Annotated in this window: 48 protein-coding genes (1 of these 48 running past the window's edge); 22 read left to right on the plus strand and 26 right to left on the minus strand. The window is 63.8% G+C overall.

Annotation, left to right across the window (positions count from 1 at the left end):
* The 8 genes from DDF70_RS00005 to greA all read left to right on the plus strand — a co-directional run.
* Positions 1-600, plus strand: a 600-nt coding sequence (locus tag DDF70_RS00005) for an SMP-30/gluconolactonase/LRE family protein (RefSeq protein WP_162820160.1), incomplete at its 5' end; no start/stop codon positions are given.
* A 404-nt stretch (positions 601-1,004) separates the two neighbouring features.
* Positions 1,005-1,940, plus strand: a complete 936-nt coding sequence (locus DDF70_RS00010; RefSeq protein WP_114942821.1) for a DMT family transporter — start codon at positions 1,005-1,007, stop codon at positions 1,938-1,940.
* Between the two features lie 107 nt (positions 1,941-2,047).
* Complete coding sequence (locus tag DDF70_RS00015; protein ID WP_114942822.1) at positions 2,048-3,238, plus strand: substrate-binding domain-containing protein; 1,191 nt, start codon at positions 2,048-2,050, stop codon at positions 3,236-3,238.
* A 6-nt stretch (positions 3,239-3,244) separates the two neighbouring features.
* Positions 3,245-4,024: an ABC transporter ATP-binding protein gene (locus tag DDF70_RS00020; protein ID WP_114942823.1), complete on the plus strand. Its 780-nt coding sequence runs from the start codon at positions 3,245-3,247 to the stop codon at positions 4,022-4,024.
* Entirely contained in the window at positions 4,017-4,742 is a 726-nt protein-coding gene (locus tag DDF70_RS00025) for an ABC transporter ATP-binding protein (RefSeq protein WP_114942824.1), read from the plus strand. The genes DDF70_RS00020 and DDF70_RS00025 overlap by 8 nt, the downstream gene beginning before the upstream one ends.
* On the plus strand, positions 4,739-5,761 hold the full coding sequence (locus tag DDF70_RS00030) for a branched-chain amino acid ABC transporter permease (RefSeq protein ID WP_114942825.1): 1,023 nt from the start codon (positions 4,739-4,741) through the stop codon (positions 5,759-5,761). The genes DDF70_RS00025 and DDF70_RS00030 overlap by 4 nt, the downstream gene beginning before the upstream one ends.
* Positions 5,762-5,829: 68 nt before the next feature.
* A complete protein-coding gene (locus tag DDF70_RS00035) occupies positions 5,830-6,900 on the plus strand; it encodes a branched-chain amino acid ABC transporter permease (protein ID WP_114943261.1) in 1,071 nt (356 codons plus the stop codon).
* A gap of 57 nt (positions 6,901-6,957) precedes the next feature.
* Positions 6,958-7,425, plus strand: a complete 468-nt coding sequence (gene greA, locus DDF70_RS00040) for a transcription elongation factor GreA (RefSeq protein ID WP_114942826.1) — start codon at positions 6,958-6,960, stop codon at positions 7,423-7,425.
* Between the two features lie 172 nt (positions 7,426-7,597).
* Here the strand turns inward: greA and DDF70_RS00045 are convergent, their stop codons facing one another.
* The 8 genes from DDF70_RS00045 to DDF70_RS00080 form a co-directional block, all read right to left on the minus strand.
* Complete coding sequence (locus DDF70_RS00045; protein ID WP_114942827.1) at positions 7,598-9,073, minus strand: sensor domain-containing diguanylate cyclase; 1,476 nt, start codon at positions 9,071-9,073, stop codon at positions 7,598-7,600.
* Positions 9,074-9,447: 374 nt separating this feature from the next.
* Positions 9,448-9,864, minus strand: coding sequence for a RidA family protein (locus tag DDF70_RS00050; protein WP_245435310.1), 417 nt, complete (start codon positions 9,862-9,864; stop codon positions 9,448-9,450).
* Positions 9,865-9,904: 40 nt separating this feature from the next.
* Entirely contained in the window at positions 9,905-11,113 is a 1,209-nt protein-coding gene (locus DDF70_RS00055; protein ID WP_114942829.1) for an acyl-CoA dehydrogenase family protein, read from the minus strand.
* 1 nt (position 11,114) lies between these two features.
* The gene (locus tag DDF70_RS00060) at positions 11,115-11,951 is read right to left on the minus strand and encodes an enoyl-CoA hydratase family protein (protein ID WP_114942830.1); all 837 of its coding nucleotides are present in this window, start codon (positions 11,949-11,951) and stop codon (positions 11,115-11,117) included.
* The gene (locus tag DDF70_RS00065; RefSeq protein WP_114942831.1) at positions 11,948-12,457 is read right to left on the minus strand and encodes a MarR family winged helix-turn-helix transcriptional regulator; all 510 of its coding nucleotides are present in this window, start codon (positions 12,455-12,457) and stop codon (positions 11,948-11,950) included. The genes DDF70_RS00060 and DDF70_RS00065 overlap by 4 nt, the downstream gene beginning before the upstream one ends.
* 2 nt (positions 12,458-12,459) lie before the next feature.
* Positions 12,460-13,227, minus strand: coding sequence for an SDR family NAD(P)-dependent oxidoreductase (locus tag DDF70_RS00070; RefSeq protein WP_114942832.1), 768 nt, complete (start codon positions 13,225-13,227; stop codon positions 12,460-12,462).
* 1 nt (position 13,228) lies between these two features.
* On the minus strand, positions 13,229-15,583 hold the full coding sequence (locus DDF70_RS00075) for a bifunctional salicylyl-CoA 5-hydroxylase/oxidoreductase (protein ID WP_114943262.1): 2,355 nt from the start codon (positions 15,581-15,583) through the stop codon (positions 13,229-13,231).
* Positions 15,584-15,677: 94 nt separating this feature from the next.
* Positions 15,678-17,327, minus strand: coding sequence for a benzoate-CoA ligase family protein (locus DDF70_RS00080; RefSeq protein WP_114942833.1), 1,650 nt, complete (start codon positions 17,325-17,327; stop codon positions 15,678-15,680).
* On the opposite strand from DDF70_RS00080, the gene DDF70_RS36295 reads away from it, so the two are divergent.
* The 7 genes from DDF70_RS36295 (at position 17,317) to DDF70_RS00110 (ending at position 23,258) form a co-directional block, all read left to right on the plus strand.
* On the plus strand, positions 17,317-17,580 hold the full coding sequence (locus tag DDF70_RS36295; protein WP_162820161.1) for a hypothetical protein: 264 nt from the start codon (positions 17,317-17,319) through the stop codon (positions 17,578-17,580). The genes DDF70_RS00080 and DDF70_RS36295 overlap by 11 nt on opposite strands.
* 144 nt (positions 17,581-17,724) lie before the next feature.
* Complete coding sequence (locus DDF70_RS00085; RefSeq protein ID WP_114942834.1) at positions 17,725-18,900, plus strand: ABC transporter substrate-binding protein; 1,176 nt, start codon at positions 17,725-17,727, stop codon at positions 18,898-18,900.
* A gap of 119 nt (positions 18,901-19,019) precedes the next feature.
* Positions 19,020-19,940, plus strand: coding sequence for a branched-chain amino acid ABC transporter permease (locus tag DDF70_RS00090; protein ID WP_114942835.1), 921 nt, complete (start codon positions 19,020-19,022; stop codon positions 19,938-19,940).
* A gap of 7 nt (positions 19,941-19,947) precedes the next feature.
* On the plus strand, positions 19,948-20,979 hold the full coding sequence (locus tag DDF70_RS00095; protein WP_114942836.1) for a branched-chain amino acid ABC transporter permease: 1,032 nt from the start codon (positions 19,948-19,950) through the stop codon (positions 20,977-20,979).
* Positions 20,972-21,727: an ABC transporter ATP-binding protein gene (locus tag DDF70_RS00100; RefSeq protein ID WP_114942837.1), complete on the plus strand. Its 756-nt coding sequence runs from the start codon at positions 20,972-20,974 to the stop codon at positions 21,725-21,727. Before DDF70_RS00095 ends, DDF70_RS00100 begins: the two co-directional genes overlap by 8 nt.
* On the plus strand, positions 21,727-22,425 hold the full coding sequence (locus tag DDF70_RS00105) for an ABC transporter ATP-binding protein (protein ID WP_114942838.1): 699 nt from the start codon (positions 21,727-21,729) through the stop codon (positions 22,423-22,425). Before DDF70_RS00100 ends, DDF70_RS00105 begins: the two co-directional genes overlap by 1 nt.
* An 11-nt stretch (positions 22,426-22,436) precedes the next feature.
* Entirely contained in the window at positions 22,437-23,258 is an 822-nt protein-coding gene (locus DDF70_RS00110; RefSeq protein WP_114942839.1) for an alpha/beta hydrolase, read from the plus strand.
* Between the two features lie 36 nt (positions 23,259-23,294).
* Here the strand turns inward: DDF70_RS00110 and DDF70_RS00115 are convergent, their stop codons facing one another.
* Both DDF70_RS00115 and mfd read right to left on the minus strand, forming a co-directional pair.
* Positions 23,295-23,522: a hypothetical protein gene (locus DDF70_RS00115; RefSeq protein WP_114942840.1), complete on the minus strand. Its 228-nt coding sequence runs from the start codon at positions 23,520-23,522 to the stop codon at positions 23,295-23,297.
* 90 nt (positions 23,523-23,612) lie between these two features.
* Positions 23,613-26,945 (minus strand): transcription-repair coupling factor, encoded by a 3,333-nt coding sequence (gene mfd / locus DDF70_RS00120; protein WP_114942841.1) that lies wholly within the window; start codon positions 26,943-26,945, stop codon positions 23,613-23,615.
* Positions 26,946-27,068: 123 nt separating this feature from the next.
* Between mfd and DDF70_RS00125 the strand changes: the two genes are divergently transcribed.
* On the plus strand, positions 27,069-28,481 hold the full coding sequence (locus tag DDF70_RS00125) for a L,D-transpeptidase family protein (RefSeq protein WP_114942842.1): 1,413 nt from the start codon (positions 27,069-27,071) through the stop codon (positions 28,479-28,481).
* 48 nt (positions 28,482-28,529) lie between these two features.
* Here the strand turns inward: DDF70_RS00125 and DDF70_RS00130 are convergent, their stop codons facing one another.
* A complete protein-coding gene (locus tag DDF70_RS00130; RefSeq protein WP_114942843.1) occupies positions 28,530-28,904 on the minus strand; it encodes a hypothetical protein in 375 nt (124 codons plus the stop codon).
* Between the two features lie 78 nt (positions 28,905-28,982).
* Positions 28,983-29,183 carry a hypothetical protein gene (locus DDF70_RS00135; RefSeq protein ID WP_114942844.1) on the minus strand — a complete coding sequence of 67 codons (201 nt, stop codon included), beginning with the start codon at positions 29,181-29,183 and terminating at the stop codon, positions 28,983-28,985.
* A gap of 366 nt (positions 29,184-29,549) precedes the next feature.
* On the opposite strand from DDF70_RS00135, the gene DDF70_RS00140 reads away from it, so the two are divergent.
* Together DDF70_RS00140 and DDF70_RS00145 are read left to right on the plus strand one after the other, a co-directional pair.
* A complete protein-coding gene (locus tag DDF70_RS00140) occupies positions 29,550-30,995 on the plus strand; it encodes a protein adenylyltransferase SelO (protein ID WP_114942845.1) in 1,446 nt (481 codons plus the stop codon).
* 183 nt (positions 30,996-31,178) lie between these two features.
* A complete protein-coding gene (locus DDF70_RS00145; RefSeq protein ID WP_114942846.1) occupies positions 31,179-31,985 on the plus strand; it encodes a hypothetical protein in 807 nt (268 codons plus the stop codon).
* Positions 31,986-32,113: 128 nt separating this feature from the next.
* Here the strand turns inward: DDF70_RS00145 and DDF70_RS00150 are convergent, their stop codons facing one another.
* The 13 genes from DDF70_RS00150 to glgA (DDF70_RS00210) all read right to left on the minus strand — a co-directional run bounded on the left by DDF70_RS00150 (position 32,114) and on the right by glgA (DDF70_RS00210) (position 45,024).
* Entirely contained in the window at positions 32,114-32,683 is a 570-nt protein-coding gene (locus DDF70_RS00150; protein WP_114942847.1) for a HupE/UreJ family protein, read from the minus strand.
* A 15-nt stretch (positions 32,684-32,698) separates the two neighbouring features.
* Positions 32,699-33,322 carry an urease accessory protein UreG gene (gene ureG, locus DDF70_RS00155; RefSeq protein ID WP_114942848.1) on the minus strand — a complete coding sequence of 208 codons (624 nt, stop codon included), beginning with the start codon at positions 33,320-33,322 and terminating at the stop codon, positions 32,699-32,701.
* Positions 33,319-34,020: an urease accessory protein UreF gene (locus tag DDF70_RS00160; protein WP_114943263.1), complete on the minus strand. Its 702-nt coding sequence runs from the start codon at positions 34,018-34,020 to the stop codon at positions 33,319-33,321. Before DDF70_RS00160 ends, ureG begins: the two co-directional genes overlap by 4 nt.
* A complete protein-coding gene (locus tag DDF70_RS00165) occupies positions 34,013-34,492 on the minus strand; it encodes an urease accessory protein UreE (protein ID WP_114942849.1) in 480 nt (159 codons plus the stop codon). Before DDF70_RS00165 ends, DDF70_RS00160 begins: the two co-directional genes overlap by 8 nt.
* 1 nt (position 34,493) lies before the next feature.
* Positions 34,494-36,221, minus strand: a complete 1,728-nt coding sequence (ureC, locus tag DDF70_RS00170; RefSeq protein WP_114942850.1) for an urease subunit alpha — start codon at positions 36,219-36,221, stop codon at positions 34,494-34,496.
* On the minus strand, positions 36,221-36,841 hold the full coding sequence (locus tag DDF70_RS00175; protein ID WP_114942851.1) for an urease subunit gamma: 621 nt from the start codon (positions 36,839-36,841) through the stop codon (positions 36,221-36,223). Before DDF70_RS00175 ends, ureC begins: the two co-directional genes overlap by 1 nt.
* A gap of 9 nt (positions 36,842-36,850) precedes the next feature.
* Complete coding sequence (locus tag DDF70_RS00180; protein WP_114942852.1) at positions 36,851-37,705, minus strand: urease accessory protein UreD; 855 nt, start codon at positions 37,703-37,705, stop codon at positions 36,851-36,853.
* A complete protein-coding gene (gene urtE / locus DDF70_RS00185; RefSeq protein WP_114943264.1) occupies positions 37,680-38,375 on the minus strand; it encodes an urea ABC transporter ATP-binding subunit UrtE in 696 nt (231 codons plus the stop codon). The genes DDF70_RS00180 and urtE overlap by 26 nt, the downstream gene beginning before the upstream one ends.
* A gap of 2 nt (positions 38,376-38,377) precedes the next feature.
* Positions 38,378-39,130, minus strand: a complete 753-nt coding sequence (gene urtD, locus DDF70_RS00190; protein ID WP_114942853.1) for an urea ABC transporter ATP-binding protein UrtD — start codon at positions 39,128-39,130, stop codon at positions 38,378-38,380.
* A 4-nt stretch (positions 39,131-39,134) separates the two neighbouring features.
* Positions 39,135-40,271, minus strand: a complete 1,137-nt coding sequence (urtC, locus tag DDF70_RS00195; protein WP_114942854.1) for an urea ABC transporter permease subunit UrtC — start codon at positions 40,269-40,271, stop codon at positions 39,135-39,137.
* The gene (gene urtB / locus DDF70_RS00200; RefSeq protein WP_114942855.1) at positions 40,268-41,857 is read right to left on the minus strand and encodes an urea ABC transporter permease subunit UrtB; all 1,590 of its coding nucleotides are present in this window, start codon (positions 41,855-41,857) and stop codon (positions 40,268-40,270) included. The genes urtC and urtB overlap by 4 nt, the downstream gene beginning before the upstream one ends.
* A gap of 71 nt (positions 41,858-41,928) precedes the next feature.
* A complete protein-coding gene (gene urtA, locus DDF70_RS00205; protein WP_114943265.1) occupies positions 41,929-43,185 on the minus strand; it encodes an urea ABC transporter substrate-binding protein in 1,257 nt (418 codons plus the stop codon).
* 312 nt (positions 43,186-43,497) lie between these two features.
* Complete coding sequence (glgA, locus tag DDF70_RS00210) at positions 43,498-45,024, minus strand: glycogen synthase GlgA (protein WP_114942856.1); 1,527 nt, start codon at positions 45,022-45,024, stop codon at positions 43,498-43,500.
* Between the two features lie 266 nt (positions 45,025-45,290).
* Here glgA (DDF70_RS00210) and treZ point away from each other — a divergent pair, with 266 nt between their 5' ends.
* From treZ to glgX, 4 genes are all read left to right on the plus strand, one after another.
* On the plus strand, positions 45,291-47,111 hold the full coding sequence (gene treZ, locus DDF70_RS00215) for a malto-oligosyltrehalose trehalohydrolase (RefSeq protein ID WP_114942857.1): 1,821 nt from the start codon (positions 45,291-45,293) through the stop codon (positions 47,109-47,111).
* Positions 47,108-51,952 carry a malto-oligosyltrehalose synthase gene (locus DDF70_RS00220; protein WP_114942858.1) on the plus strand — a complete coding sequence of 1,615 codons (4,845 nt, stop codon included), beginning with the start codon at positions 47,108-47,110 and terminating at the stop codon, positions 51,950-51,952. The genes treZ and DDF70_RS00220 overlap by 4 nt, the downstream gene beginning before the upstream one ends.
* Positions 51,953-52,110: 158 nt before the next feature.
* A complete protein-coding gene (glgB, locus tag DDF70_RS00225; protein WP_114942859.1) occupies positions 52,111-54,357 on the plus strand; it encodes a 1,4-alpha-glucan branching protein GlgB in 2,247 nt (748 codons plus the stop codon).
* Positions 54,358-54,437: 80 nt separating this feature from the next.
* Positions 54,438-56,645 (plus strand): glycogen debranching protein GlgX, encoded by a 2,208-nt coding sequence (glgX, locus tag DDF70_RS00230; protein ID WP_114942860.1) that lies wholly within the window; start codon positions 54,438-54,440, stop codon positions 56,643-56,645.
* A gap of 186 nt (positions 56,646-56,831) precedes the next feature.
* Here glgX and glgA (DDF70_RS00235) read toward each other — a convergent pair whose 3' ends face one another.
* Positions 56,832-57,671, minus strand: the 3' portion of a protein-coding gene (gene glgA, locus DDF70_RS00235) for a glycogen synthase GlgA (protein WP_114942861.1). The gene runs 606 nt beyond the window's last position; 840 of the gene's 1,446 nt are visible here — the last part of the coding sequence; the start codon falls outside the window, past its right edge; it ends in the stop codon at positions 56,832-56,834.

A 57,671-nucleotide genomic window follows, 5' to 3' on the forward strand; every position in this document is an offset into this window, starting at 1 on the left:
ACCGTGCTGGCGAGCCAGTATCAGGGCAAGCGCCTCAACTCTCCGAACGATGTGGTGGTGAAGTCGGACGGCTCGATCTGGTTCACCGATCCGGCCTACGGCATCGACTCCGATTACGAGGGTCACAAGGCCGAGAGCGAAATCGGTGCCTGCCACGTCTACCGCATCGATCCCCAGACGGGCGATGTCCGCATCGTCGGCGACGATTTCGTCCGTCCGAACGGCATCGCCTTCTCGCCCGACGAGACGCGTCTCTACGTGGCCGATACCGGCGCGACCCACGTCAAGGACGGCCCGCGCCATATCCGCGTCTTCGACGTGAGTGCAGACGGGAGCCTCTCGGGCGGCAAGGTCTTCGCCACCTGCACGGCAGGCCTGTTCGACGGCTTCCGCCTGGACGACGCGGGACGGATCTGGACCAGTGCGGGAGACGGGGTGCATTGCTACGACCCCGACGGCACGCTGATCGGCAAGATCCTCGTTCCGGAAACCGTGGCGAACGTGGTGTTCGGCGGACCGAAGCGGAACCGGCTCTACATCTGCGCCACCACATCGCTCTACGCAATCATGCTGCCGGTGAACGGGGCGAAGACGTTTTAGGGCATTGCACCTCGTGTCATGGCGTTCAGTGTTGCCTCCCTGTCATTCCGGGGCGCCGCAGGCAAACCCGGAACCCATAATCACGGCGGCTCAAGAAAGTACGAGCCGCGTCACACTCTTTTCCGGCATCGTTAGTGGTTATGGGTTCCGGGCTCTCGCTTACGCTCGCCCCGCAATGACCCCCTCCCACGTCATGGCCGGCCTTGTGCCGGCCATCCCGATACGGTGAAGCGCGGCGCTCTACGGATCGGGATCACCGGCACAAGGCCGGTGATGACGTGAGAGAGGCTGGGAGTGCATCGCCGATCAACCTGCGCAACGCGCACACACCGAACTCTCCTCTGACTAAGGTCGTGTCCGACAATGCTTGTGCATTGGCGGCGCATCGCTCATGTATGCGCCCCATGAGTCACTCCGGTTCATCCTCCGCGCAAATCGTTCGTTCGGGCACCCTCGTCGGCATCGGCCTGATGCTGCTGGGCGTGTTCATGTTCGCCATGAACGACGTCATGGGGAAATGGCTCGTCGCCACCTATTCCGTCGGGCAGGTCCTGCTTCTGCGCAGCATCGCGGCCCTCATGGTTCTCCTGCCCCTGATGCGCCAACGGAAGGTGCCCTTCGCCATCCCGCCGCAGCCGGGCCTTCATGCGGTCCGCATCACGCTTTCGACCCTCGAAGTCGCGTGCTTCTACTGGGCGGTGACCTATCTGCCGCTCGCCGACGTGATGACCTATTATCTTGCGGGGCCGATCTATGTGGCGGCCTTCGCGGCGTTCTGGCTCGGCGAAAAGATTGACAAGCCGCGCATCTTCGCAATCGGGATCGGTTTCGTCGGCGTTCTCATCGCCCTGCGACCGTCGCCCGCCACCCTGTCCCTGCCGGCCCTCATCGCGCTGGCGGGAAGCCTGTTCTACTCGCTCCTGATGATCACCACCCGCAAGCTGCGGGACACCGACGACGCAACTCTCGTCTTCGGCCAGATTCTCGGCGCGCTGATCTTCGGCCTCGTCGCGGCTCCCCTCGCCTGGGTGACGCCGGGACCACTCGACCTGGCGGGCCTGTTCCTGCTCGGCATCGTGTCCATGGCAGCCCATGTCTGCGTCAACCGCGCACTGAAGATCGCCCCGGCCTCCGTCGTCGCGCCTTATCAGTACACGCTGATCGTGTGGGCCATCGTCCTCGGCTATCTTTTCTTCGGCGACGTGGTCGGTTTCTGGACACTCGTCGGCGCCGCCGTCATCTGCGCCGCCGGGGTGGCGCTGATCCTGCTGGAGCGAGAAGCCGCCCGGCGCGGACGCGTGGCGAAGGACATCGAAACGCCCGTGCTGCCGGAAGCCTGAACCGACACGGTTACATCGTGTCATTTTCCCTGCGGATGGTCCGAGAGTCCAACTTGACAGGGCACAGGGCAGCACCATCAATGGCCCCATAAAACACGGGGAGTTCGATGCGCCTGAAGCTTACAATCGCTGCCGCAACGGCAGGCATTCTCTTTGCCTCCACGGCCTTCGCCCAAGACATCAAGATCGCGCTGATCGCCGGCAAGACCGGGCCGCTCGAAGCTTATGCCAAGCAGACCGAAGCCGGCTTCATGATGGGCCTGGAGTATCTCACGAAGGGCACGATGGCCATCAACGGCCGCAAGATCAACGTGATCGTGAAGGACGACCAGCTCAAGGCCGACCTCGCCAAGACCCTGCTGGAGCAGGCCTACAACGACGACAATGTCGATCTCGCGGTCGGTACCACGTCGTCCGCTGCGGCTCTCGCCATGCTGCCGGTCGCGGAAGAAAACGGCAAGGTGCTGATCGTGGAGCCCGCCGTGGCCGACGCGATCACGGGCGAGAAGTGGAACCGCTTCATCTTCCGCACCGGCCGCAACTCGACCCAGGACGCTTACGGCGCCGCAGCCGCCGTTCCGGCGAGCGGCGAGGTTTCCATCGCAACGCTCGCCCAGGATTACGCCTTCGGCAAGGACGGCGTCGCGGCCCTGAAGAGCGCGCTCGCCGAGATCCGTCCGAACGCGAAGGTCGTGTTCGAGGAATACGCGCCGCAGAACGCCACCGACTTCACGGCCTCGGCCCAGCGCATCTTCGATGCGCTCAAGGACAAGCCGGGCAAGAAGATCATCAACATCATCTGGGCCGGACAGCACCCGCTGCCGAAGATCGCCGATCTGAAGCCGGAGCGCTTCGGCATCGAGATCGCGCCCGGCGGCAACATCCTGCCGGCCATGCAGATCTACAAGAACTATCCCGGCATGGAAGGCGCGGTGTACTACTATTATGCCTTCCCGAAGAACGCGATGAACGACTGGCTCGTGGCCGAGCACCAGAAGCGCTACAACGCTCCGCCGGACTTCTTCACGGCGGGCGGTTTCGCCGCCGCCTCCGCGGCCGTCACGGCTATCCAGAAGGCGGGCGGAACCGACACCGAGAAGCTGATCGCGGCCATGGAAGGCATGACCTTCGAGACGCCGAAGGGTCCCATGACCTTCCGCAAGGAAGACCATCAGGCCCTGCAGGAGATGTATCACTTCAAGGTCAAGGCCAACGGCAAGGACGCGAACGACCTGCTCGATCTCGTCGCCACCATCCCGGCCGACAAGATGCCGATCCCGGTTCGCAACAAGCGCTGAGCCCACGTGACATTATCGACAGCAACGACGCCCGCGCTCGAAACGCGCGGGCTTACCATTCGTTTCGGCGGCCATGTGGCCGTCAACGACGTGTCGTGCCGGTTCACCCCCGGCACGCTCACGGCCATCGTCGGCCCGAACGGCGCGGGCAAGACGACCTATTTCAATCTCATCTCGGGTCAGCTGCGGGCCACGTCGGGCCAGGTCATCGTCGAGGGTGAGGACATCACCTCGCTTCCCGCCTCCGCACGGGCGAAGCGCGGTCTCGGACGTGCGTTCCAGCTCACCAATCTTTTTCCGCAGCTGACCGCGCTCGAGAACGTGCGCCTTGCCGTGCAGAGCCGCGCCGAGGCGGGCTGGTCCCTGTTCAAGGTGTGGAACTCGCGCCGCGACCTGATCGAGAAGGCGGAGAGCATCCTGGAACGCGTGCGGTTGGCGGACAAGCGCCACATCGCCCCGAAGGCGCTCTCGCATGGCGACCAGCGCAAGCTCGAAGTGGCGCTCCTGATCGCCATGGAGCCGAAAGTGTTCATGTTCGACGAGCCGACCGCCGGCATGAGCGTCGACGAGGTGCCGACCGTGCTCGAACTCATCCACGACATCAAGCAGCGCGGCGACGCCACCGTGCTTCTCGTGGAGCACAAGATGGACGTGGTGCGCTCGCTCTCCGACCGCATCATCGTGCTGCACAACGGCACGCTCGTGGCCGACGGCGAGCCTGCCGAGGTCATCGCCTCGCCGGTGGTGCAGGAAGCCTATCTCGGCGTGGAGGTCACCCGTGCCTGAGCCCCTCCTCCGCTTAAGCGACGTGCACACGCATATCGGCCCCTATCACATCCTGCATGGCGTGGACTTCTCCGTGCCTGCCGGTGAGCTGACCATGCTGCTGGGCCGCAACGGCGCGGGCAAGACCACGACCCTGCGCACGATCATGGGCCTGTGGCAGGCCTCCTCCGGCCGCATCCGTTTCGACGGCCGCGACATCACGGCGAGCGCCACGCCGGACATCGCGCGTTCCGGCATCGCCTATGTGCCCGAATCCATGGGCATCTTCACCGACCTGACCGTACGCGAGAACATCGTGCTCGCCGCCCGCAGCGGGCCGGTCGACAAGACGCGCCTCGATTGGATCCTCGGACTGTTCCCCGCCCTCAAGCGGTTCTGGAACCTGCCGGCGGGCAATCTCTCCGGCGGTCAGAAGCAGATGCTCGCCATCGCCCGCGCCATCGCGGAGCCGCGCCGCCTGCTGCTCATCGACGAGCCGACCAAGGGTCTCGCGCCCGTGATGGTGCGTTCCATGATCGAGGCCTTCAAGGCGCTGAAGGGCTCGGGCGAGACGATCCTGCTCGTGGAGCAGAACTTTTATGCCGCCTCGGCGCTCGGCGACAACGTGGTGGTCATGGATGACGGGCGCATCGTGCATTCCGGCGCCATGAGCGATCTCGTCGCCGACACCGCCCTGCAGCAGCGCCTGCTCGGCCTTTCCCTGGATGCGCATCAATGAGCGACCTGACCGCTGAAGCCTCCGCCCCGACCGAGCTGCCCCGCGCCAGGACCGATTGGATGCCGCTCCTCCTGATCCCGGCGCTCGCCCTCCTGGCCCTGCCCTTCGTCGGCAGCCCCTCGACCTGGGTGACGCTCACCGTAGCGGGCCTTGCCATGGGCATGATGATCTTCCTCATGGCCTCGGGCCTCACCCTGGTCTTCGGCCTGATGGACATCATCAATTTCGGCCACGGCGTGTTCATCTCGCTCGGCGCCTACGCGACGCTCCTCGTGCTCGGCCCCCTCGCCGGCTGGGCGACGGCGGATTCCATCGGGCTCAATCTCGCCCTGCTGCTCCTGTGCATCCTCGTCGCCATGGCCGTGACCGGCGTCGCCGGCGCCGTCTTCGAGCGCGTCATCGTGCGCCCGGTCTATGGCAGCCACCTGAAGCAGATCCTCGTCACCATGGGCGGGCTGATCGTGACCGAGCAGCTCATCCACGCCATCTGGGGCGCTTCGCCGATCCCGATCCCGTTGCCGCAATCGCTTCGCGGCGCCTTCGTGCTCGGCGACATCGTCATGGAGCGCTACCGGGTCGTCGCGGTCGCCATCGGCCTCGTGGTCTTCATCGGGATGCAGCTCCTCCTCAACCGCACCCGCATCGGCCTGCTGATCCGTGCCGGTGTGGAAAATCCCGAGATGGTCGAGGCGCTCGGCTACCGCATCCGCCGCCTCTTCGTCAGCGTCTTCATCGCAGGCTCCGCTCTCGCCGGCCTCGGTGGCGTCATGTGGGCGTTCTACCGCCAGACGCTCACCGCCGGCATGGGCATGGAGGTGATGGTGCTCGTCTTCATCGTCATCATCATCGGCGGTCTCGGCTCCGTCGGCGGCTGCTTCGTCGGCTCGATCCTCGTCGCGCTGGTCGCCAATTACGTCGGCTTCATCGAGCCGAAGCTCGCTCTGATCTCCAACATCCTCGTCATGGCCCTCGTCCTGATCTGGCGTCCGCAGGGCCTGTTCCCGGTGGCCCGCCGATGAGTACATCTCCCACCTCTGCCCTCGCCCTTCCCTTCGACGAGACCCGCCGGCGCGGCGGCCTCTTGAGCATGCTCCTGTCCTCGGACATGCCGCGCTCGAAGGTGCTGAGCGCCGTCCTCCTCGCCATCCTGTTGCTGCTGGCCGCGACGCCGTTCCTGTTCTCCGGCAGCCAGCCGGTCGGCACGGCGGCGAAGATCTGCGTCTTCGTCGTGCTGGTCGCGAGCTACGACCTGCTGCTCGGTTATTCCGGCATCGTGTCCTTCGCCCACACCATGTTCTTCGGCATCGGCGGCTACGGAATCGCCATCGCGCTGGAACGTCTCGGCCCGACCTGGGGTTCGGCCGCCATCGGCCTCGTCGCGGCGCTCGCCCTGTCCGCGCTGCTTGCCATCGCCATCGGCCTCCTGTCGCTGCGGGTGCGAGCCATCTTCTTCTCGATGATCACGCTGGCGGTCGCCTCCGCGGCTGCGGTTCTCGCCTCGCAGCTGTCGGACGTGACCGGCGGCGAGGACGGGTTGTCGTTCCAGCTGCCGCAGGCTTTGCGCCCGGCCTTCCGGCTCCTGTCGGAGCCGCTCTTCGGCACCGCGATCAACGGGCGGCTCCTCGCCTATTACCTCGTGTTCTTCGTCTCGCTCATCGTCTTCCTGATTCTCCTGCGCATCGTGAACTCGCCCTTCGGGCGCGTGCTGCAGGCGATCCGCGAGAACGAGTTCCGCGCCGAGGCGCTCGGCTACCGGGTCGTGGCCTACCGGACGGCGGCCTCGGTTATCTCGGCGCTCGCCGCCACGATCGCCGGTGCGCTCCTGGCCTTGTGGCTGCGTTACAACGGGCCCGACACCACCCTGTCCTTCTCGATCATGATCGACATCCTGCTCATGGTCGTCATCGGCGGCATGGGCACCATGTACGGCGCGGTCATCGGGGCCGCGCTGTTCGTCCTGGCTCAGAGCTACCTGCAGGTGCTGATGGGCGCTGGAAGTGCCGCGCTGGCGGGTCTTCCGCTCCTTCCCAATCTGATCCACCCGGACCGCTGGCTCCTGTGGCTCGGCGCGCTGTTCATCGTCAGCGTCTACGCCTTTCCGGGCGGCATCGTCGGCCGCCTGCGACAAGGCGGATCCAAGCCAAGCCATAAGGGTTAGCACCGGAAACCTTAGCGAACCTCGAACCGTTTCCTTCCGAAGAGCGGAGGAGACGTAATGAGCCGTGCCTTTGTTCGTGAAACCGAGGGTGGAGAAGCCTTCGAGGACCTTCCCGACCGGATGATCAGTCCGCATCATCTCGTCACGCCCTCGGGGCTGGCCCAGATGGACGCGGAAATCGAGACCCTGCACAAGCGCCTTGACGCGGCCCAAGCCGCCGACGACAAGGCCGAGGTAGCACGCCTCAACCGCGACCTGCGCTACTGGTCCGCCCGTCGGGCATCCTCCGAAGTGGTGCCGCCTCCCACGGACGCCGCTCATGTCCGCTTCGGCGCCCGCGTCACCTTCGAACGCGAGGACGGCCGCCGCCAGACCTATCGGATCGTCGGCGAGGACGAGGCCGATCCCGCCAAGGGAAGCCTGTCCTATGTGTCCCCTCTCGCGCAGGCGCTCATGGGCAGGGAAATCGGCGACGTGGTGCCTGTCGGCCAGACGACGGCCGAAATCGTCGAGATCGGGTTGTGAAAATCCGTTATCCCCGCTCGTCATCACCGGCCTTGTGCCGGTGATCCCGATTGATTGAGGTGCAGAGCTCTTCCGATCGAGATGGCCGGGACAAGCCCGGCCATGACAGCGGAGAGGTGGCAGGAAGCATCATTTCCAGCTCCTGCAACACGCTGGAGAGGCACCGAGGCCCCTACCCCGCGGTCGCCGCGTAATAGGCGCGCTTGGCTTCGTACATGAGGAGGTCCGCGCGCTTTACGACCGCCTCCAGCCTCTCGCCCGGCTGGCTCGTCGCGGCGCCCATGGCGAAGCGCAGAGGCAGGCCGGTATAGAACTGGTTGTTCACTTCGAGCAGGTTCTCGATGCTGCCCGTCACGACCTTGGCATCCCGCTCGTCCGTGCCGGGCATCAGGAGAGCGAACTCGTCGCCGCCGATGCGTGCGGCGTAGGACGGTTTGTCAACAGCCTTGCTCAGCACCTCGCCGGCGCGGCGCAGCAGCGCATCGCCTGCCGCGTGTCCGAGCTGGTCGTTCGCCGCCTTCAGGCCGTTGAGGTCGATGATGACGACGGAAACCGGGAACGGGCCCTTGCGCTCCAGGCGGTTGAGCTCGTCCACATAGAAGGAGCGGTTGTAGAGCTTGGTCAGCACGTCGTGCTTGCCGAGATATTCCAGATAGGCCTCGGCGCGCTTGCGGGCCGTGATATCGGTCAGCGCCACCTGAACCTGCGACCAGTCATTCTCATAGCCGGGCAGCACGGAGAACTGCAGGTGAAGATGCAGCTCGTCGCCGGACAGGGAATAATTGACGACCTCGCGCTGCTGGAAAATCTTGCCGTTCCAGAGGTCGATCAGCTGCTCCCGGAAATGCTCCCGCATCTCGTCGCGGAACACGTCGCCGAGTCGCATCAGAAGGGTGTGCTTGTCGGGCGCCGAAAAGAGTTCGAGCGTGTGCCGGTTGACGTCGATCACGCGGATCTCGCTCATGCAGCGCGTGACGAATTCCGGATGCACATCGGTGAAGACGCGAAAATCGGTAATCCCCTGGCGGCGCACGTCGTCGAGGAGATGCTTGACGCTGCTGAAATCCTCCACCCACAGGGACACGGGCGAATGCTCGAACAGGCCCAGGGCATAGGTCTCGCTGGCGGCAAGCTGACGACGCGCCGTCTCGCGCTCGGTCACGTCTTCGATGGCGATCAGAACACGGTCCCACCGGTCGCCGTGGCCCGGCAGCAAGCTGCCCTTGAGCTGGATGTCGAGCCGCTTGCCCGACAGGGTGTAGTTCACGGTATGGCTGAAGAACTCCGTGTGACCGTCCCAAAGCTGCACAAGCTCGTCGATGTGGGTCTTCAGCATGTCATTGCGGAAGATCCGGCTGAGATTGCTCACCAGATGCGACAGGTCTTCGGCTTCGAACAGGCTGAGAGTCTTGCGGTTAACCTTGATGACGCGAATGAGGCTCGAACAGGCCTCCACACGCGCCGTGTCCTCCATGAGGTGATCTCGCAGCGACGTCACCCCGGCCTCGCGCCATTGCGAGAACAGCTCTTTGAGCCCGCTGTAATCCTCGAGCCAGAGGGATACGGGGGCCAACTCGAACATCTCGGCATCGTCGGCGACCTCGCTCGACGAAGGAACGGCGAACCTGTCGGTTTTGGAGTGCAGCATAGAAGACCTGCGGGTGAACCTGATTCCAGGCGCCATTCACCGCAAACCAGAAATGTAATACTAGCTCAAAACAGGCGTTTTTGTAGGCATTCGCAAAGTTGTCGAAGAATCAGGCTTTCCTGCAACACTTGCAAGACTGTCGCAAGGCCCTCCGAAGTTCATTGAGGCAGCACATCATACATTATAGGAGGACCGCATTCATCACTGTTCGGACGCTTTATAAAACTCCCACCTCGACGTCATCACCGGCCTTGTGCCGGTGATCTCGATTGGAAGAGCGCGGCGCTTAACAGAAGCGGGATGGCCGGGACAAGCCCGGCCATGACATGGGAGGTCGTAAAGCCCTTCTCGACACATCCCAAACCCGCAACCTGCTAACGCTTGCTTGGAACGATAGCTGTCGCCTCGATCTCAATCCGGGCCGCCTTTTCGACGAGCCGCACCACCTGGACGAGAGCCATGGCCGGGTAATGTGCACCGAACACCTCCCGATAGGCGCGGCCAAGCTCGCGAAGATGGGCGAGGTATTCGTCGATGTCGACCACATACCAGGTCAGCCGCACGAGGTGCCGGGGCTCGGCGCCCCCCTCGGCCAGAATGGCCCGGATGTTCTCGAAGATCTGGCGGGCTTGCGCGACGAAGCCGTCGGCGAACACCTCCTTCTCGTCCCAGCCGACGATGCCGCCCGTCACCAGCACCCTGCCCTCGCCCATCATGCCGTTGGCATAGCCCTTCGGCACCCGCCAGTGCTTCGGGTTCAGGACCTCGGGCCCATCGTCGATGTCAGGCATGGGAGTGCCTTCCAAAGCGGCTGTCATCGTTCTTCCTCCCTTATTGACCTGGTGCGGTGCCGAGATCCCGGGCGCGCTGCGCTTCCAGCATCTTCAGGAGTTCGCGCGCGATCACGACCTTCTGGACCTCGGTGGCGCCCTCGTAAATGCGCAAGGCACGGATTTCCCGGTAGAGTTCTTCGACCTTCACGCCCCTGGTGACGCCAAGGCCACCGAAGATCTGTACGGCCTTGTCGATCACGCTCTGGGCCGTTTCCGTCGCGTGCATCTTGGCCATGGCGGCCTCGCGCGTGACACGCGGCGCCCCCTGGTCCTTGGTCCAGGCGGCGCGGTAGACGAGAAGCGCGGCGCTGTCCACGCCCGTCGCCATGTCGGCGAGCGCGGCCTGCGTCATCTGCAGGTCGCCGAGCGGCGCCCCGAAGAGCTTGCGCGAAGACGCATGCCGCAACGCCTCGGCCAGGGCGCGGCGCGCGAGACCCAGGGCCGCCGCTCCGACCGTGGAGCGGAACACGTCGAGGGTCGCCATGGCGACCTTGAAGCCTTCTCCCGGACCGCCGACGCGCTTCGTGAGCGGTACCCGACAGCCTTCGAAGCGCAGCGTGGCGAGCGGATGCGGCGCGATGACGTCGATGCGGTTCTCGATACTCAATCCGGGCGTCTGCGCGTCGACCACATAGGCGGACAATCCCTTAGCGCCAGGTGCTTCGCCCGAGCGGGCGAAGACCACGTAATGATCCGCGATCCCGCCGTTGGAGATCCAGGTCTTCAGGCCGTCGATCCGCACATGCTCCGGTCCGTCCGGCGTGGCGGTGGTGCTCATGGCAGCGACATCCGACCCAGCCTCGGGCTCCGAGAGCGCGAAGGCCGCGATGGCATCGCCGCGCGCCACGGGCGGCAGGTACTGCTCCTTGAGGGCCTGCGAGCCGAACAGGGTGATCGGTCCCGTGCCGAGTCCCTGCATGGCAAAGGCGAAATCCGCCAGCCCTTCGTGGGCGGCAAGGGTTTCCCGTGCGAGGCACAGGGTGCGCACATCGAAGGACGGGGAGAGGCCGCCGTAGGCCTGCGGCACCACCGCCTTGAGCCAGCCGCCTTCGCCCAGTCGCCGCACGAGGCGACGGCAGGAGGCGTCCACGTCGTGGTGATCGACGAGCGGTTCGACTTCCCGGCTCACCCAGGCGTTCAGGTCACCGGCAAACTGCCGGTGGCGATCCTCGAAGAACGGCCAGGCGAGAAAGCTCGCATCGATCACGTCAGTCTCCCTTGAAGACAGGCTTCTCTTTCGCCGCGAAGGCGCGATAGGCGCGGGCGAAATCTTCCGTGGTCATACACAACGCCTGGGCCACGGCCTCCGCCTCGATGGCCTCCTCCACCGACATGGCCCATTCCATGGCAAGCATGCGTTTCGTCATGGTGTTGGCGTAGGTCGGCCCGGTGCCGATGGCGCGGGCGAGCTTGCCGGCCTCGGCAAGAAGATCGGGAGTCTCGACAAGCCGGCTGAAGAAGCCCCAGCGCTCGCCCTCCTCGGCGCTCATGAAGCGACCGGTATAGAGCAGTTCCGACGCACGGCCCTGACCGATGATGCGCGGGAGGATGGCGCAGGCGCCCATGTCGCAGCCGGCGAGGCCGACCTTGTTGAACAGGAACGCCACCTTGGCGCCCGGCGCAGCAAGCCGCAGATCCGACGCCATGGCCACGATGGCGCCGGCTCCCGCGCAGATGCCTTCGACGGCCGCAATGATCGGCTGCGGCGCGGCGCGCATGGCCTTGACCAGCTCGCCCGTCATGCGCGTGAACGCCGTGAGACCCTTGGTGTCCATCTCGACGAGCGGGCCGATGATCTCGAACACGTCGCCGCCGGACGAGAAGTTGCCGCCCGATCCCGTGACGACGACCGCTTTGACGCCTTCGTCCTTGGCACAGGCATGGAAGAAGTCCGTCAGCTCGCGATAGCTCTCGAAGGTGAGCGGGTTCTTCTTCTCCGGCCGGTTGAGCGTGACCGTCGCGACGGGCCCGTCGACCGAGAGCAGGAAATGGCGCGGCTCGTAACCCGACAGCGGCAGGGTGACGGAGTTGGCGAATTGCGTCACTGGTCGTCTCCCATGATGGCCCGTCTTGCGGACAGCTTCGTCTTGGCGAGAAGCCGCATGAGATCGTTGCGGTCCTTAGGCGAAAGATCACCAAAGAGATCGGCGATCCAATGCTCGTGCTCGCCCGCCATGGTGCGGAATTCGGCGCGGCCTTCCTCGGTGAGGCTGATCACCATGGCGCGCCGGTCCGTGGGCGAGACGGTTCGCACCACATGTCCCGACGCGACGAGCCGGTCCACGAGGCCCGTGAGATTGCCGTTCGACACCATCATCCGCTTCGAAAGATCGGACAGCATCATGCCGTCCGGCGCCTTGTCGAGCTGCGCCATCAGGTCGAAGCGCGGAAGCGTCACGTCGAAGCGCTCGCGCAGGCGGCGGCGCACCTCGCCCTCGATCAGCGTGGAGCAGGTGAGAAGCCGCAGCCAGAGGCGCAGCTCCTCCCGGTGATCCTCGGGCTGCTCGACGGCCTTGGTCTCGGCGTCGAGGGGAATGGCTTGATCGTCCATCGTCAGATTTCTCCCCCGGCCACCACGATGGCCTGTCCCGTCACGGAGCGCGCGCCCTCGCCGCAGAGCCAGAGCACGGCATCGGCGATCTCCGAAGGATCGATCAGCCGTCCCTGCGGATTGTGCTTCACGAGTTCGCCTAGCGCTTCGTCACGGGTTCTGTTGGTTTTCGCCATGATGCGCTCCAGGCTCTCGGCCACGAGTTCGGTATCGGTGAACCCTGGGCACACGGCATTGACCGTGACGCCGGTCTTCGCCGTCTCGAGCGCAAGCGCACGAATGAGGCCGATGACGGCGTGCTTGGCCGCGCAATAGGCGCTCACATAGGGATAGCCTTTGAGCCCTGCCGTGGACGCCACAGCGACGATGCGCCCGAAGCCGCGCTCCGTCATGGAGCCCAGCACCGCCTGGACCATGTTGGTGACGCCGAGCAGGTTCACGTCCAGCATCTGCCGGAACACGTCGGGCCCGGATTTCATGAAGGGCGCCGACGCGGCCGCACCGGCATTGGCGATCATCAGGTCGACCGGACCGTAGCGATCGATTGCCTCGCGCACGGCGCGCTGCACCGCCGATGCATCGGTGACGTCGGCGATGGCTGCCGCATGAGCGTCGCCCTGCGTGATCGCCTCTTCGAGCGATGCGGGAGAGCGCCCGACGACGGTGACGGACGCGCCTGCCTTGACGAGCGATGCCGCGATGGCGCGGCCGATCCCGCGACCGCCGCCGGTCACCAGGGCGTGCCGTCCCTTGAGAGTTGTCAGGGTCATGTCATTCCGCCGCGAGAGGCTTCTCGCCGGCCTCCATCTTCAACTCCGCCCGAGTCTTGGGCTTCGCCTTCACCTTGAGTTCTTCCATGTCCTGCCGGTCGCGCACCGAATTGCGGAAGATCTGATCCTTGCCGGCGAGATATTGCGGCGGGCAATGAATGTCCTTCGCGCCATACCACGCGGCGGCCTTCATGGTGAAGAACGGATCGACCAGATGCGGCCTGCCGAGCGCCACGAGATCCGCGCGGCCCGCCGCCAGGATCGTGTTCACCTGATCGGCCGCCGTGATGTTGCCGACGCACATGGTGGCGACCTGCGCCTCGTTGCGCACCTGATCGGAGAACGGCGTCTGGAACATGCGGCCGTAGATCGGCCGCGCCTCGCGCACGGTCTGGCCTGTCGAGACGTCGACGAGATCGACACCGTGCTCGGAGAAGGCCCGGGCGATCTCGACCGCGTCGTTGCCCGTGATTCCGCCTTCCGCCCAATCGGTCGCGGAGATGCGGACCGACATGGGCTTGTGAGCGGGCCAGACCTCTCGCATGGCATCGAATACTTCGAGTGGGAAGCGCAGGCGATTCTCCAATGAGCCGCCATATTCATCCGTCCGGCGGTTGGTGAGCGGCGACAGGAAGCTCGCCATCAGGTAGCCGTGGGCGCAGTGGAGTTCGAGCATGTCGAACCCGGCCCGCTCGCCGCGCTTGGCAGCCTCGACGAACTGCGCCTTGATGAGATCCATGTCGGCGCGCGTCGCCTCGCGCGGCACCTGGCTGTCCGGGAAATAGGGAATGGGCGATGCGGAGCAGATGTCCCAGGCGCCCTTCTCCAACGGCCGATCCATGCCTTCCCACATGAGCTTGGTGGCACCCTTGCGCCCGGAATGCCCGAGCTGCAGGCAGAACTTCGCGCCCGAATTGGCATGGATGTAATCGACGATCCGCTTCCAGGAGGCTTCCTGCTCGTCGTTCCACAGCCCGGTGCAGCCAAGCGTGATGCGCGCTTCCGGCGACACGCAGGTCATCTCCGTGAAGACGAGCCCCGCGCCGCCCATGGCGCGTGTGCCGTAATGGACGAGATGGAAATCGCCCGGCACGCCGTCCTTGGCCGAATACATGTCCATCGGCGAAACGACGACGCGGTTCGCGATCGTCATCTCCCGCAGACGGAAGGGCTGGAACATGGGTGCGCTCGGATTCTCGACCGAGACGTCGAAGCCCTGTTGGCGCACCTGACGGGCGAACGTCTTGTCGACGTCGGCCACGAAGTCGGGCGCGCGCAGGCGCAGGTTGTCGTAGGTGATCGCCTTAGCCCGGGTCATGACGCCGAAGGCGAACTGCACCGGGTCGAAATCCCAGAAGCGCGCCACGTGCTCGAACCAGACCAGGGACACGTCGGCTGCATGCTGCGTCTTCTCGACTTCCTCGCGCCGTCCGGTCTCGTAGAGCGACAGCGCGCCGTCGACGCTCTTATCGCGGCGGAAGGCTTCATAGAGCGCGATGGCATCTTCCATCGCGAGCTTCGTGCCGGACCCGATCGAGAAATGCGCCGACGCCTTGGCGTCGCCGAGCAGCACCTTGTTGCCCATAACCCAGCGCTTGTTGCGGATCATCGGGAAGTTGCGCCAGATCGAACGGTTGGTGAGAATGCGGTGCCCGCCGAGGAACCAGCCGAAGATCTTCTCCATGAGCGCCGCCGACTCGGCCTCGCTCTTGTCCTTCAGCCCCGCCCGCTCGAAGGTCTCGGGATCGGTCTCGAACACCCAGGTCGAGCGGTTCGCCTCATATTGGTACGCGTGGGCGATGAACGGCCCCCACTCGGTTTCCTGGAAGATGAAGGTGAAGGCGTCGAGCGGCTTGGTGGAGCCCATCCAGGTGAACTCGTTGGGCCGCAGATCCACCTCCGGCTGGAAGTGATCCGCATAGCGCTCCCGGAAGCGGCTGTTGATGCCGTCGGCCACGACCACGAGATCCGCGTCCGCGAACAGGCTCTCGTCATCCACGTCCACTTCGTAGCGCAGCCTGACGCCGAGTTCCTCTGCGCGATCCTGCAGGATCAGAAGCAGCGTGCGGCGCGAGCAGCCGCAGAAGCCGTTGCCGCCGATCCGGTGCTCGGTCCCACGGAAGTGGATGGCGATATCGTCCCAATAGGCGAATTCCCGCACGATCCGCTGGTAGCTCGGCAGGTCGTATTTCTCGAAGTTGTCGAGTGTCGCGTCGGAGAACACGACACCGAAGCCGAACGTCTCATCGGCGCGGTTGCGCTCATAGACCGTGATGTCGGAATCCGGCCGAAGCTTCTTCAGCAGGATCGCGAAATAAAGGCCCGCCGGGCCGCCGCCGATGATCGCCGTCTTCATGAGATTCCCACCCGACATACCGTGCTTATTGTTTTAAGCTTAAAATAATTTCTGCACAAGCCGGATCACGCACCGGACCCGTGCCGGAAGAGACTCAGGCGCTCAGCGCCTCCTGGTGGCTCTCGACGTCCTGAGCAATCCGCCGCAGTTCGAAACGCTGCAGCTTGCCGGTCTGGGTGCGCGGCAGGGCATCGACGAATTCGATCAGGCGCGGATACTTGTAGGGCGCGATCTCGGCCTTCACGTGATCCTGGAGCACCTTCGTCAGCTCCGGTCCCGCCACATGGCCGGGCCGCAGGACCACGTAGGCCTTGACCACCGTTCCGCGCCCGTCATCGGGAGCCCCGACCACGCCGCACTCGGCGACGGCAGGATGAGTGAGGAGCGCGGCCTCGACCTCCGGGCCCGCGATGTTGTAGCCCGCGGATATGATCATGTCGTCGGAGCGGGCCTGGTACCAGAAGTACCCATCCTCATCCATGAGGTAGGTGTCGCCGGTGATGTTCCAGCCGTCCTGCACGTATTTGCGCTGCCGCTCGTCCGCGAGATAGCGGCATCCCGTCGGCCCGCGCACCGCCAGGCGGCCGATGCTGCCGGGCGGGAGGTCGCGCCCTTCGTCGTCGACGACTTTCGCCTCGTAGCCGGGGACGGGCTTGCCGGTCGCGCCGGGACGGATCTCGTCCTCCGTCGCGGCGATGAAGATATGCAGCATCTCGGTGGCGCCGATCCCGTCCATGAGCCGGATCTTCGTTGCGGCCTGCCACGCCTCGAACGTGCCTTTGGGCAGAGGCTCGCCGGCCGAGACGCATTTGCGCAAGGACGAGATGTCGTAGCCTTCGAGCTTCGACAGCATGGCACGGTAAGCGGTCGGCGCCGTGAAGCAGACGGTGGCCTTGTACTGCACGATGGCAGGCAGGAGATCGTCGGGTCCGGCCTTCTCCAGCAGCACGGTCGAGGCGCCGACGCGCATGGGGAACAGCACGATTCCACCGAGACCGAAGGTGAAGGCAAGCGGCGGCGAGCCGATGAAGCGGTCGCTCGGCTCGGGGCGCAGAACGTTTCGCCCGTAGCCGTCGCAGATCGCGAGCATGTCGCGGTGGAAATGCATGGTCCCCTTCGGCTCGCCCGTCGTGCCGGAGGTGAAGCCGATCAGGCAGACATCGTCCGCCGCCGTATCGACCGCCTCGAACTCGGGCGAAGCCTCGGCGATCATCGCCTCGAGGCTGTCCGGTTTGCCCGAACCCCAATAGACGACATGCTTCAAACCGGGCGCCATCGTCCTGGCGCGTTCCATTTCGTCCGCGAGACGATGGTCGCACAATGCGATGGTGATCTCGGCCTTGTTCAGCGGATAGGCGATCTCCTTGGCGCGCAGTAGCGGCATGGTCGCGACGACGACGCCACCGGCCTTCAGAACCGCCAGATAGGCGGCCACCATCATCGGATTGTTGGCGGAGCGAAGCAGGACGCGATTGCCCGGCACGAAGCCCAGTTCGCGGACCAGCACATTGCAGATGCGGTTCACCCGCTCTTGCAGGGCGCGATAGGTCAGCGTCTCGGTCGGGCTGATGATGCAGGGCTCATCGCCTCGCCCTTCATCGACCCACCGGTCAAGGAAGGCCACCACACAGTTGAGCCTCTCGGGATATTGAAGCTCGGGACGGGTGAACTGGAATGTCGGCCATTGGTCGCGAGGCGGAAGATTGTCCCTCGCAAAGGTATCCACATGCGCCGTGTCCGCCATCGTCCGCTCCTCTGTTTTATTTGTGCGGCAGGAGAACGGAGCACTGTCGGCTTGGCCGGTTCGGCAGCGCATCGTCGGAAGCCGCGCCATGGCGAACTTCGTATCGCTGCCCGTCCGCCGCCAATCACGCGCTCGTCATTTCGCCTGCCTTCCTCTGCGAAACAATCCGCTTGAAGAACCGGAAAAATATTTTAATCTTAAAATAATCCTTGGCAATCCCAAAGATTGGGCAAAGACTGGGGATGCCGGATAGAAAGCTCCGACAAAGGGAGTGTTCGGCACAAAAGTTTTGCGGCAGAGTATCGCCGACTTGTCCGTCGAGGCGTCGCACGTCCCGTCGGAAACAATCACGCAGCACAGCCAATGTGCGCAGGGAACAGCCACTCGGGAGACTATGATGAACCTAACGATCAAAACCCTTGGCCTTGCGGCGGCCGTCGGCCTGGCCGCAGCCCCGGCTATGGCGCAGGAGAAGCTGAAGGTCGGCCTGTTGCTGACCCTCTCCGGCCCTTCGGCCGTGCTGGGCCAGCATGCCCGCGACGGTTTTCAGCTCGCCGTGAAGGATCTCGGCGGCAAGCTCGGCGGACGGGATGTGGACGTCATCGTGGTCGACGATGAGCTGAAGCCCGACGTGGCAGTGACGAAGGTGAAGGGTCTTCTGGAGCGCGACAAGGTCGATTTCGTCGTCGGCCCGATCTTCTCCAACGTGGCGGTCGCCACCCAGAAGCCCATCGTCGACGCCAAGACTTTCTACATCAGCGTGAATGCCGGCCCGTCGAACCTCGCCGGCAAGAGCTGCAGCCCGTACTTCTTCGCCACGTCCTACCAGAACGATCAGAACCATGAGGTTCTCGGCAAGGTCGCGCAGGACCGGGGCTACAAGAAGGTCTATCTGCTGGCGCCGAACTATCAGGCCGGCAAGGATGCGCTCGCCGGGTTCAAGCGGCACTACAAGGGCGAGATCGTCGAGGAATCCTACATCCCGCTCAACACGCTCGACTTCCAGTCCGAGCTTGCCAAGATCGCGTCCATGCAGCCCGATGCGATCTTCACCTTCATGCCGGGCGGCATGGGCGTGAACCTCGTCAAGCAATACCGCGCCGCCGGCCTCGCCGACCGCATCCCGTTCCTATCGGCCTTCACGGTCGACGAGACGAACCTGCCCGCGCAGCAGGACGCCGCCATCGGCATGCTCAGCGGCTCGAACTGGGCTCCGAACATGGATACCCCGGAGAACAAGAAGTTCGTCGCCGCCTATGAGGCGGCCTACAACACCGTACCCGCGTCCTACGCCATGCATTCCTACGATGCTGCCTTGCTGATCGACGCCGCCCTCAAGGCGACAGGCGGCAAGACCGACGACAAGGAAGCCCTGCGCGCCGCCATCAAGAAGGCGGATTTCAAGTCACTGCGCGGTGACTTCAAGTTCGGCGCCAACGGCTTCCCGATCCAGGACTTCTACCTCGTGAAGGCAGCCAAGCGTCCCGACGGCAAGCTGGAGACGGAGATCGTCGAGAAGGTGTTCGACGATTATGCGGACGCCTACGCCAAGGAATGCACCGCCACGAACTGAGGCGTTCGCATAGCGGATCGATCTGCCTCGCGAGGCAGATCGATCCTTTTCCGTGACGCCATCATCATGGTGCTTTCACATGAGAGCGCCCGAGCAGGCCTGTTGCCAGTGACGTGCCGATGAACGCTACACTCCTCTTCGTCCAGGCTCTGAACGGCCTTCAGTTCGGCCTCATCCTTTTTCTCATCGCCGCCGGCCTCACGCTCGTGTTCGGGGTGATGGACTTCATCAACCTCGCGCACGGCGTGCAGTACATGGTCGGCGCCTATCTGGTGGCGGCCTTCAGCGCCTGGACCGGCAGCTTCGGCTGGGCGCTGCTGCTCGCCCTGCCCTCGGCATTGGCCTTCGGCCTGCTGCTCGAAGTGCTGGTTTTCCGTCACCTCTACGACCGCGACCATCTCGATCAGGTGCTCGCCACGTTCGGCGTGATCCTGTTTCTGAACCAGGGCGTCAAGTTCGTCTGGGGCGCCGCTCCCTTGAGCGTTCCCGTTCCCGATCTGCTCTCGGGCTCGGTGGAGATCGCGAGCGGCCTGCTCTATCCCGTCTATCGCCTCGCTATCATCGCGGCGGGGCTTGTGGTCGCCGCCCTGCTCTATGTCCTGGTCAACCACACGCGCGTCGGCATGCTGGTGCGCGCGGGCGCCAGCAACGCCTCCATGGTGTCGGCGCTCGGCGTCAACATCCAGAGGCTGTTCATGATCGTGTTCGGCTTCGGCGCCATGCTGGCGGGTTTCGCGGGCGCGATGGTCGCGCCGATCCTCTCCGTCGAGCCGGGCATGGGCGATAACATTCTGATCCTCGCCTTCGTGGTGATCGTGATCGGCGGCATCGGGTCGATCCGCGGCGCGTTCCTCGCGGCACTCCTGATCGGGCTGGTGGACACGGTCGGGCGCACCTTCGCGCCGAACCTGCTGCGCCTCTTTCTCGACCCGGCCGCCGCGAGCCAGACCGGCCGCGCCATCGCCCCGATGCTGATCTATATCTTCATGGCGGCCGTGCTGTTCTTCCGCCCCTCGGGCCTGTTCCCCGTGAAGCGCTAGGGTGCCAATGACCGAACTCGCTGAAACGCCCTCCGCCCCCATGCCATCGCTCACCACACGGTTCGAGATCGTCCCCATCGTTCTCTTCGCCGCCTTCGCGGCGGCCCCGCTGTTCGCCACCTACTCGGGTGCCGAGGGCTACGTCCTGTCCCTGCTGACGCGGGTGATGATCTTCGGCATCGCCGCCATGGCGCTCGATCTCATCCTCGGCTACGGGGCGCTCGTGAGCTTCGGACACGCAGCCTTCCTGGGGCTCGGCGGCTATGCGGTCGGCATCCTGGCCAGCCACGGCATCGAGGATGCCCTTGTGCAGATCCCCGTGGCGCTGGCCGCCTCTGCGCTCTTCGCTCTGATCACTGGGGCGATTTCGCTGCGGACCAAGGGTGTCTACTTCATCATGATCACCCTCGCCTTCGGGCAGATGCTGTACTTCCTCGCCACGTCGCTCGCGGCCTATGGCGGCGACGACGGCATGACCCTGTCGTCGCGCAGCCTCCTGGCCGGGTCCGGCATCCTGAAGAACGACTTCACCTTCTACTGGGTCTGTCTGCTCTGCCTTCTCGGCGCCTATGCGTTCTCGCGATCCGTCGTGGCCTCCAGGTTCGGGCGCGTTCTGCGCGGCACGCGGGAAAATGCCATCCGCATGGAAGCCATCGGCTTCCAGCCGTTCCGCTTCCAGCTCGCCGCCTACGTCATCAGCGGCATGCTGGCGGGACTTGCCGGGTGCCTGCTGGCGAACCAGGCGGAGTTCGTCAGCCCGGCCTTCATGACATGGCAGCGTTCGGGCGAGCTGATCTTCATGGTCGTGCTCGGCGGGCTCGGCTCCCTGCACGGCGCCATCATCGGCGCGGCCGCCTTCCTGCTTCTGGAGGAATTCCTGCCGGAGATCCTGCATTCCTCAAGCTTCTTCCTGAGCGAGGCGACTCGGTCTCATCTCGCGGAGAACTGGAAGATGGTGTTCGGTCCCCTGCTCATCCTGATCGTTCTGTTCGCCAGGGGCGGGATCATGGGCCTGCTGCGGAGGTCGCACCATGGCTGAGCCGCTTCTCGAATTGCGCAACCTGCGCAAGACCTATGGCGCGCTCGTGGTCACCGACGATGTCAGCCTGTCCGTCCGGCCCGGCGAGCTGCACGCCATCATCGGCCCCAACGGGGCGGGCAAGACGACGCTGATCCACCAGATCTCGGGCACGCTGGCGTCGAATTCCGGATCCATCCTGTTTGGCGGCGAAGACGTGACGCAGCTTGCGATGCCGCAGCGCGTCCGGCGCGGCCTTGCCCGCTCGTTCCAGATCACGTCGATCCTCCCGGGCTTCTCGGCGCTTGAGAATGTGGCGCTGGCCGTCCAGGCGCGCTCGGGATCGAGTTTCCGCCTTTTCGGCAATGCCGCGCACGAGAAGTCCCTGAACGAGCCTGCCATGGAATGCCTCGCGCAGGTCAACCTCGCGGCCCGCGCGCACGTCCCCGCGGGACTTCTGTCGCACGGCGAGAAGCGACAGCTCGAACTCGCCATCGGTCTTGCGACCGCTCCGAAGCTGCTGCTTCTCGACGAGCCGCTCGCCGGCACGGGCCACGACGAATCCCAGCGCGTGGTCGAAACCCTGCGGCGCCTGAAGAGCCATCTCACCATCGTGCTGATCGAGCACGACATGGATGCGGTCTTCTCCCTGGCCGATCGCGTCTCCGTGCTCGTCTACGGCCGCGTCATCGCCACCGATACGCCCGAGCGGATCCGGGCGAATCCCGAGGTTCGCGCCGCCTATCTCGGCGAAGAGGAGACGGTCTGATGCTCTCCGTCCGACAGCTCCAGGCGTCCTATGGCGCCGCCCAGGTCCTCTTCGACATCTCGCTCGAGGTCAATGCCGGCGAGGTGGTGACGCTCATCGGCCGCAACGGCATGGGCAAGACCACCACCATCCGGTCCATCATGGGCCTGCTTCGCCCGCGCGGCGGCGAGGTGCGCTTCGACGGCGCGGCCGTGACGGGGCTCGCGCCCTATCGCATCGCGCAGACGGGCATCGGCCTCGTGCCGGAAGGGCGGCAGATCTTTCCGACGCTCACGGTCGAGGAAAACCTCGTTGCGACGGCCTCAACCCGAACGGGCTCCCGACGCTGGACGCTCGATGCGGTTTATGACCTTTTCCCGCGCCTGAAGGAGCGCCGGAGCAACCTGGGCACGCAGCTCTCCGGGGGCGAGCAGCAGATGCTGGCCGTCGGCCGCGCACTGATGACCAACCCGAAGCTGCTCATCCTCGACGAGGCTACGGAAGGCCTGGCGCCGCTGATCCGCGCGGAGATCTGGACCTGCCTCAAGCGCCTCAAGGGCGAACGCCAGTCGATCCTTGTGATCGACAAGAATATCGGCGCGCTGGCGAGCTTCGCCGACCGACACGTGATCATCGAGAAGGGCCGTTCGGTCTGGACGGGAACGAGCGAAGAGCTCATGAACGACACCAGCCTCAAGGACCGTTACCTCCACGTTTAAGGACAACCGCGATGGCCGCCGAAGACCTCGACCTCGAGGCCGAGTACAACAACCGGGCGCGCGTTCCCGATCACCCGGCTCACATCGCAGGCTGGCAGCGGGATTCCGCCGCCTACCGCGAGAGCGCCCGCTGCGAGCTGGATCTTGCCTACGGGCCGGGCGAACGGAACCGGCTCGACCTGTTCCATCCGCAGAGCGGCGATGCCGGCGGCCCGGTGGTGCTGTTCATCCATGGCGGCTACTGGCAGGCGTTCGACAAGTCCTCGTCAAGCCATCTGGCGCGCGGCGCCAACGGGCGCGGTCTGACGGTTGCGATCCCGAGTTACACGCTCGCGCCCGCCGCCAAACTCGCCGACATCGTGTCCGAGATCGAGGCTGCGGCCAATTTCGTCATCGGCCGCCTGGGTCGCCCTCTCGTCGTAACCGGTCACTCGGCCGGCGGGCATCTGACCGCGTGCCTCATGGCACGGCCCGATGCGCTCCGGAGGCCCGTTCAAGCCGCCATGCCGATCTCCGGCTTGTTCGACCTGCCGCCGCTGGTTTCGACCTCGATCAACAAGGCTCTCGGCCTGACCCTCGAGGAAGCGCACTCATTGAGCCTGCTGGAATGGAAACCGCCCGCCGGCGGACGCCTCGTCGCCGTCGTCGGCGGTGCGGAAAGCAGCGAGTTCCTGCGCCAGTCCCGCGTCCTCGTCGAGCGATGGCGCAAGGCAGGCGTGACGACCCGCTACCACGAGGTGCCGGGAGCGCATCATTTCGACGTCATCGCCGGGCTCGCGGACCCGAACGACCCGCTCGTGAACATGCTCGTGGAGCTGGCGGAGGACGCTTGAGCCTTTTTAATCTATCCCGCAGGAACCGCGAAGAGCTTAGCTGTCGGCCCTGAGCTGCTCGACCACGCCCTGGCTCATGTATGGATGGCCCGCCTCGTTGAGTGCCCGGTCCAAGGCCTCGATGGCAATGAGGATTTTCGTAAGCTCCTCGGCCAGATCGACGGAGGGAAGCGGAGACTCGGAAATCTGCCGCGTCATCTCCCTGCGCCGCTTCACGAGGCTTTCACGTGCGGCGTTCAGCTCTTGAATTTCCTCGGACGTCATAGGCTCCTCACGATCATATCTCTTGTCATTATTAAGTCTGCCGGAGGCAATCCGTTCACGAGCCATATGCCCGAAGCGAACCGTGACCGTTCATCGCGAAAGAGAATCCAGCAAGTCAAGGATCATCCCGTGACGCTCCTCGGCCTGCTCGCTCGAGGCGGAGCAGACCAGGCGCTCCTTGCTCCAATCGAGCCTTCCCTGCGAGGCTTCGATCTTCGCCTGCAGAGACGGCTTCTCCGCCAAGCCCGGACGGAACGTCAAGGCGATCGCCTGCGGCCCCGCATCGATTCGGGCAATCCCCAGCTGCCGGCAAAGCTGCCGCAGATGGGCGAGCTTCAGAAGGTTCCGGACCGGTTCGGGGATGGAACCGAAGCGGTCCTCGATCTCCGCCTCCAGGTCCTCGATGCTCTCGGATGCATTGAAACGAGCGAGGCGGGCATGGAGATCGATCCGCATCTCGGGCTCGTTCACGTAGGTGTCCGGAATGGCGCCGGACAGGGCGATGTTGAGCTCCGGCGTCCAGTCGTCCTCCAGGCTCTCGCCGCGCAGGGCTTGCGCGAGCATATGCTGATACAGGTCGGTGCCGATCAGCTTGACGTGGCCGGCCTGATCCTCGCCCAGCAGCGCTCCCGCACCGCGTTGATCGAGATCCTGGGCGCTGATGGCAAACCCCGCTCCCAGCCGATCCAGGGCCGTCAGCGTTCGCAGGCGCTTCTCCGTTGCTTGCGGGAGTTTCTCACCGGGCTCCGTCAGCAGATAGGCCGTCCCCCGGACGCGCCCTCTCCCGACACGCCCGCGGAGCTGATGCAACTGCGCCATTCCGAAGCGATCCGCGCGCCACACCAGCATGGTATTGGCGCGGGGAACGTCCAATCCACTCTCGATGATGTTGGTGGAAAGAAGGATATCACCCTCCCCGTCGGCAAAGCGCACCATCACATCGTCCGCCTCGGCGGGAGGCATCTGTCCGTGGGCGATCACGATGTCCAGCTCCGGAACGAGCTCTGCCAGCCGCTCACGCATCGGCTCGATGTCCTCGACGCGAGAGCAGACAACGAAGCTCTGCCCCCGCCGCCGCCGCTCGCGCATGAGCGTAGCGCGCACGCTCGCCGGATCGAAAGGCGTCAAGAATGTGCGGATCGGTTGTCGGCGCGCAGGCGGCGTCGCAATGATGCTCAGCTCCTGCAATCCGACCAGCGCCGATTGCAACGTCCGGGGAATCGGTGTGGCGGTCATCGTCAGCACATGCGCTTCTGCCGACAGGTCCCTGAGTTTGGCCTTGTCTGCCACGCCGAAGCGCTGCTCCTCATCGATGACGACAAGCCCAAGATCGTTGAAGCTTATCCCTTTCGCAGCGAGCGCATGCGTGCCGATGACGATACGAATGGACCCATCGGCTAGACCCTTCTTCACTGCCCGCGCATCCGATGGCGTTACGAGACGGGAGAGGTGCGCGACCTCGATGCCCAAACCCGCGAAGCGCCTCTCGAAGCTCCGCACATGCTGGCGGGCGAGAACGGTCGTCGGAGCGACGACAGCCACCTGCTTGCCCGAGAGCGCGACTGCGGCAGCGGCGCGGAGGGCAACCTCGGTCTTGCCGAAACCGACATCGCCGCAGACCAGGCGGTCCATCGCCCGGCCTGACGAGAGATCTTCGAGGACGGCTTCGATGGCGCTGATCTGATCGGCTGTTTCGGAGAATGGGAAACGGGCGACGAAGCGTTCGTATTCGCGGCCCGGCGGGACAAGCGGCTCCAGCTTCCTTGCCTTGCGAGCTTCGACGAGGCTGATCAGATGTTTGGCCGTTTCCGCGATCTCAGATTCGATCTTCTCACGGCGCACCTGCCATGCATCGCCTTTCAACTTGTCCAGCGAGAGGGCGTCCGACATCGCACCGTAGCGCCAGACGCGGTCCATTTCCGTCGCCGGGACCAGAAGCGTCGTGTCGGCCGCGTAACCGAGCCTGACCGCTTCGCTCTCACCGGCATCGCCGGCGGTGACGGTCTCGATGCCCTGAAGCACTCCGATCCCGTGATCGATATGCACGACGGCATCACCGATCTGGAACGCCGTATCCGTGAAGCTCGACGCAGCGGAACTGACCTCGCTCGCCGCGCTGCTGCGAATACGGCTCCCCAGAACGTCCGTGGCCGTGATGAGCGCGATCCCGTCGCGCTCATCGAGGAAGCCCTTCTTGAGGTCGGCCTGCAAGGCAAACCATCCATTAGGCGGACCGTTCACGACGGCATCCCAATCATCCACATCGTTGGGACGCCCGACGGATTGAACCCGACGCCTGAGCCTGCTCAGATCCGAACGGGCCGCGGCAGTGATGACGATCTTCCGTCCAGCATCCGACTGAGCGCGCAGGAAATCCGCAAGGGCCTTTGAAGGGTTTGAAGAGATCGCGAAGTTCGGAACCGCATTCTGCAAGGAAACATCCGGCGCTGCCGCATGGATATAGACGACACGACGCTTCGACAGGAAGCTGACCCACTCGTCGTCCTGAATGAAGAGCCGTTCGGGCGCCATGGCCGATGCTGCTGGCCTGGCCTGCGTGCGCATATTGATCCGATTGTCGTAAGCGTCTGCCGCCTGCTCGATCACAAGCTGCCGCCTCTCCTCGAACTTCGCATCGAGGACAACGGTGGCTGCCGGCCAATAATCGAAGACGGTTTCCAAGTGCGGGTAAAAATCCGGCAACCGATGCTCAATTCCGTCGGATCGCTCGACGGGTCCTTCGCCATCGCCCGCCTCCTGCAGAACAACTTCCGAAGCCGGGCCGATCAAGAGATGGTCGACTTCCGCTTCCGACAATTGAGAGACCGGGTCGTAGGAACGAATGGCCGTGATGGTTCGTCCATCGTGCTCGGCCCGATAGGGCAAGGGACTGTCGGCCGGAAAGAGATCGATCACCTGCCCCCGGATGGCCACCTCGCCCGGCTCATCCACCCGCTCATCCAGAATGTATCCCGCCCGATTTATATAATCGTTCAAGGCCTCCGCGGAAAACTCCTCGCCGGCCCGAAGGCCGAAGACGGTGTTCTTCACCATGTCACGCGGCGGCACCCTTTGGAGCATCGCGGCTGCGCTCGTGATCAGGACGCGCGGCGCCGTGCCCTGTTCGCTCATCCGTCGCAGCACCGACATGCGTCGGCCCATGGCCTCCCGCGAAGGCGAAGCGCTGTCGTAGGGAAGACAGTCCCATGGCGGCAGAAGGCAGATGTCGAGGTCCGGAGCCAAGCCTCGCATGGCCTGCGCCAGCTGCTCGGCCCAGCGCTCCCCACCTGCGACATAAACGACCCCAGCGGGCCCCGCCTCCTTCGCCTGCTCGAGCAGCCGCACCGCATGAAGCCCAACGGAGGATGGCAAGGGCAGGTCGATCCGCCTGATATCCTGCGGGGGAAGAGGCTTGGCACGCATGAAACACTCGTTCGGCGGTCGGGGCGACCGAGTACAACGCCCCTGCCCTGTCCCAGTTGCAGGCCCACACGGTCACCCTCGCGTTACAGCATTTTGTAAACCAAGAACGCTCATAGTCGGATCATGACCTATGGGAATGCACACCGTCTCTGCTTGGGGCTTGCTCTGCTCCTGTCCTCCACCTTCTGGGGTTCTCCGAGCGCCTTCGCGGCTGCCGAAAACCTGTCCTCGGACAACCCGGCACAGGCTTCGCCGAACGGATCAGCGCCTCCTGTCGGGGCGGTCGTCCTGCCGCCCAAGGCTGCGGTCACGGCGCCGGCCAAGCCATCCGAAAAAGCAGGGCCCACGCCTGTAGCAACGATCTCGCAGGATCCCCGCCCGACCTTGGATGCCGGCACCTTCATCAACACGATGCGGGCCGCCTGGACCTATAAGCGCATCGCCGATGCGGGAGGGTGGCCGAGCCTGCCTGCGGGCACGGTTCTGAAGAGCGGCGACAAGAGTCCGGTCGTCTCGACCCTGCGGCAACGTCTCGCTCTGGAGGGAGACCTCCCGGAGAATGCCACAGCGAGCACGGCTTTCGACGCGGAACTGACCAGCGCGGTCAAACGGTTCCAGGCTCGCCACGGCCTGCCCGAATCCGGGGCGGTGCGGGCACGAACCCTGGAGGCATTGAACGTCCCGGCCCTCACGCGCCATCGCCAGCTCACGGCCTCCGCGCAAAGACTGGCAGGCTCCACTTTTGCATTCGGCGACCGCTATGTGGTGGTCAATATTCCTTCGGCCGCCGTCGAAGCGGTCGAGCGCGGGCAGGTGGCCCGTCGCTTCGTCGCCATCGCCGGCAAGGTGGATCGTCCCTCACCGACCGTCGAAACCCGGGTCACTGCCGTCAACATCAATCCCACATGGACGGTACCCGTCTCCCTCATCAAGAAGGACATCATTCCCCATGTCCGCAAGGACCCGGCCTATCTGGAGAAGATGAAGATCCGCATTCTCGACGCCAAGGGTCAGGAGGTCGACCCCAAGACTCTCGACTGGTCCACGGAGAAGGCGGTGAACTATACTCTGCGCCAGGATCCCGGTGCGATCAATTCGCTCGGACAGATCCGCATCGACATGCCGAACAAGCATGCCGTCTACATGCACGACACTCCCAAGAAGCAGCTCTTCGCGCAGGACGCCCGCTTTCATTCCTCGGGCTGTGTGCGCGTCGCCGATGTAGCCGATTTTGCCGAATGGCTTCTGCGCGGCACCAATGGTCAGGCAGGCGCGTGGACGAGAGACGGGATCAACACGGCCATTGCCGGCACGACCCGTCAGGACATCCGTCTCGACAAGCCTGTCCCTGTCGCCTGGGTTTACCTCACTGGCTATGCGACGGCGGACGGCGCGGTGCATTTTCGCGATGATGTCTACGGGCTGGATACACCGAAGAGCAATCCTCCGCCGGAACCCCAGGTCGTGGACGTGCCTGCGACCGCATCGATCAAGCCGAAGCGCCTGGAGGATGGTGCAAGAATGACGACGCGCTAAAGCACCGACCCAAAAGTGGAAGGCATTTTCGGGATCACACCCGATGATCTAAAGACTCTTCCTGCGCAGCAGTCGTCCGGATGACGGAACAGCAACGCGCGTCTTGTGCCATTCGAAGGCGGCGTCCTGGAACAGATCGATCGCCGCGACGGCCTGGGCCCGCATGGCGGCGATCGAAGCAGGATCGCGCTGGGTAAAGCGGTCCGTCGCATCGGCCAGCTGCCGGCACCGGTCCTCGACCAGGCGCCGCGCCTCTCTCAGACGGGCGTTCGGCTCGCCGGATCTGATCATCCCGTCGCAGAAGCTGAGCACGTCCCGGGTGAGGTTCTCGCCCGAGTAGAGACCGGAGTAATGATCGATCATGCCGCGGACATAGCCAAGGGAATGTCGGATCTCTTGCCGCAGAAGCACCTCGCTGCTCATCGCACCTTCCCGCAATAGGGTTTGTATCACCGCCTTGCGGCGGTGCTGTTGTATGAACTGGAGAGTTCTAAAAAGGGGTTAGCCCGGCTCCGCCGCCTTGGTACTGGCCGGAACTCTGGGCGGAACAGGAAGGGGCGCCTCGTTATTCTGCGTCACCGTGAGGCGCGACGACCAGATTCTCTCAAGGATAGGACCGGCAATGATCCCGGCTACGAATGCGAAGGCCACGACGATCAGACCGATCCGGCCACAAAGGCTCAGCATATCCTTGAATGCCATAAACCTTCCTCCCGTCTTCCTTAACGAAAGAATCCTAGGGGAGCTTTTCGCCATAGCCAATAGACCAAAGCATAAAATGCCGCACCGGCGGCACGACAGCGCTTGAACAAAGCTTGGCAACGCAAGGAAAAGGAAAGCTTTTTCTGACTCGTCTGTCGCGTAATATTTTAGTTGGCTTCAGGAAAGCCTCCTGAGTTCCACCATGTCGTAACGTTGTTATATGACTATATTACAGATGCATCGTATCGTGACTCCACAAGCATCCCCTTGATCAAGCCCGGGACAGAACCACGGCTTGATCCGTCCTGACAATTCTGAACATTTCGGATGGCCTGGAATTGAACACGAGTTCATCGGATCTCGCACATGCCCACCTCCGCCACGTATCGCGCCTCGACACGCCATCGGGAACTCGGCCCCGATTTCTATGACCTTGTCCGGCCGGCGGAGTTCCCGCAGCACATCCTGCGCTACCGCAACCAACGCTGGGCCGAGCGGGCGGGACTCGGGGCTCTCACCGACGAAGAATGGATCGATCACTTTGGACGCTTCGCGCCGCTACCGGGCAGCTTCGAAGAGCCGCTCGCCCTGCGCTACCATGGGCACCAGTTCCGAACCTACAATCCGCATCTGGGAGACGGACGCGGTTTTCTGTTCGCGCAGCTTCATGACGCGCAGGACGGCAGGCTCCTCGACCTCGGTACGAAAGGCAGCGGACAGACACCCTGGTCGCGCCACGCGGATGGCCGCCTGACCCTGAAGGGCGGCGTGCGGGAAATCCTGGCGACGGAGATGCTCGAGGCGCTCGGCGTCGAGACATCCAAGTCGTTCAGCCTGATCGAAACGGGCGAGGAACTCGAACGCGGCGACGAACCCTCGCCGACCCGCTCGTCGGTGCTGGTGCGCCTCAGCCATTCCCACATCCGCATCGGGACGTTCCAGCGCCTGCTGTATCTGGACGAGACCGACAATCTCCGCAAGCTCCTCGACTACACCATTCGAACCTACATGCCGCAGATGTGGCGCGAGGATGAAGCCGGCCGAGCCGTCGCCTTTCTGGAAGAGGTGTGCCGACGCGTAGCCCACATGGGTGCGCAATGGATGGCGGCGGGCTTCGTGCACGGCGTGCTCAATACCGACAACATCAACGTGACGGGAGAGAGCTTCGATTATGGACCATGGCGCTTCCTGCCCGTCTACGAGCCTGGCTTCACGGCCGCTTACTTCGACGAGACAGGCCTTTACGCCTTCGGCCGGCAGCCCGACACGCTCTTGTGGAATCTCTACCGTCTCGCGGAATGCCTGCTGCCCCTTGCACCACAGAGCAGTCTCGAGCAGGCGCTCACCACGTTCGAGCCTGCACTTCATCGCGAATTCCCGAGCGCCATCCTGCGTCGTCTGGGTCTTCAATCGAAAGGCTTCGAGCAGGATGGCGCCATTGCCAGGGCCTTATGGACATTCCTTCACGAGAGCAAGGCGCCGTTCGAGCAAACGTTCTTCGACTGGCACGGGGGGCTCCTCGGCGCGCATCGTGCGGAGAAAAGCCCCTCGGCGCATTTCTATGCGCAACCCTCCTTCGAGCCTGTCCGCGCCGCACTCGGCGGCTTCGATCCGGCACCCGGAATTCAGCTCGATCACCCCTACTTTGCGCGCCCCACCCCCTGCACCATGCTGATCGACGAGGTCGAGGCGCTCTGGGCTCCGATTGCGGCCGAGGATGACTGGTCAGGATTCGAGACCAAGCTCGTCGAGATCCACAGCATGGCCGAGGCCTACGGGGTGGAAAAACCAGTCAAGCTGGACGACGCTTGATCAAAGCCAAGCTCTGCATATTGCAACGCTTTTCGAAAACCCAAGCTTGGAAAAAGTTCCGCTCCTTAGGAAAAGAACTTTTACCTTTATAACGGAACACAAATCCTGGACCTGCGTCTTATAGCCAAGCGGGCCGTCTTGCCACGGCTCATCATCAGAAATGGCTTTATGTAGGTGAACACAATGAAGCGTTCATACGCTCTTGCTTTGTCCAGCGCGGCCCTCCTCCTCGCCCTCGGGACTCCGTCCAGCGCCCAGGTCGTCAGAGCCGGGCAGCAATGCGTGCCCGCAGTCGCTGATGCCTCCATGTATCGCAACTGCCGCCTTCGCATCGTGCAAGGTCAGGAGACCTGCCGCTGTGCCATTCGGCCTCAAGCCTTGCGCCGCATGGACCATCCCATGGAATCGGACCGCTATGGTGCCGTGACCGGATCCATCAACACTGTTCCCAATGCCGTTCCTGGGTTGGCGGGCCCGGCCCGCAATGTCTCCGGTGAACTCGGCAGCGGCACCCTCGGCACAGGCAACACCGGCGCCATCAGCGGCGGCACGAGTGCGGGCCGTGCGGGTGCCGCGGCAGGCGGTGGCGGCTTAGGAACGAGCGGTTCCAATGGCGGACGCAGCAGCGGTAATGGAGCTGGCGCAGTCAGCTCGAACGATGACACTGGCACCACTGGTGGAATTGGTGGAACAGGTAGCGGAAGTACCGGTGCCGGGAGCGGAAGCGTCGGAGCCGGGAGCGGGGGTGGAAGCATCGGCGCGGGCAGTGGCTCCGGCGGCGGAAGCGTCAGCCCTGGGACAGGCAATGGCGGCGGTCGCGGCAACAATGGTCACGGGAATGGCGGCGGCCACGGCAATAACGGCCATGGCAATGACGATGACGGCAACGACTCGTCCAATCCCGGTCGATCCAACAATGGCGATGGCACCGACCAGGACGGCCCTGCCGGAAACGGTGGCGGTCATGGGAATGGCGGCGGCAAGCGCTGACGCGGCCTGAGCCCCTATAGAAAGGTCCTTGGCTGCAGAACGCAGCCAAGGACCTTGGTTGTGATGAGGCCACGGGCTTCGCGACGAGGCGCCAGCTCGAACGGACCCTTGATCGAAAACCTATGTTCCTATCCGAGCAGCAGCACGACACCAGCGACCGCGACAGAAACGCCAGCCACGCGGCGGGCTTGTGACTGACCGGCTGCGATCCTTCCGAACGCAATTCCGAGGCCATGCAACATCATGCTCGCAAGGGTGAAGCCGAGACTGTAGAGCGCGGCGCCGGCTTCGGATGGAATTTCCACACCATGAGCATAGCCGTGGAAGACGGCAAAGACACCCACGAGAGCCATCGCCGCGCCGACCGACCATGACCAACCCAACGACACGATCGCGCCGAGGATAATGACGGAGACCGCGAGCCCGATCTCGACCGCAGGAACTTCGATTCCGGCAAGGCCCATCATTCCGCCGACGAGCATCATGCCCACGAAGCTTGCGGGAACGGCCCATAACGCCCGCCCGCCGAGAAGTGCCGCGAAGAGGCCGACGCTGATCATGGCGAGCAAATGATCGAGGCCCGTTAGAGGATGTGCGAAACCGGCGAGGACACCCGAGACCGCATCATGGCCCGTATGAGCCAGGGCGGGCGTGGCTGCCGCGACCGACGTCACGATGAGAACTGAACGTTTGATCATGCTGGAAACCCTCCTTCAGGCTGCGCTGGACAGGCCGCCGGCCTGTTCGATGAACGTCGCGATGGCATCCACGCCGACACCGTCGCGGATGTTGCTGAACACGTAAGGCCTCTGGCCGCGCATCCGCTTCGTGTCCTCTTCCATGACCGCAAGATCGGCACCGACATGAGGCGCGAGGTCGATCTTGTTGACCACGAGGAGGTCGGACCGCGTGATGCCGGGACCGCCCTTGCGCGGGATCTTCTCACCGCCGGCGACGTCGATGACGTAGATCGTCAGATCGGCGAGTTCCGGTGAGAACGTCGCCGCCAGGTTGTCGCCGCCGGATTCCACCAGCACGATATCGAGCGCCGGGAAGCGCTTGCGCATCGTGGCGATGGCCGCGAGGTTGATCGAGGCATCCTCGCGAATGGCCGTGTGCGGGCAGCCGCCCGTTTCCACGCCCATGATGCGCTCCACCGGCAGTGCTCCGGCGACGGTGAGGAGGCGCGCATCCTCCTTCGTGTAGATGTCGTTGGTGATTGCGCAGATGTCGTAGCGCTCGCGAAACGCCTTGCAGAGCGCTTCCATCAAGGCCGTCTTGCCTGAGCCGACCGGCCCGCCGATGCCGACGCGAAGGGGTCCTGTCTGAGATTTCATGAGCGGAAAAGCCTCGTATACTGGTTTTCGTGATGGAACGAGCCGAGATCGGCCCGAAAGGTCGAGCCACCGATCTCGTCGAGCGTGAGCGTCATTCCCCGACGTGCAATATCCTGCACCGTGTCGGCCAGCACAGCGGACACGCGAATACCCGCCGTCTGTCCGATAGGCGCCAGACGGATTGCGGCGGAGACGAGCGTCTGTACGAGACCGAAGAGATAGGCTTGCGATGTGATCGGCAGTGGGATGCCGTGGGCTGCCGCTGCCATGCCGATAGCGACAGAAAAGGCGACATCTCCTTCAATCTGGAGGAGCCGCGGCGACGGCCACGCGGCGAGCGTCGCATCCAGGAAGCTGCGCCCCTGCTGGCTGGTCTCAAGATAGAGTTCGGAGGACGGAGACAAGGCGAGAGCGAGTTCATTGACTGCTTCAAGCGCCTCCCGATCGCCCCTTTCGACCGCCCGATAGGCGTGGCTCAGGAGAACAGCATCGTTGCGCCCCAGACCAAGCGTAAGCAGATCGGCCAACCAAGCAACGAGCGTAGCCTCATCATTGACGTCGCCCGCTTCCACAGCCCATTCCAACGTGTGCGAATAGGCGTAGCAGCCGACCGGGTAGGATTGGGAAAGCCACGCGAAGAGCGGCAGGATCGCCGCCTCTCGCCCCCAAGCCTGCGCATTCATAGGTGCATCATCCATGGCCGTGCCCGTGGTGGTGGGAATGCCCGTCATGCTCGTGATGGTGGTAGGCACCGCGTACGGGCCGGAAGGGACGCTCGACGATCTCGACCTTGGCGCTTAAGCCCAGCAGCATGTCGACCAGCACATGGTCATAGGCGATGTAGATCGCCTCGCGGGTGATCTCCGCCGGCACGTGCCGGTTGCCGATATGCCAGGCGAGAGTCAGGAGATCGAGCGGATTCTCCGTGGTGATCTCGACGAGTTTTTCCGGCGCGGCCCTCACCTCGACGAGCCAGCCGCTTTCGAGCCGAATGGCATCGCCGTCTTCCAGCACATCGGCCCTGTCGAGGTCGAGCAGGAAGGTGGTCCCCCCATCGGCGTTGAGCATGATGCGGCGGCGGTGCCTGTCGCCATGGTCGAGGGTGATGACATCGACGATGCGGTCCTGCTCGACGGCGTCGCGGCGGATGATGGATGTAGCGCGGATCATGTCAGAACAGGAAATAGCGTTGGGCCATGGGAAGAACCTTCGCGGGTTCGCAGACGAGCAGTTCCCCGTCGGCGCGAACGTCGTAGGTTTCGGGATCGACCTCGATCACAGGTGTCGCGTCGTTGAGCACCATGTCCTTCTTGCCGATGCCGCCGCGAACGTTCTCGACGGGGACGAGCTGCTTCTGCACGCCGAGCTTTTCCGCCAGGCCATTCTCAACCGCAGCCTTCGACACGAAGGTGAGTGAGGTCGTGGCAAGCGCCCGGCCATAGGCACCGAACATCGGGCGATAATGCACCGGCTGCGGCGTCGGAATGGAGGCGTTGGGGTCCCCCATAAGAGCGGCCGCGATGGCGCCGCCTTTGAGCACGAGATCAGGCTTCACACCGAAGAAGGCCGGCGTCCAGACAACGAGATCGGCGAGCTTGCCGACCTCGACCGAGCCGATGTGTTTGGACACCCCGTGGGCGATGGCGGGATTGATCGTGTACTTCGCCACATAGCGGCGGGCGCGAAAATTGTCGTTGTCGCCGCTCTCGCCGGGAAGCGCGCCGCGCTGCACCTTCATCTTGTGCGCTGTCTGCCACGTGCGGATGATGACCTCGCCCACGCGACCCATGGCCTGGCTGTCGGAGGACATCATCGAGAGCGCACCGATATCGTGCAGGATGTCTTCCGCCGCGATCGTTTCCTTGCGGATGCGGCTCTCGGCGAAGGCGAGATCTTCCGGGATCGACGGTGAAAGGTGATGGCACACCATGAGCATGTCGAGATGTTCGTCGATGGTGTTCACCGTATAGGGACGCGTGGGGTTCGTGGAAGAAGGCAGCACGTTAGGCAGGCCCGCCACCTTGATGATGTCCGGCGCGTGCCCGCCGCCCGCTCCCTCCGTGTGGAAAGCATGGATCGTGCGTCCCTTGAAGGCCGCGATGGTGTCCTCGACGAAGCCGGACTCGTTGAGCGTGTCGGTATGGATCATCACCTGCACGTCATAGGCATCGGCCACGGACAGGCAGCAATCGATGGCCGCCGGGGTCGTGCCCCAATCCTCGTGCAGCTTGAGCGCGCAGGCGCCGGCCTGGATCATCTCCTCCAGGGCGCCCGGCTTCGAGGCATTGCCCTTGCCCGTGAAGGCAAGGTTCATCGGGAAGGCGTCAGCCGCCTCGATCATCCGGGCAATGTGCCATGGTCCCGGCGTGCAGGTGGTGGCGAAGGTCCCCGTCGCAGGCCCTGTTCCACCGCCAAGCATCGTGGTGATGCCGGACATGAGCGCTTCCTCGATCTGCTGCGGGCAGATGAAGTGGATATGCGAGTCGAAGCCCCCGGCGGTAATGATCTTTCCTTCTCCAGCGATGATCTCCGTGCCCGGCCCGATGATGATATCCACATTGGGCTGCACGTCCGGATTGCCGGCCTTGCCGATGGCGGCGATCCGCCCGCCCTTGATTCCGATATCAGCCTTCACGATTCCCCAATGATCGAGGATCACCGCATTGGTGATGACCGTGTCGACCGCGCCCTCGGCGCGGGTCGTCTGGGCCTGTCCCATTCCGTCGCGGATGACCTTGCCGCCGCCGAACTTGACCTCCTCGCCATAGGTGGTGAAGTCCTTTTCCACCTCGATCACGAGAGCCGTATCGGCCAAGCGGATCCGATCACCTGTCGTCGGACCGAACATGTCGGCGTAACCTGAACGCGTCAGGGAGGCTGGCTTTCTTGCATTCGACATTACAGCGCTCCCATCACGCCCTGGCGGAACCCATAGACCTCGCGCTTTCCGGACAGCGGAACCAGCACCACCTCGCGCGTGGCGCCGGGCTCGAAGCGCACGGCCGTGCCGGGCGCGATGTCGAGCCGCATACCGCGGGCCTTCTCGCGTTCGAAGGACAGGGCCGGATTGGTCTCGAAGAAGTGGTAATGACTACCGACCTGGATCGGCCGATCGCCCGTATTGGCGACGGTGAGAACGGTGCGCTCGGCGCCTTCGTTGAAGATGATCTCGCCCTCCTGCGCTGTCACCTCGCCCGGCACATCCTTGGAGGCCGCGCCACGGATCGGATGATGCACGGTGACGAGCTTGGTACCATCCGGAAAGGTCGCCTCCACCTGCACGTCATGAATCATCTCGGCGACGCCCTCCATGACCTGATCGGCGGTGATCACATGCGCCCCTGCCTCCATCAGCTCGGCAACGGAGCGCCCATCGCGTGCACCCTCCACAACCGTGTCGGTGATGAGGGCGATCGCTTCGGGATGATTGAGCTTTACACCGCGTTCCAATCGGCGGCGGGCGACCATGGCCGCCATGGCGATCAGGAGCTTGTCTTTTTCGCGGGGAGTGAGTTGCATGGTTCGACCCTAGCTGAGCCAGACACGAGGCAGCGGCTCACCACGGAAGGCGAGCAGAAAAGGAATGGCCGCAGCGCGGAGCGCCTCGACCTTCATTGCACAGAAGCGCACGGCGAGGAGCCCGTTCCATGCGCTGGCCGCGGCATCGCATCCATTGCCGGCGGAGAGGTGCTCGCGCACCGCGTTTAGGCGCGCCTCGGCATCAGGTGCGACATGAACCAGCGTGGCGAAGGCGCGGGCGCCCTTGCCGACCGCGGGCTTCTGAAGAAGGTCACCGATGGGACCGTCGAGCCGCAACGTGTCGGCATAGACGAGACGCCCTCCCCGCCGAATGCGCCAGCGGTCCTCGAACAGCCCGTCCACAATGCTCTCGGCCCGCGCTTCGCGTCCGAACACGACGGCCTCGAACAATGTCAGGCTCGCACTCTCCGCCATGTCAGCGGCGAGGTTTCGGCGAAGGCGTGACCGGTCGAACAGGAGGGTTTCCTGCGGCAACCAGTCGAGCCGTGAATCGGCCGCGACCTTTAGATCGACCGAAAGCTCCGCCACAGGGCCGTCCGACCGATAGACCTTCTCGGCCGCCGGTGTCGCCACCGTCACCACAGCGCCCGAACGTGAGTCGATCCGAACGGAGAAGCGATCGCCGCAGGCGATGCCGCCCGCCGTGTTGACGAGAACGGCATCGAGCCCGCACCCTTGAGCATTCGGGAGCCTGATCCGCATGGAGCCGCTCTCTTCGATCTGCATGGGCCGGGTGCGGCCGTCCAGGCCCGCTGCACTGAACGCAACCCGACCGACCGCCCGCTGACGCTGTTGATTTTCGGTTTGGGAGACACCATCAAATGGCCAAGCGCTGACGTACATCATCTCCCTCAAGCGCCGAGCGGTCGCCATGCTGGACAATCTCGCCGCGCTCCATCACCACGAACCGGTCGGCCAGATCGCGGGCGAAGTCGAAATATTGCTCGACCAGGAGGATGGCCATATCCTTCCGTTCGCGCAAGTAGGCAATCGCCCGTCCGATATCCTTGATGATGGACGGCTGAATGCCTTCCGTCGGCTCGTCGAGCACGAGCAGGCGCGGCCGCGTGACCAGGGCTCTCCCGATGGCCAGTTGCTGCTGCTGACCGCCCGACAGATCGCCTCCTCGCCGGCCCAGCATGGATTTCAGGACCGGGAAGAGCTCGAAAACCTCGTCAGGGATCGTCTTCTCGCCACGCTTCAACGGAGCAAAACCGGTCTCGAGATTCTCCTTGACGGTGAGCAGCGGAAAGATCTCGCGGCCCTGCGGAACATAGGCGATCCCGAGCGCCGCCCGCTCGAAGGGCTTCAGGCGTGCGATGTCCCGACCATCGAAGTGGATGTTCCCGCCGGCGATCGGACGATGCCCCGCGATGGCGCGCAGAAGCGATGTCTTGCCGACGCCGTTTCGACCGAGCACGCAGGTGACCTCGCCGGTGGAGGCGGCCACGGATACGCCGCGCAGGGCCTGTGCGGCGCCGTAATACAGGGAGAGGTTCTCGACTGAAAGCATCGTCATCGTCCCAGATAGACCTCGACGACCCGCTCGTTGGCGCTCACCGCATCGAGCGTTCCCTCGGCGAGCACGGAGCCTTCGTGGAGGCAGGTGACCTTCACGTCGAGATCGCGCACGAAGGTCATATCGTGCTCGACCACCACGACGGCCTGCGTCTTCGCGATGTCGCGCAGGAGATCGGCCGTGTCGGCGGTCTCCTGGTCCGTCATACCGGCGGCCGGCTCATCGATCAGCAGGAGCTTCGGCTGCTGCGCCAGCAGCATGCCGATTTCGAGCCATTGCTTCTGGCCATGGGACAACTCCCCCGCCTTGCGGTGGCGATGCGTCGTCAGGCGCACGCGCTCCAGGAGCGCATCGATCCGCTCGCGCTCGCGAGCCGTGCGCCGCGAAAGCAGCGTCGCGAAGGGCGAACGGTTCTCCTTGAGAGCAAGCAGGATATTGTCTTCGACGCTGTGCATCTCGAACACGGTCGGCGTCTGGAACTTGCGGCCGATCCCGAGTTCGGCAATAGCAGACTCGTCGAGTGCCGTGAGATCATGCGTGCCTTCGAAAAGCGCCGTGCCTTCGCTCGGGCGGGTCTTTCCGGTGATCACGTCCATCATCGTGGTCTTGCCGGCCCCGTTGGGGCCGATGATGGCACGCATCTCCGCATGATCGACCGCGAGCGACAGGGAATTCAAGGCCCGGAAGCCGTCGAAGGACACGGACACGTTGTCGAGGTAAAGAAGCGCCGGGGTAATGGGTGCCGTCATGGATCTACTCCGCCGCCTGCGAGACCGTGTCGGGCAACGGCTGGGACTTCAGTCTCTGGCGCGCTCCAGCCCAGAGATCCTTGGCTGCACCGAGAATACCGCGCGGCATCAGCAGCGTGACGAAGACGAAGAGGCCGCCGAGCGCAAAAAGCCAGAATTCCGGCAGGACGCCGGTGAACCAGGTCTTGCCCGCGCTGACCAGAAGCGCACCGAGGATGGGCCCCGCCAGCGTCCCGCGACCGCCGACCGCCACCCAGATGACCAGTTCGATGGAATTGGCCGGTGCAAACTCGCTTGGGTTGATGATGCCGACCTGCGGCACGTAGAGTGCGCCCGCAATGCCGGCCAGCATGGCCGAGAGCGTGAAGACGGCGAGCTTGTAGTGTTCGACGCGATAGCCGAGAAAGCGGGTGCGGCTCTCCGCGTCACGCACCGCGACCAGCACCTTTCCGAATTTGGAATTCACGACCCAGCGGCACAGCAGGTAACCGCCGGCGAGCGCGGCAACGGACAGGACGAACAGGACGATGCGCGTCGAGGCAGCCTGGATCGGGAATCCGAGGATATCCTTGAAATCCGTCAATCCGTTGTTGCCGCCGAAACCCATGTCATTGCGGAAGAAGGCGAGCATCAGGGCGAAGGTCATAGCCTGCGTGATGATGGAGAGGTAGACGCCCGTCACCCGAGAGCGGAAGGCGAACCAGCCGAACACGAAGGCGAGAACGCCGGGCACGATGAGCACCATGAGGGCGGCAAACGGAAACCAGTCGAACCCATGCCAGAACCAGGGCAGTTCCTTCCAGTTCAGGAACACCATGAAATCGGGAAGGACGGGATCGGCATAGACGCCGCGAGGGCCGATCTGGCGCATGAGATACATGCCCATCGCATAGCCGCCGAGCGCGAAAAAGGCTCCGTGGCCGAGCGACAGAATCCCGCAGAAGCCCCAGATCAGGTCGACCGAGAGGGCGAGCAGGGCAAAACAGATGTACTTGCCGAGCAGCGGCACCAGATGATCCGACAGGTGAAGCGGAGAACCTGGCGGGACCGCCACGTTCAGGACAGGCACCAGAACGGCGGCCGCTCCCAGCAGGAGGAGGACGATGATGCTCTGACGATCGAGCACGGATTGCGTCTTCATGCTTCGACTGCCCTGCCTTTGAGCGCGAAGAGCCCGCGCGGACGCCTTTGGATGAACAGGATGATCGCGATCAGCAGGAGGATCTTGCCGAGCACCGCACCCGCATAGGGTTCGAGCAGCTTGTTCGCGATGCCGAGCGTCATGGCGCCGACCAGCGTGCCCCAGAGGTTGCCGACGCCGCCGAACACGACCACCATGAAGCTGTCGATGATGTAGCCCTGCCCGAGATTGGGGCTGACATTGTCGATCTGCGAGAGCGCCACGCCGGCGATTCCGGCGACACCCGATCCGAGCCCGAAGGCGAGCGCGTCGATGCGGTTCGTCCGAATGCCCATGGAGCCCGCCATGCGCCTGTTCTGCGTGACGGCGCGGACATAGAGGCCAAGCGACGTGTACCGCAGCACGAGGAGCAGGGCTGCGAAGACCGCGAAAGCGAAGACCACGATGGCGATGCGGTTATAAGTCAGGCTCAAGCCCCCGAGCTCCAGCGCCCCGCTCATCCAGGCGGGCGTGCCGACCTCGCGGTTGGTTGGGCCGAAAATCGTGCGCACGCCCTGCTGCAGGATGAGCGATATGCCCCATGTGGCGAGAAGCGTTTCAAGAGGGCGCCCATAGAGGAAGCGGATGACCGTGCGCTCGATGAGAATTCCGATCAAGCCGGCCACGAGGAAGGCGAGCGGGAGCGCGATGAACAGCGAGGCCCCGAAGAGACCGGGAGCGTGGGTGCGGATCGCCTCCTGGACCAAGAAGGTCGTATAGGCGCCGATCATGACCATCTCGCCATGGGCCATGTTGATCACGCCCATGGTGCCGAAGGTGATGGATAGACCGATGGCGGCCAGCAGCAGGACCGATCCGAGGGAGATTCCGTACCAGACGTTCTGAACGCCATTCCAGAGAGCGAGTTGCGAGCGGATACCGTCCGCAGCCTTGCTCGCGGCATCGGACACCTCCGCAGGCGTTCCGGACGGCAATGAGGAAAGGAGAGCCAGCGCATCCTGATCGCCACGGGCATGCAGGGTTTCGATCGCGGCAAGCTTCTCCGCCGATGAAGAATCGGGTTTGTTGAGCAGAATCGAGGCGCGTGCGCTTTCGAGCGCCTCGCGCACGTTGCGGTCGCTCTCCTGCGCGATCGCCCGCTCAATGGTCGGAAGCGCCGTAGCATCGCGCGAGCGGAACACGGCGCGGGCGGCATCCAGGCGGATACCTGCGTCGGGGCTGAGCAACGTCATGCTGCCCAGCGCAGCCTCGACGGCGCGGCGCACACGGTTGTTGACCCGCACGGGCTTCGCACCTGCAGGAGGCTCGACGGCCCGTCCTGTCGCCGCATCGGCAAACTGGCCGGCAGCGTCACGGATATAAACTTGGCCTGCGGCGATCATCAGCCGTCCGTCGCGCAGGGCTTCGACGACGTTCATGGCCTGCGCATGGCCGCTGCCTGCGACGGCGCCGATGGCAGCCTCGGTATCGGCATAGCTGTCCGCCGCAAACTTCGGCAGGGCATCCTCATAGGGCCCGGCCATGGCGGCCGACATCATTCCGATGAGCAGAAAAAAGGCCTGCAGAATGCAGCGCAAGCTGGTCATGCAATCAACTTCGAACGGAGGATCGGGCGAGGACGGCCGGCCGGCCGTCCTCGTTGCATTATTCGCCTAAATCACGCGCCGCACTTCTTCGTGACGGTGTTGTAGTTGCCGCACTTCAGATCCTTCCAGTCGGCGATCAGATCCTTCGAGCCTTCGAGGTACTTGGACCAGGCATCGCCCGGCACGAGCGCATCCGTCTGCGAGACGGTCTCGAACTGCCCATCCTCCTTGATCTCGCCGATGAGAACCGGCTTGGTGATATGATGGTTCGGGAGCATCTTGGAAACGCCGCCTGTCAGGTTCGAAACCTCGACGCCCACGATGGCATCGATGACCTTGTCAGGATCCGTGGTGCCGGCCTTCTCGACCGCCTTCACCCACATGTTGAAGCCGATCACATGGGCTTCCATCGGGTCGTTGGTGACGCGCTTGTCGTTCTTGGTGAAAGCCTTCCACTTCGCGATGAACGCCTTGTTGTCGGGCGTGTCGACGGACTGGAAGTAGTTCCAAGCGGCGAGATGTCCGACGAGAGGTTTCGTGTCGATGCCGGCAAGCTCCTCTTCACCGACGGAGAAGGCCACGACCGGGATGTCCGTCGCCTTCACACCCTGGTTGGCGAGTTCCTTGTAAAACGGCACGTTGGCATCGCCGTTGATGGTGGAGACGACGGCCGTCTTCTTGCCGGCGGAGCCGAACTTCTTGATGTCGGCCACGATGGTCTGCCAATCGGAATGCCCGAACGGCGTGTAGTTGATCATGATGTCCTCGGACTTCACGCCCTTGGACTTCAGGTAGGCTTCGAGGATCTTGTTGGTCGTGCGCGGATAGACATAGTCGGTGCCGGCGAGAACCCAGCGCTCGACCTTCTCTTCCTTGGCGAGGTAATCGACGGCCGGAATGGCCTGCTGGTTCGGCGCAGCGCCCGTGTAGAACACGTTCCGCTCGCTTTCCTCACCCTCGTATTGCACCGGATAGAAGAGGATGCTGTTCAGTTCCTTGAAGACGGGCAGCACGGATTTACGGGATACGGACGTCCAGCATCCGAAGACGGCAGAGACCTTGTTCTGGCTGATCAGCTCCCGTGCTTTCTCGGCGAAGAGAGGCCAGTTGGAAGCAGGATCGACGACCACCGCCTCGAGCTTCTTGCCCAGCAGACCGCCCTTCTTGTTCTGCTCCTCGATGAGCATCAGCATGACGTCCTTCAGCGTCGTTTCGCTGATCGCCATCGTGCCGGACAAGGAATGCAGAACGCCGACCTTGATGGTCTCCTGCGCTTGCGCCGTTCCCATCACAGCGCCGGAAACCAGCGCGGCGGAAGCCAGCGCCATCAGGTGTCTGCGGGTCATCTTCAACATCGACATAGGTCCTCTCCCTTGGCCGCCCTGTTTCAGGTGCAACGCCGGGCACTTACGCAAGAACCATGCCAGTTAGAATAACGCCTTATGTTTCTGGTCCGGAGAATTTGGCCGCAGGCGGCGACAGGAATGCTGTCATACTGCCCATGCCCGAAAAAACGGCACAGGCTCAAGAATAAGGCTGCAACATCGTGTCATCACCGTCCATTCCTCGATCACGATGAACGAAAAATGGGCTGAACACCCGGTCAGCCCATTGTCTCCGTGCTCGATGATGAGAAGCGGTTAGGCGAATGCGCTCCGGCGGGCGCGCTCGTAGACTTCCTGGTAACGGGAAGCGGACCGGTCCCAACCGTGCGGCCTGCTCATCGCGGCCCTTCGCATTGCCGTGAGGCGAGGCCGCGAACGGAAGGCTTCGAGTCCTCTCCGAATGGCATCCATGAATCGGTGGAGCGAAGGTTCACCAAACAGGAACCCGTTGATCCCGTCCTCGATCGTATCCGCAAGTCCGCCTGTCCTGTGGGCGATCGGCAGGGAGCCGAAGCGCTGCGCATACATCTGGCTCAGGCCACAGGGCTCGAAGCGCGATGGCATGAGCAGGAAGTCGCTGCCGGCATACATGCGCCGGGCATCACCCTCGTCGTAACCGATCTTCACGCCGACGGACCCCGGATGGCGGTTTGCGAGCGCCTGCAGCTCGGACTCGAAGCGAGGCTCGCCCTGCCCGATGACGGCGATCTGCCCGCCCTGCGAGACGATGGTTTCCGCCGCCGAGATGGCAAGATCGACGCCCTTCTGGTGAACCAGGCGGGAAACGACCGCGAAGAGCGGACCATTCGACAGGGCCAACCCGAAATTCTCTCGTACGTTATCGGCATTGATGCGCTTGCCGCGCCAGTTTTCCGCCGAGAACGGGCTCACCAGATAGGAATCACGGCTCGGATCCCAGCTCTCGTCGATGCCGTTGATGATGCCGTCCAGCCGCCCCTGCTCGGCGCATGTCCGCAGCAATCCATCGAGACCGCAGCCGAATTCCGGCCGCGTGATCTCTTGGGCATAGGTGGAGCTGACTGTCGTGATGTGGGACGAGTAATAGATGCCCGCCTTCAGGAAGGACAGCTTGCCGTAGAACTCGACGCCGTTGATCTGAAACGCCGCGTCGGGAATGCCGAGATACGACAGCCGGCTGCGGTCGAAGTTTCCCTGATAGGCAAGGTTATGGATCGTCAGGATGGTCGGGATGTGCTGCCCGCGCCAAGCCAGATAAGCGGATGCAAGCCCAGACGGCCAATCGTTGAGATGCAGAAGATCGGCACGCCAGAGGGGATCCCCGCTGCCGCACGCGATATCGGCTGCGGCAAGGCCTAGGCGCGCGAAGCGGATGTCGTTGTCGCTCCAGTCCATGCCGAAGCTGTCGACATAGGGCGAGCCGTCGCGGTCATAGAGTTCCGGGCAGAGCAGAACATAGACGGTCAGGCCATCCTGCGTGGTGCCGCGTCCGAGACCACAGGCGGGGATCCCGAACGAGGCCGGTAGACGGGCGATTTCTTCCACGGGACCGATCTGGGACAGAACCTGGCGATAGCCCGGGATGAGGATGCGGACGTCGTACTGGCGGCGGAGCGCGCGCGGGAGCGCGGCGGAAACCTCGCCGAGGCCACCGGCCTTGATGTAATCTGCAATTTCGGATGTGACGAAAAGGATGGACTGACGTCGTTTAACGGAAACGGACGGCTGGACACTGTCCTGCAATTCGGCGTGCGCCACCGGCGGGAAAGCCGCATCGGCTTCCAGTTGAAATGATTCCAGCATGTTCGCTCAGCGGCGCGTCCCCAGCACTTACCCAGCGACCCCCGCGCCATAGGCAGTCGCGCATTTTAACTCGTTACCCCCGGGATGGGTTCCGCAGAAATTTGAGAAAATTTGCGAGTACCCCCATCGCGAGAACGGCCGAGCTTGCAAGGACGGCTATGGTTGAAGGAATTCGAGCTTGGCTGTTTTTTTGATACCGGCTGGAACATTGCCTTATGATGCTCGTTCGCAAGTGCTTTCCAACATGAAGAGATTTCGGGGATCCGATGCGGCGCGTTCACTCCATGCCCTTTGGGGCAGAGATAACCTCCGATGGCATTCGCTTTGCCTTGTGGGCGCCGACGGCGCAGGAGGTGAGCCTTGTGCTGGACGACACGGAACATGCACTGAAGGCAGATGCCGACGGTTGGCATCGCCTTGTCTCCGGGCAGGCGCATGTGGGAAGCCGTTATGGCTACAAGATCGACGGCAATCTGGTCGTGCCCGATCCAGCGTCCCGCTTCCAGCCCGACGATGTCCATGGGCTCAGCCTCGTGGTCGATCCGCAAGCCTACGATTGGTCGGATACGACTTGGACGGGCCGCCCGTGGGAGGAGACCGTCCTCTATGAGGTCCATGTGGGGACGGCCACACCGGAGGGCACCTATGCGGGCCTGATGGCCAAGCTTGAAGAATTAAAAGACCTTGGCGTGACAGCCATCGAACTCATGCCGATCGGAGAGTTCCCGGGCCGCCGCAATTGGGGTTATGACGGCGTCCTGCCCTATGCGCCGGACGCGGCCTATGGAAGTCCGGAGGATCTCAAGCGCCTCGTCGAGCGCGCCCACGAGCTTGGGCTCATGATGTTCCTCGACGTGGTCTACAACCACTTCGGGCCGTCCGGAAACTATCTCCACGCCTATGCCAAGACGTTCTTCACCGAACGCCACCCGACACCCTGGGGCGCCGGAATCAACGTGGATGGCGAAGGCAGCCGCGTGGTGCGCGACTTCTTCTTCCACAATGCTTTGTACTGGCTGGAAGAGTTCCACTTCGACGGACTTCGCTTCGATGCGGTCCATGCGATCATCGACGATGGTCAGCCGCACTTCATCGAGGAACTGGCAAGCCGCATCAGGCAGGCGATCCCCGACCGCCACGTTCATCTCGTGCTCGAAAACGAGGCCAATCAGGCGCGCTGGCTCAATCGTAATGAAGGGCGGCAACCGAAGCTTCATACGGCGCAATGGGCGGACGACATCCACAATTCCTGGCACGCGCTCCTGACCGGCGAGAACGAGGGCTATTACGAAGATTATGCGAACAAGCCGCTCCAGCACCTCGGCCGATCTCTGGCGGAAGGCTTCGCCTATCAGGGCGATCCGTCGCTGCACAAGGACGGCGTCATTCGCGGCGAGCCGTCAGGGCATCTGCCTCCGAGCGCCTTCGTGGCCTTCCTGCAGAACCACGATCAGGTCGGCAACCGCGCCTTCGGCGAGCGCCTTGCACATCTGATCCCGCCGGAGCGTCTCGAACTCGCGCAAGCCATCTTCCTTCTCTCGCCGCAGATCCCGCTGCTGTTCATGGGCGAGGAATGGACCGCTTCGACGCCGTTCCAATTCTTCGTCGATTTCGAGAGCGAACCGGATCTCGCCAAGGCCGTCCGGGATGGACGGCGAGGCGAGTTCAAGCGCTTCAAGGCCTTCACCGATCCGGAGATGTCGCAGAGGATTCCCGATCCGACGGACCGAGCGACCTTCGATCGATCCAGGATCGAATGGGAGGAAGCAGAGCGTTCGCCCCATCGGGAGGTTCTGTCACAAACCCGTCACCTGCTCGATCTGCGGCAGACGGAGATCGTTCCGCTGCTCAAGAGCCGGTATCGTGGCTCTCACTATACGGTGTCGCCGGAGAACACGCTCGACGTGACCTGGACCTTCGACGAGGGCATGCTCCGCCTTCTTGCGAATTTCGGCAGCGCTCCCATGACCATGCACACAGGGGACGGCACCCGCGCGCTCTGGGCGAGCCCCGGCATCGATGTGACCAGCACAAATCTTCAACTCCCGCCCTGGTCGGGCGTCATCTTGAAAGGACAATCGGCATGAGCAAGCTGGACGCTCTCGTAGAGCGCATGGCCGCCCTTGTCGGTATTTCTTCTGACTACACCGATGCGTTCGGGAATAGCGTCGAGACCAGCCCGGCAACCCGGCAGGCGCTGCTCACGGCTCTCGGGCTCGATATCTCGTCCGAGGCAAGCGCTCGCGAGAGCCTGGCCCGGCTGGAGCACTTGAAGAACGGTGCGGTTCCGGCTGTCGTCACGGTCGATGCCGACAAGCCCTCGACCGTCACATTCCGGGCGGCTCCCGGGCCGCAGGCGTGGATCCTGATCGAAGAAAACGGCGCGGTCCATGAAGGACGCCTTGCCAAGGACGAGAGCGGCCTGGATCTCCCTGCCCTGCCGACAGGCTATCACCGCCTCCGTCTCGGAGACAGGGAAACGACCATCATCGCCGCGCCGCCTCGGTGCTGGGAGCCGGACGCCTTCCAGGGAGATGCAAGGCTCTGGGGCGCAACCGCTCAAATCTATTCCCTGCGCTCGGAGCGCGACTTCGGCATCGGCGACTATTCCGACGTGTCGCTGGCGGCCGAGAGCATCGGCCGCCTCGGCGGGGCCTTCCTGGGCCTCAGCCCCGTCCATGCCCTCTTTGCCTCCGATCGTTCGAAGATCTCGCCCTACTCTCCCTCCTCGCGCCTGTTCCTCGAGTCGATCTATATCGACCCGACAGCGGTCGCCGGGTTCGAGGAGAGCGGAGCCGGAAAGCTTCTCGAGGAGCAGCACGCCCAGGCGCGCCTCTCTCGCCTCCGAGGCGCCCAGCTCATCGACTATGCCGAGGTCTGGGCCCTCAAGCGTCCGCTTCTCGATGCTCTCTGGGAGCACTTTCAGAGATCCAGCGACCATGCCGCCTTCGAGGCGTTCCGCCGGGCCGGCGGGGAAGCCCTGGAGGCTCATGCCACGTTCGAGGCCCTCTCTGGGCTTTTCCGGGAGCAGGGCCGGTTCTGGAGCGGCGATTGGCCGGAGGAATATCGTTCTGTCCACTCCGTCGCCGTCAGAAGGTTTCGCCTGGATCACGCGGAACGTGTCGCCTTTCATGCCTGGCTACAATGGCTTGCCGACGTCCAACTCGCGCAGGCGGCGGAACGGGCCCGCGCCGCGGGGCTTCCCATCGGCCTCTATCGGGATCTCGCCGTGGGCGCCGATGGCGGCGGCTCCGAAATCTGGGCGACGCCGGAGCGTTATGCCCCCAGGCTTTCCACGGGCGCGCCCCCGGACCCGCTTGGGCCCCAGGGACAGGATTGGGGATTGCCGCCCTTCAACCCGCTCACCCTCGAGGAGCAGGGACTGGCCGCATTCCGCGATCTCGTCTCGGCCAATATGCGCCATGCCGGCGCGATACGGATCGACCATGCGTTCCAGTTGCAGCGGTTGTTCCTCATCCCCTCCGGCGCGCCCGCATCCCAGGGCGCCTACGTTGATTATCCATTTGAGGCGATGCTGGCGGTCTTACGCGTGGAGAGCCACCGCGCCCAATGCCTGGTGATCGCGGAGGATCTCGGCACGGCCCCGGAGGGCTTCTCCGACGCGGTCATGGAATCGGGCGTCCTCAGCTACCGCGTGCTGCCATTCGAGCGGGACGGCGCGGCCTTCAAGAAGCCGGAGGATTATCCCCGCTCGGCGCTGGCCGTCATCACCACGCACGACCTGCCGACCTTCACCGGATGGTGGCGCGGCCTCGACATCGACCTTCGCCAGACGCTCGGCATCTTCGATCCCGACAGGGCGGCAGACGAGCGTCTCGCCCGGGCTGCCGACAAGCAGCACCTCACGGACGCCTTGGCCGAGGCGGGCCTCCTCCCCTCGTCCGATCTCCCGGAAACGCCGCCGCTCGAGGAAACAATCCGCTATCTCGGCCGCACATCCTCCGTGCTCACGGCCCTGCAGATCGAGGATGCCTCGGGCGAGCTGAACCAGCCCAACATGCCGGGCATGGATGCGGGGCACCCCAATTGGCGGCGGCGCCTGTCGAACACCATTGAAACCATCGCCTCGCCGGGAAGCCTGATGCCCAGGCTTGCCGTGGCACTGGCGGAGGAAGGACGAGACGTCCGCGCCCGCCGCAACGCCCTCGCCTCGCCCCCGCCCCGGGCCACCTACCGCCTGCAGTTTCACAAGGACTTCACCTTCGACGACGCGGTGAAGATCGCGCCCTATCTGGCGAAGCTCGGCATCAGTCACGTCTATTCCTCGCCGATCCAGACGGCAGCCCCCGGATCGACACACGGCTATGACATCGTCGACCATTCGACGATCAATCCGGAACTCGGCGGCGAAGCGGGCTTCCGCCGCCTGTCGGACGCGCTGAAGGAGCATGGCCTCAAGCTCCTCCTCGACATCGTGCCGAACCACATGGGCGTGGGCGGAAAGGACAATGGCTGGTGGCTCTCGGTGCTGGAATGGGGCCCGCTCTCACCCGTTGCCAAGGCGTTCGATATCGACTGGGAGCGGCCCGGCGCCAACGGCAAGCTGGTTGTCCCATCCCTGGGAGGGCTCTACGGCGAAGTCCTGGAAAGGGGCGAACTCCAGCTGAAATTCGACCCTCATGAAGGCTCCTTCAGTGTCTGGCACTGGGAGCATCGCTTCCCGATCCGACCGACGACCTATCCGGTGGTGCTCGACATCGCGCTCGCCGCCCTCCCCGATGAAGCGAAGGCGGAGGAATTGCGCATCCTCACCGAACGCCTGAGGGCGCTGGAGGACCAGCGGCATGATCGCGGCTCCCTGCCGGAAAAGGCCGAGACGATCAAGCGCGACCTTGCCCGAGCGGTCGCGGCCTCGCCCGCCGTGACGAAGGCCATCGACGGCGCGGTTGCGATCATCAATGGCAGTGCCGGTCATACGGAAAGCTTCAATGCCCTGCATCGCCTTCTGGAGGCGCAGGCCTACCGGCTCTCCTATTGGCGGGTGGCGTCGAGCGACATCAACTACCGCCGTTTCTTCGACATCAACACCCTGGCGGGCATCCGCGTCGAGATCCCGGAGATCTTCGATAAGACGCACGAGCTCATCCTCCGCCTCGTGGACGAGGGTCTCGTCCATGGCCTGAGGATCGACCATATCGACGGTCTTGCCGACCCGGAGGGCTATACCCGCGCCCTTCAGCGGAAGGTGGGGCCGGGCTTCTTCGTGGCGGTCGAGAAGATCCTGGAGCCTGGCGAAGAGCTGCGCCCCTGGCCGGTCGCAGGAACATCGGGTTACGATGTGCTCAACCTGATCGACGGTGTTCTGGTGAATACCGATGCAGACGAGGCCTTCGAACGCATCTACCGGAAGGCTTCATGCCTGCAGGGCTCCTATGACGCCCTTCTGAGAGAGGCCAAGATCGAGATTACCGAGAAGAACTTCGCCAGCGAGCTGGAAGTTCTGGTCTCGGACATCAAGGCCATCGCCGACGCTGACCGTCGAACACGGGACTATACGGCTTTCTCCCTTCGCCAGGCTCTTGTCGAGATCATCGCGGCCTTTCCGGTCTATCGCAGCTACCTCGGCGATGGAGAACCGGCGGCGGAGGATGTGCAGTTGATCGGGGAAACGATTCGGGAGGCGCAGGAAGCGAGCACTCTCCCCGACCGCAGCGTGCACGATTTCATCGCCTCCGCGCTCCTCGGCAAGGCCGTAGCCGATCCGGCCGACATCCGGCGCTTCCGGCGACGGTTCCAGCAGCTCACCGGACCCGTCATGGCCAAGAGCCTGGAGGACACCCTGTTCTATCGCTATGGCCGCCTGATTGCGCTCAACGAAGTCGGCGGCGACCCAGGCCATTTCGGCCTCTCTCCGCAAGCATTCCACCAGGCGAATGCGGATCGCGCCCGCGACTGGCCCAATGCCATGATCGCCACCGCGACGCACGACACGAAGCGCGGCGAGGATGCGCGAGCCCGCCTGATCGCGCTCTCGGAGATGCCGGAGGAATGGGCACGGACGCTCGATCTCTGGCGCGATGTCATTGCCCCTCACCTGTCCGAGGTGGAGGGCGCACCGGCACCGGATGCGAACGATCAGGTGATCCTGCTCCAGGCTCTCCTTGGTGCATGGCCCCTCGATCTCCTGGAGGGAGCCGACGCCAGGCAGCTTGCCGCATTCCAGGAACGAATGGAAGAATACCTCACCAAGGCGCTCCGGGAAGCCAAGCGGCATACGAGCTGGGTTGCCCCGAACGAGGCTTATGAGGGAGCGACCCGTAAGCTCCTTCATGCCGTGCTCGATCCTAAGAACCGTGTCCTCGACCGCTTACAGCCTCTTGCCCGGCGCCTCTCTCGTCTGGGCATGCTGAACGGGCTCTCGCGGACCATCCTGAAGATGACCCTGCCGGGCGTGCCGGACATTTACCAGGGCACCGAGTTCTGGGACTTCTCCCTGGTCGATCCGGACAACCGGCGGCCGGTGGACTATAACGCCCGGATCGCGGCTCTCGACATGAACGAGCCCGTCGAGGCCCTGATGAATGGCTGGCCCGACGGTCGGATCAAGCAGCATATCCTGATGCGGCTGCTTCACGATCGCGCGCAATCCCCAATCCTTTACGCGGAGGGAGATTATCGGCCCATATCGATCAAGGGCGAACGGGCGGCTCATCTGCTCGGCTATCTCAGGCAGCATGGCGAGACAACTCTCGCCGTCATCGTGCCACGCCTCTGGAGCGGCTTGACGGACGGTGAAGGCCATCTCCCCGCTCAGGTGACCGGCGGTGGCGCGACCATCTCCCTTCCGCATGGGCGCTGGCGGAACGTGCTCACGGGAGAGGAAATTCTCATCGACTCCGATCAGGAGGAGATCGAGGCACTCATGGGCTCTCTTCCCTTTGCCGTTCTCAAGCAGGATGGAGGCTAGGGCATCGCGCACTAACAAAGATTCGTGCAGAACCCTTTAGGAGCCGCGCTGCTTCTGGTCCAAGCCGGCACCTGCTCCATAATGAAGTCTCTCGAAGAGCGACCGTGCATGCCGCTCTGGGAGCGCCGATGGTACAGCCGATGAAGGGGGACAGCCGAATGGATCAGCACCGTCGTGGATCGCAGAGCGCATCGCCGCGCCCGGCCGAGCCGCCATCGGTTGCCGAGATCGTCAATTCGGGCGACCCCTTCTCCGTGCTCGGGCCTCATGAGGTTTCGCCCGGTCTTTGGGAAATCCGCGCCATCGTGCCGGATGTCGATGCCGTCACGGTTCTGGACCGTGACGGACGGACCGTACTTGCCCCGATGGAGCGCATGCCTCCGGACGGCCTGCTCGTCGCCTCGTTCAGCGCTCCCGAGCGGCCCGACTACAGGCTGCGGATCGAGCGGCACGGCACCACGGAAATCCGGCACGATCCCTACAGCTTCGGCACATTCCTGTCCGACGACGATCTGATAAGGATCGGCGATCCGACGAGCGATGCGGTCTACACGAAGCTCGGAGCGCATTTTCTCGATCTGGGAGGCATTCAAGGCTTTCTGTTCACCGTCTGGGCGCCCAATGCCCGCCGGGTGAGCGTGGTGGGCGACTTCAATTCCTGGGACGGACGGCGCCACCTCATGCGCCGCCGCCATGAAGGCGGGATCTGGGAGCTGTTCATTCCGGACGTCACGCCGGACCAGCGCTACAAATTCGAGATCATCGGTTTGCATGGCAATCTCCTCGCCCTCAAGGCGGATCCCATCGCCTTTGCCGCGGAGCACCCGCCGGAAACGGCCTCCATTCTCAAAAGCGCTCCGAGCTTCGACTGGCAGGATTCGAAGTGGATGACGTCGCGCTCCGCGCAGAACCACCGCAAGGCGGCGATGTCGATCTACGAGTGCCATCTCGGCTCGTGGGCGCGCGTCCCGGAGGAAGGCAATCGCTACCTGACCTATCGCGAATTGGCCGTGCGGCTCATTCCCTATGTAAAGGATCTCGGCTTCACGCATATCGAGCTTCTGCCGATCACCGAATATCCGTTCGACGGCTCGTGGGGGTATCAGCCGATCTCGCTGTATGCGCCGACGAGCCGTTTCGGCACGCCGGAGGATTTCGCGGCTTTCGTCGAGGCGGCGCACGCGGCGGGCATCGGCATCATTCTCGATTGGGTGCCGGCGCACTTCCCGAACGATCCGCACGGGCTGTCCTATTTCGACGGCACGCATCTCTATGAGCATGCCGATCCCCGCCTGGGCTTCCACCAGGATTGGGGCACCTACATCTATAATTTCGAACGCCGGGAGGTGATGAGCTTCCTCGTGGCGAATGCCCGCTTCTGGCTGGAGCGGTATCACCTCGACGGGCTGCGCGTCGATGCGGTCGCCTCCATGCTCTACCTCGACTATTCGCGCAAGCCGGGAGAGTGGATACCCAACCGCTACGGCGGCAACGAGAACCTCGGCGCCATCGACTTCATCCGCAAGATGAACGAGATCGCCTATGCCACCTCGCCAGGCGCCATTACCATCGCGGAGGAATCCACCGCCTGGCCGGGCGTATCCCAGCCGACCTATACCGGCGGTCTCGGCTTCGGGTTCAAATGGAACATGGGCTGGATGCACGATACCCTGCGCTACATCAGCAAGGATCCGGTGTTCCGCCAATACCACCATCACGATCTCACCTTCGGGCTGCTCTACGCGTTCTCCGAGAATTTCATCCTGCCCCTGAGCCATGACGAGGTCGTTCACGGCAAGGGATCGCTCCTCGGCAAGATGCCTGGCGATCAATGGCAGCGATTTGCCAATCTGCGCGCCTATTTCGGCTTCATGTGGGGTCATCCCGGCAAGAAGCTTCTGTTCATGGGCGGAGAAATCGCCCAGGAACGGGAATGGAATCACGATGAGAGCCTCGACTGGCATCTTCTCGACAGCTCCTACCACAAGGGTGTGCAGTCGCTCATCAGAGACCTGAACCACGCCTATCGATCCATTCCAGCCCTCCACGAGCGCGACTGCGAGGCGAAGGGGTTCGAGTGGCTCGTGTCCGACGATCGCGACAACAGCGTCATCGCCTGGATGCGGCGCGGAGACGACGAGACATCGATCGCCGTCGTGGTATCGAACTTCACGCCGGTCGTCAGGGAAGCCTATCGCGTCGGCGTTCCGCTGCCGGGCTTCTATCGCGAAGCGGTCAATACGGATGCCGGCCAGTATGGCGGCGGCAACGTGGGCAATCTCGGCGGAGTCATGGCCGAAGATACGCCGAGCCATGGTCGTCCATGCTCCCTGACCCTGACGATTCCGCCTCTGGCGACGCTCATCCTCGTCCTCGACCAGGAAGGCTCCGGCACGAACATATAGTTCCGCTTGCGCGGGACCACATGCAGGCTCGCGCGTTGTCGAAATGAACGTTTTGCTCCGCTTGTTTTCCGAGATCCTCGATGAACGACAAAGCCGATACCCGCGAGCTTTCTACAGCTCAAATGGTTGCTCCGAACGTCAGGCGCACGTCGCGCGTGCGCGAAGGATTGCCCTATCCCCTCGGAGCGACCTGGGATGGACTGGGGGTCAATTTCGCCATCTTTTCCGCCAACGCCACCAAGGTCGAGCTCTGCCTGTTCGATCTAGACGGAAAGACGGAACTCGAACGGGTGGAACTGCCCGAATACACAGACGAGGTCTGGCACGGCTATCTGCCCGATGCGCGGCCCGGCACCACCTACGCCTATCGCGTCCACGGGCCCTACGATCCCAAGGAAGGTCACCGTTTCAACCCGAACAAGCTCCTGCTCGACCCCTATGCCCGTCAGCTCATCGGCGATCTGACCTGGGACCCGGCCCTGTTCGGCTACACCATCGGCTCGCCGGACGCCGACCTGTCCTTCGACAGGCGGGACAGCGCGCGGTTCATGCCCAAATGCCGCGTCGTGGAATCGGCCTTCACCTGGGGGCGCGTGCGCCGGCCGCAAACTCCGTGGGAGCGCACCATCGTCTACGAGACGCATCTGCGCGGCTTTACCATGCAGCATCCGGCGGTCCCGCGCGAGCTGCGGGGAACCTTCTCGGGCCTCATGCAGCACGAGGTGATCGAATACATCCGGAACCTCGGCGTCACCGCCGTCGAGCTGCTTCCGATCCACGCCTTCGTGGACGACAGCTATCTCATCGACAAGGGTCTGCGGAATTACTGGGGTTACAACTCGATCGGCTTCTTCGCGCCGCAGCCGCGCTATCTCGCGACGCCCTTTGTGAACGAAGTGAAGGAGATGGTGAGCCATCTTCACGACGCCGGGATCGAGGTCATCCTCGACGTGGTCTACAACCACACGGCCGAAGGCAACGAGCTCGGGCCGACCCTGTCCTTCAAGGGCATCGACAACGCATCCTATTACCGGCTCGCGCCCGACAAACGCTACTACATCAACGATACCGGCACCGGAAACACGGTCAATCTCAGCCATTCCCGCGTGCTGCAGATGGTCACCGACTCCTTGCGCTATTGGGCGCAGGAGGTGAAGATCGATGGCTTCCGGTTTGATCTTGCGACGATCCTCGGCCGTGAGCCGCATGGCTTCGAGGAGGACGGGCGCTTCCTCGACACCTGCCGGCAGGACCCGGCTCTCAGCCAGGTCAAGCTCATCGCCGAACCGTGGGATTGCGGACCCGGCGGCTATCAGGTCGGGCGCTTCTCGCCGGGATGGGCGGAATGGAACGACCGGTATCGCGATACGGTCCGCGCCTATTGGAAAGGAGAGGAAGGAAAACTTCCGGAACTCGCCTCGCGCCTCACCGCATCGGCCGACATCTTCAACAAGCGCGGACGCCGGCCGTGGGCGTCGGTCAATTTCATTACAGCCCATGACGGCTTCACGCTGCACGACCTCGTCTCCTACAACGACAAGCACAACGAGGCGAACGGCGAGGACAACAAGGACGGGCATGATCACAACCTGTCCTCCAATTACGGCGTCGAGGGTCCGACGGACGATCCGGAAATCCGCGCGCTTCGGCTGCGCCAGATGCGCAACATGCTGGCCACCCTGCTGTTCTCGCAGGGAACGCCGATGCTGCTCGCAGGCGACGAATTCGCGCGTTCGCAGCAGGGCAACAACAACGCCTATTGCCAGGACAACGAGATTTCCTGGATCGACTGGGAGGGGATCGACGACGACGGCATCGAGCTTCTCGAATTCACACGCAAGCTCATCCAGCTGCGCCAGAACCTGCCGATCCTGCGCCGGGGCCGGTTCCTGTCGGGCGTCTACAACGAGGAACTCGACGTCAAGGACGTGACATGGCTCACGCCCGCCGGAGACGAGATGACGCCTGAGCACTGGCAGGATCCGAATGCCCGCTGCATCAGCATCCTGCTCGACGGCCGCGCGCAGCCGACCGGCATCCGCCGACGCGGCACGGACGTGACCCTTCTGCTGATCCTCAACGCGCATCATGACGTGGTGAAGTGCACTTTGCCCGAGGTGGTGGGCGGCGAAGCCTGGATGTGCCACATCGACACCAACCAACCGGATCTGGAAGCGCCGACCGAATTCCGGTTCGGCAAGGAATACACCGTCACGGCGCACTCTCTGCTTCTGTTCCAGCTGAAGCCGGAGAAGCAGCGGAAGGCGGATAAGAAGAGGAGCGGCTAATCCGATAGAGGGCGTGAGCACCGGATCATTCGCTCACCGGTCCCATGACGTCATGGCCGTCCCCGGACTTGATCCGGGGATCAGTCCCGGCCATCCCGATACAGACGCTGCGCTCAACAGAAGCGAGATCACCGGCACAAGGCCAGTGATGACGTGAGAGGGCACGATTCTCCGATTTTTCCCTCGCTACGCGCGAAGACCACGATACAAATCGGCGTATTGCCTCGCCGGGCGGTGCCAGCTCAGGTCTGCGCCCATGCCGTTCACCTGCAGGCGCTGCCAGGCGTCCCTGTCGCGCCACAGGTTCTTCACCCGGTCGATCGCATCCAGGGCTGCACTGAGAGTGACGGGTCCGAACTGGAAGCCCGTCGCGGCGCCGATGGCGATGGCCATCTCGTTGGCATCGATGATCGTGTCGGCCAATCCACCCACGCGCGACACGATCGGGATGCTCCCGTAGCGCATGGCGCAGAGCTGCGTCAGGCCGCAGGGCTCGAACCGCGATGGCACGAGAAGCGCATCGCTCCCGCCTTGAATCTGATGAGCCAGCTTCTCGTCGTAGCCGATCACGCATCCGACCTGGCCGGGATAGACGATGCGCGCCGTCTGGAAGCTCTCCTCCAGAGCGCGATCCCCTGCTCCCAGCAGAGCCAGCTGCGCGCCGTCGGCGAGCAGGCGTGAGAGACCTGCGAGCACGAGGTCGAGGCCCTTCTGCTCCGACAGGCGGCTGACGACACCGAAGAGGAGCGCATCGGGATCGGGCTTCAACCCCAACCTTTCCTGAAGCGCCCTTTTGTTGGCCGCCCGCCGTTCGAGGCTGTTGCGGTCATAGGTGAGCGTCAAGTGCTGGTCGGTCGCGGGATTCCACACCTCGTCGTCGATGCCGTTGAGAATGCCGGACACGACGCCCGACCGGGCGCGTAGCAATCCGTCGAGCCCCATCCCCCCCTCGGGTGTCTGGATCTCCTTCGCATAGGTCGGCGACACGGTGGTGATGCGGTCCGCAAGCTGCAGGCCCGCCTTCAG

It is taken from the genome of Microvirga calopogonii (genome assembly GCF_003347665.1).
In the GTDB taxonomy this organism is placed as follows: domain Bacteria; phylum Pseudomonadota; class Alphaproteobacteria; order Rhizobiales; family Beijerinckiaceae; genus Microvirga; species Microvirga calopogonii.

Excerpts from the sequence above, each read along its gene's own strand:
- DDF70_RS00010 (WP_114942821.1), top strand. The coding sequence starts at position 1,005 with ATGAGTCACTCCGGTTCATCCTCCGCGCAAATCGTTCGTTCGGGCACC.
- DDF70_RS00015 (WP_114942822.1), top strand. The coding sequence starts at position 2,048 with ATGCGCCTGAAGCTTACAATCGCTGCCGCAACGGCAGGCATTCTCTTT.
- DDF70_RS00030 (WP_114942825.1), top strand. The coding sequence starts at position 4,739 with ATGAGCGACCTGACCGCTGAAGCCTCCGCCCCGACCGAGCTGCCCCGC.
- DDF70_RS00035 (WP_114943261.1), top strand. The coding sequence starts at position 5,830 with ATGCTCCTGTCCTCGGACATGCCGCGCTCGAAGGTGCTGAGCGCCGTC.
- greA (WP_114942826.1), top strand. The coding sequence starts at position 6,958 with ATGAGCCGTGCCTTTGTTCGTGAAACCGAGGGTGGAGAAGCCTTCGAG.
- DDF70_RS00045 (WP_114942827.1), bottom strand. The coding sequence starts at position 9,073 with ATGCTGCACTCCAAAACCGACAGGTTCGCCGTTCCTTCGTCGAGCGAG.
- DDF70_RS00050 (WP_245435310.1), bottom strand. The coding sequence starts at position 9,864 with ATGCCTGACATCGACGATGGGCCCGAGGTCCTGAACCCGAAGCACTGG.
- DDF70_RS00065 (WP_114942831.1), bottom strand. The coding sequence starts at position 12,457 with ATGGACGATCAAGCCATTCCCCTCGACGCCGAGACCAAGGCCGTCGAG.
- DDF70_RS00070 (WP_114942832.1), bottom strand. The coding sequence starts at position 13,227 with ATGACCCTGACAACTCTCAAGGGACGGCACGCCCTGGTGACCGGCGGC.
- DDF70_RS00075 (WP_114943262.1), bottom strand. The coding sequence starts at position 15,583 with ATGAAGACGGCGATCATCGGCGGCGGCCCGGCGGGCCTTTATTTCGCG.
- DDF70_RS00080 (WP_114942833.1), bottom strand. The coding sequence starts at position 17,327 with ATGGCGGACACGGCGCATGTGGATACCTTTGCGAGGGACAATCTTCCG.
- DDF70_RS00085 (WP_114942834.1), top strand. The coding sequence starts at position 17,725 with ATGAACCTAACGATCAAAACCCTTGGCCTTGCGGCGGCCGTCGGCCTG.
- DDF70_RS00090 (WP_114942835.1), top strand. The coding sequence starts at position 19,020 with ATGAACGCTACACTCCTCTTCGTCCAGGCTCTGAACGGCCTTCAGTTC.
- DDF70_RS00095 (WP_114942836.1), top strand. The coding sequence starts at position 19,948 with ATGACCGAACTCGCTGAAACGCCCTCCGCCCCCATGCCATCGCTCACC.
- DDF70_RS00100 (WP_114942837.1), top strand. The coding sequence starts at position 20,972 with ATGGCTGAGCCGCTTCTCGAATTGCGCAACCTGCGCAAGACCTATGGC.
- DDF70_RS00105 (WP_114942838.1), top strand. The coding sequence starts at position 21,727 with ATGCTCTCCGTCCGACAGCTCCAGGCGTCCTATGGCGCCGCCCAGGTC.
- DDF70_RS00110 (WP_114942839.1), top strand. The coding sequence starts at position 22,437 with ATGGCCGCCGAAGACCTCGACCTCGAGGCCGAGTACAACAACCGGGCG.
- DDF70_RS00115 (WP_114942840.1), bottom strand. The coding sequence starts at position 23,522 with ATGACGTCCGAGGAAATTCAAGAGCTGAACGCCGCACGTGAAAGCCTC.
- mfd (WP_114942841.1), bottom strand. The coding sequence starts at position 26,945 with ATGCGTGCCAAGCCTCTTCCCCCGCAGGATATCAGGCGGATCGACCTG.
- DDF70_RS00125 (WP_114942842.1), top strand. The coding sequence starts at position 27,069 with ATGACCTATGGGAATGCACACCGTCTCTGCTTGGGGCTTGCTCTGCTC.
- DDF70_RS00130 (WP_114942843.1), bottom strand. The coding sequence starts at position 28,904 with ATGAGCAGCGAGGTGCTTCTGCGGCAAGAGATCCGACATTCCCTTGGC.
- DDF70_RS00135 (WP_114942844.1), bottom strand. The coding sequence starts at position 29,183 with ATGGCATTCAAGGATATGCTGAGCCTTTGTGGCCGGATCGGTCTGATC.
- DDF70_RS00140 (WP_114942845.1), top strand. The coding sequence starts at position 29,550 with ATGCCCACCTCCGCCACGTATCGCGCCTCGACACGCCATCGGGAACTC.
- DDF70_RS00145 (WP_114942846.1), top strand. The coding sequence starts at position 31,179 with ATGAAGCGTTCATACGCTCTTGCTTTGTCCAGCGCGGCCCTCCTCCTC.
- DDF70_RS00150 (WP_114942847.1), bottom strand. The coding sequence starts at position 32,683 with ATGATCAAACGTTCAGTTCTCATCGTGACGTCGGTCGCGGCAGCCACG.
- ureG (WP_114942848.1), bottom strand. The coding sequence starts at position 33,322 with ATGAAATCTCAGACAGGACCCCTTCGCGTCGGCATCGGCGGGCCGGTC.
- DDF70_RS00160 (WP_114943263.1), bottom strand. The coding sequence starts at position 34,020 with ATGGATGATGCACCTATGAATGCGCAGGCTTGGGGGCGAGAGGCGGCG.
- DDF70_RS00165 (WP_114942849.1), bottom strand. The coding sequence starts at position 34,492 with ATGATCCGCGCTACATCCATCATCCGCCGCGACGCCGTCGAGCAGGAC.
- ureC (WP_114942850.1), bottom strand. The coding sequence starts at position 36,221 with ATGTCGAATGCAAGAAAGCCAGCCTCCCTGACGCGTTCAGGTTACGCC.
- DDF70_RS00175 (WP_114942851.1), bottom strand. The coding sequence starts at position 36,841 with ATGCAACTCACTCCCCGCGAAAAAGACAAGCTCCTGATCGCCATGGCG.
- DDF70_RS00180 (WP_114942852.1), bottom strand. The coding sequence starts at position 37,705 with ATGTACGTCAGCGCTTGGCCATTTGATGGTGTCTCCCAAACCGAAAAT.
- urtE (WP_114943264.1), bottom strand. The coding sequence starts at position 38,375 with ATGCTTTCAGTCGAGAACCTCTCCCTGTATTACGGCGCCGCACAGGCC.
- urtD (WP_114942853.1), bottom strand. The coding sequence starts at position 39,130 with ATGACGGCACCCATTACCCCGGCGCTTCTTTACCTCGACAACGTGTCC.
- urtC (WP_114942854.1), bottom strand. The coding sequence starts at position 40,271 with ATGAAGACGCAATCCGTGCTCGATCGTCAGAGCATCATCGTCCTCCTC.
- urtB (WP_114942855.1), bottom strand. The coding sequence starts at position 41,857 with ATGACCAGCTTGCGCTGCATTCTGCAGGCCTTTTTTCTGCTCATCGGA.
- urtA (WP_114943265.1), bottom strand. The coding sequence starts at position 43,185 with ATGGCGCTGGCTTCCGCCGCGCTGGTTTCCGGCGCTGTGATGGGAACG.
- glgA (WP_114942856.1), bottom strand. The coding sequence starts at position 45,024 with ATGCTGGAATCATTTCAACTGGAAGCCGATGCGGCTTTCCCGCCGGTG.
- treZ (WP_114942857.1), top strand. The coding sequence starts at position 45,291 with ATGCGGCGCGTTCACTCCATGCCCTTTGGGGCAGAGATAACCTCCGAT.
- DDF70_RS00220 (WP_114942858.1), top strand. The coding sequence starts at position 47,108 with ATGAGCAAGCTGGACGCTCTCGTAGAGCGCATGGCCGCCCTTGTCGGT.
- glgB (WP_114942859.1), top strand. The coding sequence starts at position 52,111 with ATGGATCAGCACCGTCGTGGATCGCAGAGCGCATCGCCGCGCCCGGCC.
- glgX (WP_114942860.1), top strand. The coding sequence starts at position 54,438 with ATGAACGACAAAGCCGATACCCGCGAGCTTTCTACAGCTCAAATGGTT.